We start from the raw sequence: 57,671 nt of genomic DNA, 5'->3' as shown, positions 1-57,671 counted from the left end.
GTTAACGCATAGCTGGACAGGGCGCTGCGCAAATAAACTTTGCGCGTGGATAAACTGTGCAGGAAGGCGCGTACGACTTTCTCTTTTGTAATCGACTTCTCGTGCAGCTCTCTAAGCCGGCGAATGCACTCGTCATGCGAGATCGTCACCGGGTCGAACATAACGCCTTTGCTCTTCGCATACTCGAAATCTTCATCCGTACAGAGAGGACCGCCCGCTCTCCAGCGGCCGGAACTCCAGTAGGTGTTCAGCAATATCTTTTTGGCCTTCGCATCCATTGCCTTACGCCTCCGTTCACTCAAAAATCCGCTCCACATAAAGTCCGGGGTTTGCCATAAATTCTCCGTATTTCGCCAAAGGCGCGTATTCCTGATGCTCCACGTCATAGTAACCGATCATTTTGGAGCCGGGATGCCAGACGAGAAGGATATCGCTGTAATTGTCCAGCTCGGCGGACAGACGCAGCAGCTTTTTACGGCCGTGCTTCATCTCAATCGTGTCGGTCAGGCTGAAGAAATCGATATAATTCACATCGTATTCGTTATCCGGCAAGGCAAGACGGAGCTCATCCCCGCTCAAAAAGGCCACCAGCTCCGCCGGAAGATGATAGCTTTTGAGCGTATGCAGCTTGATGCTCCGGTCATGAAACTCCGGCGGCTCCAACGCTTTGAAAAACTCCGCCATATCGCGGTTTTTCGCCGCTACGGCGATCGTATACGGCCGCTCGCCATTCTTCTCGGCCAGGGTGACATCCGCCCCGCGCTCGACCAGATAGCGGACCATGGCCATGTTTCCGTTTCTGGCCGCAACGGTCAGCGGGGTCGCACGGTAAGGGTACACCATGTCCGGTTCGTTGTAATTGATATCGACCCCGTGGTCCAGCAAATATTCGACGATGTTCAACTTATGGTCGGAAACGGCGGTGCGCAGCGTTTCGCCTCCGTGCTCCCGTAGGTCGAGCCCCAGCTCGCGGATCAGCGGAATATGGCCTGATTTTCCGTAGTAGGCTTCCTGATAAGCCCCCGAGCCGACATGGTTCACCAAGTCGATTCGGGCCCCCTGCTCCCGGACGAAGCGGACGGTCTCCTCCCGGCCGTACCGGACCGCCAGCAGAAAGGCCGGATTTCCCGGTTCGTTCAGCTCCGCTCCGTGCCGCACCAGCAGCTTTACAATCTCCAGCCGATCCATAATCAGGGCCAGATCCAGAGGGGATAGCTTGATACGGGTCCCCAACTTTATTTTTTCTTCCAAATCCCATCCATCCGCCAACCTCGTCTCTATCGCCGCCACATCCCCTTCGTAGATGTATAGCGCCATTTCCGGCAAAGTTTCAAATTTCCCTTTATCCCTGATCTTGTACATCATGATCCCCTCTCCGCCATAAATTTGGCCAAACTTTATTCCGCCGCCGTAAAAACCAACACCCGCCCGTCGGTATTGATGACCTGCGTCCCGTTGCCGAGCTCCGCCATGGGCCGATCCCAATGGATATGTCCGCAGCAGACCAGCAGAGGCGGCGCGGCCTCAAGCTCCCGCCGGATTCCCGGATGGCCGGGCAGCCCTAGGGCCGGTACGTCCGGCCCCTGATGCAGCAGCAGCATATCCGGACCGCGGCGAAGCAGGTTTTTCAGCGCGGCCAAAAAATCCGCCTCGGGCATCCGGTTCGGCTTGCCGGCCCTCCCGGTCACGCCGCCCAAGCCGCCAACGACAAGGCCGCGGTGCGGGGCTGTCTTCGGCTCGGCATAGTAATCCACACCCGGGAGCGCCTCGAGCCTGGCTCTCCCCTCCGCTGTCAACAAATCGTGATTGCCCGCCACGCCAAGCACGGTGCCGAACTCCCGGCGGAACGCCTCCCATACCGGAAGCGGATCGCCGCTGGAGCCTCTTTGGCCCGGGTCGGCGTACAGATCTCCGCATAGGAGCACGACAGCCCGTTCGGGACTGAATTGCGGAAGGCAGTCTTCCAGCACCAAAGCCAATAGTTCAGGCAACTCCTCGCCGACCAGCCTGGGGGAACGCGTTCCTAATGGACCGTGTCCGGCCACCCCTTGAAGATCCGAGGCGACGATCAGCGCATCCACCTCGTCCGGAAGTCCGAGCATCTCCCCCAGGTAAACCGGCAAATATTCGTAGGACACCCCTTGGCTTCCGGGGGCGGCGGCGGTATAGGGCAGTCGCTCTATCGGTTCCTCCGCCAGACAGACCACCTTCAACTGCGCTTTGCCTGCGCTGCTGCGGGACTTCATAATGCATCACTCCTGACTTTCGGGTCACCCGATCGTAGAGACCACATTTCCATCCTGGTCCTTGATATGGGTTTTGACGACCTGAATAACCAAGCCTTTATAAGTAGATATCCGTACCGTCTCTTCTCTCGGCTGCAAGGTCCGCGACAGTTCTTCCGCCGCCGCTGCATCCAGCCTCAACCGTACCTCTTCCTCGCCCGCCTCGCAGCCGGTTTCTTCTCCCGGCTCCAGAACGACCCGCAGGTCGTGGCTCGCCAGGGTCAACTCCTTCCCTTTCAGGAGCCGGCCGCGCAGCAGCTTCGCTACCGTCGGCGCCTGCTTGGCTCCCAGCGTAAGCACCGCCGGCGTCTTGCTCAGAAGGCGATTCTTGCCGGCCTCCCAGGCCAATTGATCCACGAACAAAAAGCCGGTGCTTGAGCCGTCCCGCTCGATCCCTCGTTGGATCGCTTCGTTTACAGCGGGAATCTGCAGCAGGGAATCGCGCGACAAGTCGGTGATGTATCCCGGGAGCGCAGCCCGGCCGGCCTCCAATACGCTCAGCGTGCTCCATGTCTTCATCGCTTCCAGCTCATCCTCCGTAATTCCGATCATCTGCAGAAATTCAACCCGTCCGTTCGGAGTATGTACGGCAGGCAGTTCGGGATCTTCCATAAAAGCCAGGGCGGTCAGCAGGGTGTCCGCGCCCAGGCAGATCGGCCCGTTGGCGTCCAGATAATCGCCGGCCGCGAAAATATTCCCGCTGTTAAACACGTACCGCCCCATATTTTGCAGCAGGTTCAGCGCCCACATCGGAGGCTCCTCCTCGTCTTCCTTGCGCGCCACCCGAAACGTAAGCTCGAATCCGTAGCCGCTGTAATCGGGATCCTCCGATTCTTTTTCGTAAAGCTCGGAAAATCCGAATGTCACGATATGCCAATGCGGGGACGGCTGGTCCGCCTTATAGGCGCTGAGGCCGTCCAGCGGATCTTTTCCTCCCAGCATATAGGGGATCACCGTGCCGTAATGCTTGGGCTCCTGCGTCCCGTAAATCCTGGTCATCTGCTCCGTAATCGCATCCCATCCGATGGTCACTGCCTCTTCGCTCATCCTTTATTCCTCCAAGTCATTTTTTTGTTATATTTTGTTAAACGGGCACCTGCCCGAGATACCGAGAGTTTCTAAAATCCATGAAACGATGCCTAGTGTCCGTCAAATGTCCGTGTCGTCCGTCGAAAATCTCTGCAGATTTGCAGGAATTCTAATCAATGGTGTCAGATGGGGCACTAGTACCTATCAGACAACATGGATTAACGGGAAAACCTCCCGCTATTCTACCGTTCTTGGCCCTTGAATTGAATTTAACTGGAAAAGCTCCATCTATTTCGCGGCTCAATGGCCGATCTGCACAATTTCAGGCGAAATAGCGGGAGGTTTTCCAGCTAAATCGCCTCCCCAGCCGTATAGGCACCAAAATAACGGGAGGAATTCCCGTTAATAGAAACCAAGCCGTCGGATTACCAGCCAGCCCCCCACCTGTTCACGGCAGCTTACGCTTCGGCTTCTTCGGCACGACGGGTTTCCAGGCTATCGATATTCCGGCTTCGCCGCAAGCCTGGTTGACCGTGTCGAGCTGCTCCGTTTCCACCTCCCACAGCCAAAAGTCGTTCCCGAGCTCCGTCAGCTTTCCGTGCTCACGGCCGCTAACAATCCATTCCCCCAGCTTGACCCCGCCAATATCGATCTCAAGATGCCGATGGTTCACCAGGTTGCAAGGGTACACCATCCGGAGCATCTCCCCGGAATACCGTCCCTTTCCACCGTATAAACCGGGCGTTTCCTTGTTAAAGGCAAAGCGGTTTTCATACGGATACACGGCCGCCCCTCCATTCCCCGCGGCATATAAATAGGCGTCGGTCATCTTTTTGGCACTGTAAACCACGGCGTAACTAAAGCGGGGAAAACGCTTCACCAAGTTTTCGAGCCACGTTTTCAGCGGGGCGTACACTTCTTCCAGGGAGAACTCGCAGAACGCCGTCAGATGGGGAAATCCGCCGAACTCCCCGGTTTGCCGGCTGAAGGCCGCATGCCAGGGGACCGAGCCTTTTCGCTCGTGATAAAGCCAGTAGGCATCGCAATCGCCGCTCAACACCATCTCTTTCAGCCGGTCCGGGGCAACCTCGAACAGGTCGTGATCCCCTATGTGGTCCCCGTCGCTTAAAAGCCTGTAGTACGTAGCGGAGTTTACGCTGACGCCGATCGTCTCGAAAAAAGACCGGCCGATGTCCAAAGCCTCCCGCGCGGTAATACCCTCCGTATCGTAAATCGCAATCCCCGTACTCACGGCAATCCACCTCCGTTTTTTTTGAATAAATGATGTAAGTAATGGTTAATCCGTATTTCTTATGTATGATGCAAAATGGTGGGGAAATCGCATTCGTATTACATGGTAAACCCTCCTCTCAAAATTCTGTAACTCCGCAAAAAATGAACTAGACTCGCCGCAAACGAAGGCCGGCTGCTTTAGGATGAAGCCAATCCGTTCGGTTCAACGGGTTTGCTGAGCCAATGCTCGTCGGTTTGCACATGATTCTTCCGGACAAACTTGGCGACCGAGCGCTTGAAGTCCTCGTAAGGAAATTCGGAGGCCAGCCGGACCACGTAGCCCTCTTGCTCTCCGCCGCACCGCGACTGCTTCGTATAGCACGCCTTGGCGGCTTCCTCGCTCCAGATCCCGCGATACAGCACCGGAACCGACGGGATTCCGAGCTTCTCCGCCCAGGCTACCGTCTCATCCCACGACAGACAAATATTGCGGTCATCCCATACCGAGAAGAGCAGGTAATAACCGGGCAGTGCCGTATAGTACAGCGAGTGCTTTGCGTACACGTTTTCCCCGCACAACCGGTATCCTTCCGGGATCAAATATTTGATGCCGCCGTGGAGCGTCTTTACGTAATGGCGCGACGTGTGGTCTTTGCTGTCCAGCGATCTGGCGTGCATAAAGTCCCGGTACATCGTCGTGTTCTCCCCGTCCATTTTTTCCGTAATGACGACCTCCCGCCCCGTAAAATGATCCGTATTCCGCAAAATCTTGTCATCGTCGGTGTAGCTTCTGGACCACGGCAGGTGCATCGTTTTCGGGTATTTCACTTTCATTTCATCACCTCCTCTATTTGCCGAACGTGTCCGCTTCGGCGAAGAAATACAGCTCCGCAAGCATCCTGTCGCCAAGCAAATGATAGATTTTCGAAGCTCCGGCGTCTCCGCCGTGCAGAATCTCCATATGGAAGCTCACCAAATCGACCACATGCAAAATAAAATCGTCCCCGTACCCAAGTTCCTTCAGAACGTGGCAGGCGATCGCCGCGGATACATGCTCGTGTCCAAAATACGAGTAATAGCCCCGGTTCGGCTTCCAGACCTTGCAGAACGGCTTGCCCGCGTCATGAAACAAGGCGGCCAGCTGCATTTCCAGCAGGTATTCCCCTTCGTAAAAAGCATCGACATATTCCAGAACAGCCTGAGTATGCTCGGACAACGTTTTGGAATGATAGGGATTCTCCTGGTCAAAGTGCAGCATCGCTGCAAAATAGGGAGAACTCCGCAAATAGGCAAACAGCTCGTCATGGCCCGGTTTTCGCGCAAGCAGCTGTTCCAGCCCAGCCCTCTCCAGCCCGGTTTCCGCGGGCGTACGAACGAGGTGCAGCTTGTCGAAACCTTCGGCTAGCACGGGAAACTCGAAGTTCTTTGCGTACTTCTCCAGCACCCGGTCCTCAATTTTGCGTTTTCGCTGCTGCACCCGTTCGCGGGCCAGCTCGTAAGGCGTGGTAAAAATATGGCATTCCACCGGAACCGCCTTGAATCGCTTTACAAACTGCATCCGCCGGTCCCTCGCTACGTTCGTCGCGTCAAACACGACGTTTCTCCCGGACGCCAGCGCCCGTTCGATCTCGGCAAAGGCTTCGTCAAAAATGCGATAGGTGTTTTTTTGCCGGGTTTCGCTCCCGAACAGCCTTTCCCGGATCGCATCCGTCGCCACCAGCACGGCTCTTTCCCGTTTGCAGCATTCTTTCGCATAGTGGCTTTTGCCGCTGCCCGGAATACCGGCCAGCATATGAATGGTACTCATCTTCATCACCTCCTCTCCAAGGCTTGATGTCTCAAGTATATCAACCCGCTTTCCTGTGCAGAAGGTATTTGCGATGAAACAAAAAAATCGGCGGTCTAATGGATTAAACACATTAAATCGCCGATTCAACAAGGGTATGCAGCTTGCTTTCCGCAAAATTTACGTGCCAATTCTGAAATAGAAAACCATCATTCACTTTTTTTATTGTATGGATTACCAGCGCAGCGGCTCCTGGTCCCGCCACAGCATCCAGCGGTCCGTTTCCAGAATATCGGCCGTTCCGATGCTGTATTCGCTCTTTCGTCCGCTGTCCAGGTCCAGCAGATGGAGCATGCCCCCGTACGTGCCGACGGCCAGCATCTTATCGTCCGCGGTTACCGTCATGCCGAAGATCGTACTGCCTACGAAATACCGCCAAATCTCCCGGCCATCGCCGTCGATCAACTTGAGATAGCCGTAGGCGTCCCCGAGAATAAAGCCTTGCTTCAAAGACACGCCCGCATAGACCCGCATCTCTTCATTGGTCAAAGGCCACTCCGCTTCCCTGTCGCCGAGCCGCCCCTGACCGGACTCCGCAAACGGCACTCGGATCGTCGCCCCGTTATAAAAGTGACAGGCATTGTACCACACTTCACGGCCATCCTTTGAAAACCGGGCAAAGTGCGGGTAGCTGGACGCCGGTTCGAAGGCGTAGACCTCCCCGCTTTGCAAATCCTTCAACATATGCGAGCTTCCCTGCGTGCCGTAAGCCAGCCACCGGCCATCGGGCGAGACGTCCCCGTGAACCATATCCTCAATGGTATCTTCCGCTTTGTACTTGAGGAGGTCCGGGAGTTCGGGATAGAGCAGCTCGGCCTTCCCCTCGCTGTCCAACAAATAAACCCCGTACCCGCAAACGAGCAGCAGCTTCCTCCCCCCCATCAAAAGGAATCACCTCGTCCATCACGTTCTCGGGATGCGCTTCATCGGCCAGGGATTCCAAATCCGGGATCGCCGCCTTCAGCTTGCCCTGCACCTCTTGCCAAAGGTAGACGGCTACGCGTTCGCCTTCCGTATCGGCGGTCATGCCATGAACCACGCGAATGCCTTCCTCATCGACCAGAGCGACGTATTCGCCGTCCCGCGATCCTCCGGCGAAGCACGCGCCGGATACTTCGCCGAGCCCCTCCTCCCGGGCGACATAAAGCGTCCCCCGTTCCCGCTGGCCGCCGACATGCACCAGCAAGCTGCCGTCCCGCAAAAAAGCCAGCGGTTTGACCGGCTGGAGCCGCTCCTGAAACTCGGAGGTAATCGGCCAGGATGCCGGCGGAATCTCCTCCCGCAGGCGCTTCGTCTCCCCGGCCCGATTGGCGCCGCGAATCATGCCCAGGATCTCTCCCGCGAGGCTGCGACGCTGGTCCTCCTCCGGCGGCGTGAGATCTTCCGGCCAGTCGGTTTCCATGCCGACCCGGACATATTCGTTGATGTCGGAAGCGTAGCGTTTCCCTTCCGTCCGCCACCGTTCCGCGATTTCTTGATTCAACCAACTCATCGTATCAATCTCCTTATGTATCGAACTATTGATTTGCATGTAGGGCAGCCGTGTGAAATGTTCTTCCGATCGCTGTTGCTCCCAGATGTCTTAATTAAACTCATTAAGGTAGAAATCCGGTCACAAAGGCGAGCGCTACGCCTCTCCAGAATCATTTCACACTCTCGCCTATTGCTAAATCTTAGGTTCAACTTATATATATATTAAACGATAAGAACTCGCAGAGGTGTTCCGCGCGCTCCGCTCCCAGCAATGCCCGAAGTGGCGGTTCTACTTGCTCCAAATAAGCCGGTTTGGTTTCATAGGTTTCTTCATCCACGACTTCTCCGCCAAAAGCGCGCGCCCCCTCGATCAAAATCGCCAGCGCCAGGAACAAATCTCCCAGCGAGGACGCGACGCATTCGGGACGTCCCCCGGCTACCCCTGCATATACCGGAGAACCCGGCACAGAAGTATCGACAATCAGCGGATCGTCGTTGAAATTGGCGATGACCACGTGCTGACGCGGCCAGGTTTCGGATTCCCGGTAGGGCTCGCTCTGACCGATCCAGCGATAGCCCAACTGCTGGCGGTGCAAATGCTCCGGCGCGGCAAAAAACAACACGGCGGCATCCCCGATCTCAACGGCGGCATTCCTCAGCTTCTGTGTCCCTTGCGCCTTCGAGTCTCTTATTTCGTAATGGCTGTATAAATACATAAGCTCCGGAGAAACCGGAATCTGCTCGTCGATTTCACAATGAACCGGCTCGGGGCGGAGACGGATCTCATGCTCTTCGAACAACCCAAACTCCGCATTGTAAAGATCCTGCTGCTCCAAGAAACGCTGCAAAGCAGCTTTCAACTCCTCCACAATTTACCTCCCCTCTGCCTTAAGAGTCCCACTCCATAGGCCTATCTTTTTATGATACACTGGAAAAGCTAGGAAGCGGTAGGTACAAAGTATTCAGAAAGGCAGGGATGAGGATGTTCAGTTTTTCAGCGGAAACGCTGGTGGATCGGGAAAACCACGCATGGGAGGAGATCCTTGAGCTGCTGCGTCAGGGCAAAAATCCATATATGATCGCTCCCGCCGTGCGGGAATCGGCGATAGACACATTATACAACTTGCAAGTGAGTACAAAGTCCTATCTGGGAGCGGTGGCTTACGAGACGGGAGGCATCCAGTGGGACGAAGGCTGGATTACACTGCTTGGAGCGGGTGGTCCGGGTATCTTCGGCAGTCTGAGCTCCTGGAATGGGCTGGGGACGGAACCATCAGTAGTCACGCCCGAGGACGGCTTGCTGGTGGTCGCTTATGATGCGGCCGGAGGCTTTTTTGCGCTGGATACGGACAAATTCGGCCGAAGCGGGCTTATCTATTATTTCGCGCCGGATACGCTGGAATGGGAATCGACCGACCTGCAATATTCCGGTTTCCTGGCCTGGCTCGCGGAGGGCGATTTGGATTTGTTCTATCAGACCTTCCGCTGGAAAGGCTGGCAAGCCGATATGAAACGCCTTGAGGAAGGCCAGGTTTTCGCCTACTACCCTCCCCTCTGGACCGCGGAAGGCGGCGGAGAGTCGAGCCGGAAATCACCCGTTTCCGTTGCGGAGGCCTGGGGCGTTGCCGTGGGAGGAGCCAAATAAACGTCGCGGACCCAGGCCCAGGGCGCTCTTCGTAAGGGGGTGGAACGATTCCCTGTACGACGGACCGCGCTTTTGAAAGTCCAACCCACTAACGGGAATTTCTCCCGTTAATTTGGCTCATAACGTCCTCAGGGGGCAATTTAGCTGGAATTTCTCCCGCTATTTCCGCCCACAAGGGGCAAAACCGCCTCTTCACCGGAGATTAACTGGAGGTTTTCCCGTTAATTGTGAGCTTCCGGCTATGTGGGTTAAATTAGCGGGAGATTTTCCAGCTAAATGTTCGGTATGTGTTCCGGCCATATATAAAGGCGCGGCGGGAGCCCGAATGTCCAACGGGCAATAACCGGGCGGCCTCAAGCCGTCAAACCAACGGCCTAAACCATGTCCTCCCGGACCCGGACGTCCCTCGTCCTCTCTCCATACCAGGCGTAGAACGACTGCCCCCAAACGGCGGGAACGTCGGACAGCTTCTGATGGAGGACGGGGCGGGCCCGGTTTGCCACATGCACGGAAGCCAGCCCCAACCAACGCTGCAGTACGTTCCGCGTGACCTTGACCTCAATGATTTTATCCCTCTTGCTGATAAACAGCCGCGAAGTTAACCCGCCGGTCCGAAATTGCAGAAAAGGACCGTGGATCGCATAAGCGGTATTCCAATAATTCAGCAAACTCCATATCACCGTCCAGATGAACAAGCCAGCCGCTACCATCCACCACTCCACAAAAGACATCCATCCCGGAACCGGCGGAGGAAAGCGAAGCAAAATCAGCGCCGCCGCGGCCCAAACCCAGCTGTATTTGATCATACTCGTCCCCAATGAGCGACGGGGCAGCGGGTCCATCCCCGGCGCTATCTCATAGGCGGGCAGCATTTCCGACACCAGACGGTAGGCTTGCTGCACCGGCAGAAAGGGATACAGCGAGTTCACCTCCTGCTCTTCCTCCCCCGTTCCGCCGGCGGTAATCAGTCGGACCTCCGCCAAGCCCAGGAGGCGCTTCATCGGGGATTGCGTGATTTCCACACCCTGGACCTTTTCCTTCGCGATCGAGAACGCCGTTGTCTCCACCATCCCCTTGGCGATATAAATCCGCTCCTCGTCGGAGGAAAGTTCGAACTTGCCGAATTTGTAAAAAGTGACGGCGATCCCCGCAGCGACGGAAACGACGGCCAGCAACACGATCACCCCGCCCGCCAGCCACCAGGAGCTCATCAGCACGGCGAGCACCCCTTGGGCCTTATCTTCAAGGTCAAGGTCGATAAAATCCTCGGCCTTGGAATAAAGCGAAAAAAGTACCGGAATCAGAACGAGAAAGCTTAACGAAGTGAAGGAGGCTTTAATCAACTCCTTTCGCGTCGGGCTAAAGTGCATCCTCCAATCGGGTTCCGGAGCGCGCGGCGCTTCCGGAGACGCCGAAGGATTCGCCGAGAGGTCTCGAGACGCCGTTTCCATAACGGCTTCAGCCTGCGCTTCCGCCGACTCTTCTCCCACGTCCGACGCGTCCGACGGTCCCTCCAACCGGATCAGCCCCGCCACCCGCTTCTCCATCCGCTCCGCCTCCTCATTAGAGACGACCTTAAACTCGACGGCGGCATCCTCGCCATCCATCCCGGTTTCAAACCGGATGGCCGTCACCTTGAAAATCCGGTGAAACACCGTCGTATGGCGGTTTATATTTTGGATTTTGGCGAACGGAATCACTTTTTTCGATTTGACGAAGACCCCCTGCTCCAAACGAAACGAAGTATCATCAAGCTGATACCGGCGGGTCAACCAGTTCCACCCGATGGACAATAAGCCGATCCCTGCGATAACAAGTATAATTAGCCTCCCGTACTTCACCCAGGCTGCGTCGGACCCCGCCTTAAGCACGAACAGGAAGAAAAAGAAATAGACCGTGTTCTTCCCCAGGTTCCAGATTCCGAGCAGCATAACCAAGGGATGATAACGCTTCGCCCGGCTCATTCGTCTACCTCCTTCAGCTTGGCATATCGCGCGATCTGATTTCTTAATGCCTTGGCCACATCCTGCTCCAGCACGGGAATCGTATGCGAGGAGCCCATCGTTTTGACCGTGACCGAGCAGACTCCGTACCTTCTTTGCAGCGGCCCCTGTTTGGTCGCTACCGATTGAATTTTGGCCATGGGAATCAGCTCATCCGTTTCCGTAAAAGCTCCGTATTTTAACTGCAAAAACTGCTCCGACACGGCGTAGCGCCATCTGGAGTAAAGAATAAACGGCTGCAGCAGCAAGGACCAGAGCGTAAGCACAGCCGCGAGAACGGCCGCTCCGAACAGAATCCAGCCCACCCAGAATACCCAGGAAAACCGGGCATCGAGATAAAATAACGTACCGAGCACCAGAAAAGCGATAAGGCTTCCGACCGCCTCATGGATGATCCATATTTTCACCGCGTGTCGGGATAAACGGTTTTGGGGATCTTGTAATGTATTGGGCAAAACGACCACTCCTTTCAACCGACACCTAGTTTAACAAGGGTGTTCATGTATTTCAATACATATTTATTGTTTTTCGATAAAACATTGTTGATTTTCATGATACCCTGTGCTAAATTGAGTTCCAGATCACCATAACTTTCGGGCAAAGGAGCATCATCCATCATGAAATCCAAAATGATTTTCAAGCTGGGGTCCGTTCTTAGCTTGGTCGTATTTTATATCGCCCTGCTCATCTGCGTGCTGGAAGCGCTGGAACATATCTCCCATCTGTGGTTCGCCGACAGCGGGTGGACCGGAATTCTCGGTACCTTTGAACCGATTTTCAGCTATGTCGATATTCATTTTAAGCAGCATCCGGATCTGTATCAAAGTAAGTCTTACATTGCCCTGTCCTTCGTAAACTCCATCAGCGCGATGCTTTTGACCACCATGTTCGCATGGTATATGCATCGATTGCTGAGAAACATTTACCGGGACAGCCTGTTTATGAATGAGAATGTTCCGGTTTTTTACAGATTGGGGATCAGCATTATTGTGCTGGGGACGTTGTTCAACTACACGGAAGGTGTGATGTTGTCCCAAGCCATCGGCGAACTGCAAATCACCAACGCCTCCATCTCCTTGACCGATATTTCCTATGTGGACAGCCTGATCAGCGGATTCATTCTGATCATCATTGCCTCGGCCCTCAAGATCGCCGTTCGCGCGGTAGAAGAAAACAAAAATACGATCTGATGCAGAAAGTAGGTGACGGGCGTGATTCGAATCAAGCTCGATGTCGTGATGGCTCAGCGGAAGATGTCGTTGACCCGGCTCTCCCAGCTGGTCGGAATTACGCAGGCCAATCTGTCCATCCTCAAGAACGAGAACGGCAAGGCGATTCGGTTCTCCACCTTGGACGCGCTTTGCCGGGCGCTCGAATGCCAGCCCGGGGACTTGCTGGAGTATGTGGATGACGGAGAAGAAAGCGGCGGACGGAGCAAGGGGACGGAGGAAGAACGTTAGAGGTATAAAAAGAACGGCCGGTTCAGGCGGATCGCGATCGCGACAACCTGAATCGGCCGACGTGAACGGCTCAGACTTCGTTAATGTTTTGCAGCTTTCATCAGCTCATAGATTTTGCGGGTCGTATTGACGTTTCTCACCGTAACTTTATAGTAAAGCTTTGTCCCAATCAGCTTCTGCATCCCGCTCTTGGTCACATGCTCCCGGTCCACCGACCACAATATCGCTCCCGGAACGTAGATCACCCGGTCGAATTCGGGCTTGATCACCAGTTGCTCCAGCGAGCTTTCGTGATCCACCTCATCCCAGAGAAACAGCACATCGCTTTTCATGGCCGGGCCGTTGCTCCAATCGGGAGGAAGCGCCTCGGCGATCCGGGAGAATTCTTCGAAACTGCGAACCACCACCCGAATCTGCAAACCGAAATCCGCCAGAATCGCCGCTTCCAGCACGGCGGCCAGCTCGCTGTTCGATGGGATATCGGAGTCGAAAATAATATTTCCCGTATTAATATAGGTTACGACATCCCTCATCCCAACCCGCTCGAAGCTCGCTTTCAGTTGCTTCATATCAATCTTGTTGTTGCCTCCGACATTGATTCCGCGAAGCAGAGCAATATAAATCACGCGCTTCCCCCTCTCAAAAACTCAATGACTACTATTAAAATCATATTTGAACCGTCAGCTTTTGTATATATAAGTTTAACTATTAGCATTTCACACTTTCGGACGTCTTCCGGGTTGCGGCCCAGAACAGGAACGCCGCCGCGCTGATTCCTCCTCCGAGCGCGCAAACGCCGAGCCATCCAGCCCGGGAATAAACGAAAGTCGCGGCTACCGCCCCCGCGGCGCTTCCCAAAGAATAAAAAATCATATACCCTGCGGTCAGCCGGCTTCTCGCTTCCGGACGAACGCTTAATATCATGGTTTGATTCGTGACGTGAACCGCCTGAACCGCATAATCCAACATGATTACCCCCAAAACAAAAATCCATAAAGACTTCTGCAGCAATCCGATCGGCACCCAGGAAAGAGTTAGCAGCAGCAGCGCCAAACCGGTTGTGCGTTGACCCAGCCCCCTGTCCGCCAGCCGCCCCGCACTTCTGGCCGCCAAGGCACCCGCAGCTCCGGCCAGCCCGAATAAACCGATCGCGGTATGGCTTAACGAAAAAGGCGGGGAACTGAGCGGCAATACCATTGAGGACCATAAGGTACCGAAGGCAGCAAAGATAAAAAAGGCCAGCATCGCGCGGACCCGCAGCAATGGAATGTCAAGGAACAAATCCTTCATCGAGCTCAGCAATTTCAAATATGAGATACGCGACGAACGTCTACGGGCGACCGGAGTGACCAGGACGAATGAAATGGACATGATTAAGGAAATAGCGGCCGAAACAATATATACCGTGCGCCAGCCGGACAAGTCCGCCAGCGTCCCCGAAAACGTCCGGGCCAGCAGAATTCCGATGACGATACCGCTCGTCATGAGCCCGATAACCTTGCCGCGATCACCGGGTAAAGATCTTGCCGCTGCGAGCGCAACAAGGACTTGCGCGACAACGGCCAAAAAGCCGACCATTCCCATGCCGAGAAACAGCACAGTAGCGCCGGGTGCGAACGCCACCAGACTTAGAGCCGCGGACGACAGCAGCAGCATCCAGGTGACGAGCCGGCGCGGCTCCAGTATATCGCCCAGCGGGACGAGGAAAAACAACCCCAGCGCATAACACAGCTGGGTCGCCGTGATCACCGTCCCGATTACGGCTTTACCGATACCAAATTCGGTGGCGATAACATCGAGCAACGGCTGGGAAAAGTAAACGGTGGCCACCGCGGTACCGCACAGGAAGGCATAGAGCAAAGCGGCCGCTCTGGAGAGGTGCGTCGAAAAATCCGAAGATTCCGGATTCGAATCGGGAAGAAGTACAGGATGGGACAACAAAACAACCTCCTTTTTTGTACCAATCGGTATTTAATTTTGTTCATATTACCTTGAACCTTTCTCTATTGTCAACTGGAATTTGACGAAACCGCAATTAAATCCTATGATTATTTTATACTGTTCGGTATTTTAGAAAGGGGAAGACTATGGGCAGAATTCGCGAATTCGATGAACAAAAGGCTTTGACCGAGGCGATGCATCTTTTTTGGGAGAAGGGATATGAGGCCACCAGTTTGAGCGATCTGACCGCCCGCATGGGGATTCGCAAGCCTAGTCTTTATGCGGCCTACGGGGATAAATCGTCTCTATTTGAGGCGGCGCTCCGCAAGTACAATCACCTGCATGCCCAGCAGGTTCGTGAACGGCTAAAATGCGAGACTTCTGTTAAAGAGGCTTTTCGAAAACTTTTTCACGAGGGGGCGTTCCCAGGCTCCGTTCAAGGAAGAAGCGGTTGTTTCTGCGTCAATACGATGGTTGAACTAGCCCCCCATGATGCGAGGTTTGAAATATTAACCCGCGAGCATCAACAATATCTGGCGGTAATGTTTGAAGAAACGCTCGCACGTGGTGTCGCATCCGGAGAGCTCGGCGAGATCGGGGATAAACGGGCCGTCGGACAGACCCTGGTAGCCTCTTTTATCGGAATTACCGTCCTGAAAAAATCGAATCCGGACCCGGCATGGATCGGAAATTGCATTGATACGGCGTTGACGCTGCTTCCCGATCCGAAAGGGAATGGATCCTGTTCATCCGAATTGGGGGGCATTTATGAAAAGCGACCGTAAAAAATACATGTTCCTTTTTGCCGCTGTGCTTCTCGTAATCCTGGCCCTTATGGTCATTCCCACCCTAAAGAATTCATGGCAAATGCGGACCCTAAAATCGACCGATCTGACGGATTTGTCCATCATGAACATAAGGCCGGGCCAAACCGAGAACTCTGTTGATTTTTCTCGGTTTAAGCCCTCGCCTGACTTTGAAGACCAAACCCAACACGGTATTCAATACAAATACTTTGAAGACTTCATGGTCGTCTTCGATTCCAGCGGAACGATTGTGAAGCTGCAAACCTTGTCCGATAAGGGCCTCCGAAGCTTTGGGGACGGGACGATCACCGATATGGCGCAGGTGGAGAAGCGCTGGGGAACCGATTTTGTCGTGCGCAGTTATAACCGTGAGCAAGGGCTGACCGCGAGGATTTATGAGGATAAGCAAAACCGGCTAAAAGCGGAGTTTGTGTATCCCGGAAACGGAGAACTCGACGGTAAGCTCGTTTTTTTGATACTGGAGAAATACTAACCCGCTCGGCCCCTCAAATTCCGACGCGTTGCGCGACGTACTGGCGGTATCCGAAGCCGGAGCGGATAACACGACATCTTTATACCGAACCCCCCGGAATAAGATCCCGGGGGGTTTGCTTTACTCCTCCATAACCGCCCAAAAGTCCGGCCCATACTCCCCCTCCGGCAAAAGGACCTTCACCTCTCGGTAAGGGAACTTCCCGCCCGTCTTTAAACGGTGCAGTTCGTTATAAAGCGGCGAGCCGAAGGTGAATTCCAGTTCACCGTCCTGCAGATTCAGCAATAACGAGTGAACCGTTCCGAAGTTTTGCCGGTAATTATGAACTGTAATTCCATCCGGGGATTCTTTGAGGGTCAAATCTCTTAGTTCTTTTTTCGAAACAGTATAATTCCCTCCAAGCATCTGATTCATCTTATCGTAACGAACTTTGGACTGCCGCAGTGTTCCATCGTCTTAGATTCCCGGCAATAAAGCATGATTCGTTGCGGTGATATATCCCGTCTCCCGGTCGGCTCTTTTCATGGCTCTCCGGCCGTCGTATGTCTCAAACAGGGCGGCATGCCCCTGGCGATCGGCCATCAGCAGATTCATATTGGCCCCGATCGGCATATCACGCAAGTAAAGAATCGCTTCCTCGACATCTTTGCAGTTCTCGAGCAAGGCCCTCACGATGATGCCGAATTGCAAACCGCGGACAACCGGCCTTTTCATGCCGGGATGAGCCCCGACCGGGATGCCGCAGGAGGCGAAAGCCACCGCTAACCCCCTCTCATTTATACCTTCGCTGCGGCCGAAGAAAGATACCGAGAACCCGCTGTGACTGTATTTTCTCCGGACTCTGGTCGAACACAGCCGCATATCGGATATTTCCGGAGTCAAATCGTAGTTCCGAAGGAGATAGGTTTTCCGGTCGGTCGATTTAGAGGGTAAAATCGCGGCTAGACTGCATCCGCCGGGCTCCAAAAAGTTCTCGTCAAAAAACTTCAGCGACCTGCACTCCACGTTCAATGAATCCGCAACGGCTTGCAGCTCTTCTTGAAGCCCGGGACAGTATTCTTCCAATACCGTTATCGATTGTTTAAATCTTATCGGTTCCATAGGGTGGGAGGAAACCCATCTTTCCGCCCAAGGGAACGATTTTATCTCTTCTCCCTGTATTCTGCCGACCTCATAGCTATCTCCTTCCAGATAGGAAAAATAAGCCGATACGCTTTCTGCGTCCGGAATTTCCGCCTTCATCGTACGGCCCCCTCTTTCCGCATCTCGGCATAGTGTTTTCCCGCTTCAAACGGATGTCCTTTCAATCGGGAATGATACTGATACACTGGTTTTCCTCCTTTATAAGCGTTCTACTAAAAGAATAAACTCTCCAGCAGCTGGAGAGTTTACCCTCTATTTCGCCTATGAAACTCGAAGAACATGATGTGTTATTCCCAAAGCGCGACGGGCACGCATAATTTGGTCATAAGTTCGGAAGGCGGGAGACTTAAATCGGGATGAATCTCTCTACCGGTATATTCCGACGGAACAAGTCCTTGTTCGTAAATCTCCAAGTAATCGCCTTTTCGAGTCAAATTTTGTTCGGCCAGCCAGTGCTGCAGTCTTTCGTAACCAGCTCCAAGCTCGGAGTAAGGCCCCTTTATCTTCAGGCAAGCATAGGTCCCCGCAGGCAACACCTTACAGCCTTCGATCTGAGCGTTCCCCTCGACCGGTAGAAGGAGCTCGACATCCGCTTCTCCTTGACTCAAGCCCCGCTCATGAAAAATCGCCATCAATTTTCCCTTGACGGTTAGGTTAAACGCGTAAACCCGGTCAAATAAATCTTGGACCAGGTTATCGATAAAGACAGGTTTAATGTGCCGCCGAATCGTATAAACGCGCAACGCTTCCCGTTCCTCCAGGCAGCACTCCGACATCATCGGTCCCGGAAGCAGCGACGATGCTTTGGCGACCTGCTCCTTTAAGCGGCGCATCTGTTCCATTTGTTCATCCAGCTGTTTTCGCTTCTGTTCAAGCTCGCGAAGCTTTTCTTCAAACAAACCCTCCCAGGGTCCCGAGTCCTGGTTTTCCAAAAACTCGCGAATTTGTGCCAAGGAGAATTGACAGCTTTTCAGCAGTTTGATTTTTTGTACGGCTTGGATTTTGTCATAATCATAGTATCTGTAATTGGTGAATGGATCGATAAAAGAAGGCTCTAGCAGCCCGATTTCACTGTAATAGCGCAGCGTTTTGACCGGGACTTTGCAAATTTCGGAAAATTTCCCTATAGAGTACAGCCTGCTCTTCCTCCTTCCCCGTCTTACTTAGGCCCGCCCGGCACAGGCCAATGAAAAGGGCGCGACAGACCGGCGGGAAGCTTTGTTCCCGCATCGCCTTTGGCCGCATTCACCTGGAATTGGGACAGAAACAGGCTGTCCCTCAGGTCCGCCCCACGGAGGTCGGCGTCACGCAGATCCGCTCCGATCAGATCCGCCACCCGCAGATCCGCTCCGCGCAAGTCGGCCGCGATCATATAGGCGCCGCGCAAGTTGGCGTATCTTAGATCGGCTCCCTTTAAACTCGCCCCGATCAGATCGGCGCCCCGGCCCGCTTTTTTGTGGGGCTTCCATGGGCCCTTGTGTCTCCGGATAGCCTCGTTCCGCACCAGCTCGCTCGTCTGCAGCAGCAGCACGTTGACTTCCGCGCGATGGGCGGCCACATCCAGCTTGACCAGCGCTTCCGGGTCCAGCGCCGTCATCCGCTTCGTCTCTTCCAGGGCGGACGAGAGCTCTCCGTGAATGGACTGCGCCGCCTGCCGTTCCAGCGCTTCCGTCAAATACCACAGCAGCTCGTGCAGCTGACGCATCACCGGAAACACTTCGTACATACGCCCGGCCGTTTCCGGAGCCTGCCGCCAGTCACGCCCGGCGTAGGTCACCTGCGAGACCTGTTGACCGGCCCCAAAGCAGTCGTACACGGTGCAGCCGCGGAAGCCCCGCTCGCGAAGCGTGCTGTGAATGCCGCAGCGAAAATCCTCCTTCAGGTTGGAGCAGGGCCGGCCTGCCGGCTTGTCGACGGCAAAATCGACGGAAGCCGCAAAAGGCAGCGCCACGCAGCACAGCCCAAAGCAGTTCTCGCAATCCGCCTGTAACCGGGACGGGTTTTCACCGGAATAGGGCGGTTTTTTTATAGAGTTCTCAGACATTCGAATATCCTTCTTCCTCGGCTTAATTCTCTCTAATTCAGATAGACTAAATTTTATCGCAGGCTCGATGAGATGAACAGAGAGAATTTTTGCTGGCAGCGCGGGTCATGGCTGGAACCAGGCTTCCGCCTTAGCGCTGGCCGCCGGAAGGTCCATTCCTTTCTTCCAAACCAGAATGCGGTTCTTTCCTTCACCGTAATAGAATGCCCGAATTTCATGGTTCCCGCCGTACTTCGCTTGGTAAATCTTATTTTCGACATCGATAACTTCATAGTAACTAACCGCGATTCCCACATTACTTTTTATAGGGATAATTGGACGATAGGGCACGATATGAAAATCTCCATTATCATCCATCACATACTTGGCCCGATTCGATTTAACCCCATCCGCGAAGGCGATATGATAAGCTACCTTGCCATTTTCCAACCTGCTCACCTCCGAGATCTTCATGACTTCGGGCGGAACCGGGACGATACTCCAACGGAAAAGACCTACATATCCCAAAGCTATCACTCCGCAGACGGATACCGCCACTGCCGCACCTTTTATAAATGACTTCCATTTCGAGCGATTCCAAAAGACGGAAACCTGCCTTAGCCCCTCCGCCTCCTTGCGGTTAGTCTCCCTGCGGCTGGCCTCCCCTTGATTACCCGGAATCGGTAGCTCCGCCTTCATCTGTTCAAGCTCCCTCCGAATAACGGGCGAAGTCATCAAATACGCCTCCACCAAATCTTCCGTTTCCTTGCTGCACACCTTATCGGCATACAAGGGCAGCAAATCCCGGATCACATTTTCATGAACCTTGCTCAAACGCCCCATCTCCCTTCAACATATCCTGGATTTTTTGCTTGGAGCGGTAAAAAGTCACTCTCGCCCAGCCCTCGCTTTTCTCAAACAACTCTCCGATTTGGGCAAAAGACAACTCCCCGAACACCCGCAGACTAAATACTTCCTTGTACGGCTCCTTTAGCCGATGCAGCGCCCCATGTATCCGCAGGGTTTCATCTTTGTTCAACAAGGCGTCCTCCAGGTTCTCACGAGGAGACGGGAGGTCGGTGCGAGACTCCGGCAAAAAACGCTTTTGTTTCTCAAGGTGGGAAAAATAAGTATGCTTGGCGATTTGGCAGAGCCACACGCTGAGCTTGCAGTTGCCCTTAAAGCCGTCAATTCCCTTAAGCGCTTTAAAAAACGTTTCCTGGGTGATTTCCTCGGACAGTTCCTCATTCCGGCTTAATGAATACACAAAGCGGTAAACATCGCGAAAATAGAGGTGATAGATTTCCTCAAAGTCAGCCACTTGTTCACATCCTCACAATGATTAGACCGGCCAAACCACAATTCGTTACAAATTTTTCTCACTATTGATAGCTCAAATATATAACTAAAAAAGAGAGCCGACATTCGGCTCCCCCTCACTCAACTTTGTTGGAATAACGTAGCTGTCAGCTTGTCTTTTTCGCACAAAAACATATACAGGATTCCTTCGCCGTACTCCTCCAATTCACTCCAATCCAGTTGAGCGATGAAGTGCATGCTCTCGCCGCAGCAAGGGCAAGCCGGATACTCCGCCTCCTGAATCCAACTCGGATGCCCGCCAATTTGGGAATTCGTCTGGGTCAAGCCCCAAACCGCCGCATGGAAGATGGAACGCGGCTTGGTTTCCAACTCAAGGAACGGCCCGGAGTTCAGATATTCTTCACCGTAATCTCCCAAATCGATCTCCGGCATATATCCCGGCCTTTCATTGTACTCGCTCCAGCTTGCGACTCCCCGATCATCCAGCTTCATAAAAATCGTGCTGTAGCAGCCGCACCTCATACAGGTTTTAAAATGCAACCGTTCCTGCCGCAAGGACAAACCCGAGATAGAGGGATGATGGGTATCTAGGTTAATAAGAGCCGTCAGCTTACCGCCGCACCAAGGGCAGTCGTCTCGATCCTGCAGCAAAAACTTGCCGGGTTCCCCGCTATCAAGTACTGCCGCGGACGGCTCCTTCTTCCTCAGGATTGCATAGGCGGGGGTTCGAATCAGGTCCACCCGCGTCCCGTCTTGGCCGAGCTCCCATCCGGCCGCGTATGTATATTGTTCCGGAGGAACAGGCAGCTCTTCCGCCCAAGAAGGGGGATCTTCCCTCCACTCCTGAAACCGGGTTACCACTACCGCATCACCAATCCAGCTTAAAGCCGGCAGGAGGAAATCGAGATTTTCAACGTCCGATTCCAGTTGTTGAAGCAATCGATCCCGCACCTCCGGTCCGGCATCTTTAAACAGGATCGCGGGATAATACATCCCGTGCTCCATAAGTTTGGGCAGAGCGCGCGAAATATTATATCCTCCGTAACAGACCAGAGAAGATAATAGTTCCCTACACATCTCCTCATCTCCGGAGACTAATTGTTCCAGCGCCTCATCAAGTATTTTGCCCGCTTCCGCTTCCGTTAAAGATACAAATAACGCCTCATTCCTTACATTTGTCATCGGCTTACCTTCCTTTACTTCTTCTCTATTGCAACCCGTATTCCATTATAATCCAACCCCTGGAAATAAGCCTCAGGGACAAGGCGGAAATTTGCAATTCAGGACCAACGCCCTGCTTGATTTATGATAGAATGGTCATGCTATATCGAAATGACTTAAAGAGAGGAACGTCCCACATTGGCACAATTGTTTTACAAATATGGAGCGATGAACAGCGGCAAATCGTTCGAAATTTTGAAGGTGGCCCACAATTACGAGGAACAGAACAAACCGGTCTTGATCTTTACGTCCGCGTTGGATAACCGGGATGAGGTCGGCTATGTGTCATCCCGCATCGGATTGCGCCGGGAAGCGATTCCCATCGATGAAGATACCGACATTTTCGGCATCGTTCAGAAACATACCCCGAAGCTCTATTGCGTTCTGATCGATGAATGCCAATTTTTAAGCGAAGGCAGCATTCGGCAACTGGTGCGTATCGTCGACGAGCTGGATATCCCGGTCATGGCGTTCGGACTGAAGAACGACTTCCAGAACCAGCTTTTCGAAGGGAGCCGGCAACTGCTCATTTATGCGGATAAAATCGAGGAAATGAAAACGATCTGCTGGTTCTGCGCGCGGAAAGCCACGATGAACCTGCGGGTGGAGAACGGCAAGCCCGTATACACCGGCGAGCAAATTCAAATCGGAGGCAACGAATCGTATTACCCGGTATGCCGGAAATGCCATGCGAATCCTCCGTTGTAGGGTTGGTTTTGTTTGGGGTTTTAGCCAGTTGAGCACGCGAAGCGTGCGAAACAACAAACCCACCTGTTATACGGGTGGTGTAGTGATGCTTGTAGCAAAAAACCACCTGATTGAGCATAGGAGTGTTCAAGCTACTATGTATAACGAAGGAAAAGGTGGGCTAATGGAAGTGATATGTCACATTATAAAGAGGCGCCTAGTGTGCTTCCAAGCTTCCAACTCCAAAAAGATGCAAATCTGCAGGTATTTAAGCCGATTCCCAAGGGAATGCGAAAAAAGATGCAAATCTAGGAATTTCCAGCGTTTTTAGAGAAACAAGCCGGTTTCGTCGAAAATTCCTGCAGATTTGCAGGTATTTAGAAATTTTGAGTCCAAACAGGAAAAAAGCATGCAGATATGCAGGAATTTTATGTTATCAAGGTTGTCTGACGGAGGGACTAGTAATAATGCACCCCTTCAGGGGTAGGCAAATGCAGCAACGGCATAGTAGCTTGAACGTAGCGAAAGCTCGCACCTTTAGACGCGAGCCGGTAATAAAGACTTATAGCCTTAGAGCAAACCTCCCGTTCACACGGGTGGTTTTGATTTTTTGGGGTTGCCCGCGGTATTAACGGGATAATCTCCCGCTGCTTTACCGCGGCCGTGCCCGCCGGGTGCTCATAAATCGAACCCCAAATCTGTTTTACGTTTTTGATTTAAACTATATAAACCATATGTTACGCTGTAATCCGTCCAAAACGAGGGGGAATGTACAGTCGGAGTCTCTACTAATGGAAGTGAAAAGGGCATCTTCATCCCCGGTAATACGCCAAAAACGCGGCTTGTCTTCATACCGGACTGTAAACGCGCGACTTCAACGTCATCCTTTTGTTGCGAAGGTCCGTCGCAGACGGTATGACGGTACCCGATTTCCCCGTTCTCCTGAATCGTGACTAATTGGGACATGCTTTCAACGGATGTCGGATCTATGGCCGCATTTTGGCGAATATCGTCGTCAAAATATTTTTTAACCTTGTCTACGATCTGTTTGGCGTAAGCTGGATCCGAGTTCATTCTCTCTTGAACCGCCGGATGTATGATAACAACGTGCAGACCGTTTGGTATTTTCTCCAAATCTTGTTGCACCCAAGGTTCATAGCCTGAGGCCAGACGAGTTTTGGGCTTCCACGAGCTTAATTCATGGATTGTATTTTCATCAACCGTGTCCTTAAATAGCTTGGATGTGGGGAAGTCCAGTCTCTCCCAGTATTTAAACCGGGACGCGTCCAATACATGATATTTCAGATCAGGATAGATTTCTTTTAAACTGTGCTCAGCGCTAACGAATGGAGTATTGTCATTTGCTTTTTTCAAAGCGGCACCCATTAACTCCCGAAAGTCGAACCCAAACCTCGAATTCTCAGTTGCATTACTCGGGTAATTAAGCGCATTCAGATATTCCCTTGCTCCAACCCCATATATATTCACTTCACTTGCCTCCTTATTTCGACAACCTTGTTATGTCATCAACTCCTATGTACTACTAATATGTATCGGCTAGATTCCAAAATTTATGATATGGGTCCACTAAAAATTTCCTGCCTTCATCGGTTGCTGAGCATGATCCTACTCTCTAAGCTTGGAGCTATTCCTCGTATGTCTATCCTTCACGACTCTACATTGAAGCTTCAGTTGGGCGGAAGGGGGCGAAATGGGCGAAACGGGTTTGACTCGGCTAGCTCACTTCTACCGTAACGGAAGCCATAGCGGCTATTTTGTCCTTCAAGCTATTTTTGGCCCACTAACCGGACGCAATAGCCCCTATTCAGGTAAATGCAGGTCATTTTGTCGGGGAAAAGCAGGAATAGGCGCTATGATTTCCGTTAGATTTTCAAAAGTGCCGATTTTTGCAAAATAGCAACTATAGTTTCCGTTAGTCTGGCATTTTCCGTTAGCCTCGCGGCCTCCGTCGGAGCTTCCTAACTTCCGCTGAGCAACCGCTTATGGCCCAAGGAGCGGACCCGCTTGCCGCATCCCCATACCGCTGCTATCTCAGCTTCCCGCAAGCTTCACGTTGCCGATCACAAATCGGCTTTCCGGCAACGCCGGCATCCGGGACAGCTTGAGCGTCAAATCCTGCTCGGGAACCGTGTAAGAGATGCGGTTCACCAGAAAGTCCAGGCTCACTTTCATCAGATCGATCGTGAGCCACTCCCCGGCACAGCGGTGCCCGGTATAATGATCCCCGCCGCCTTGGGGGATCAAGTCAAACGGACCGCCCTCCCAGAAGCGGAAGCGCTCCGGACGAAAGGACTCCGGGTCCACCCAGAGCGAAGGGTCCCGGTTGGTGCCATAAACGTCCAGCAGAACCATCGTCCCCTCCTTAAACTCGCAGCCCCGCCAGACAAAATCCCGGCTAACCTCCGCTCCAAGCAGCGGGGTGAACGGGTAGAATCTGCGGACTTCCTGTACAAACCATTGGGCATACTCCCCGGCCCCAGCCCCGGCCTCAGCCCCATTTCCATAGGCCTTCCCGTTTCCGTACGCCTTCATTCTCAACTTATCCGCACAGGCAGGATAGTCATGCAGCGCCAGGGCCGCGAACATGACATACCAGCTGATTGCGACGATCGGCCGCACAATGTTAATGAGCTCTACAGCAGCCACCTTGGCATCCAGCAGTTGCCCATCCAAGCCCCGGTGCCAGGCCATCGCATGCGCCGCGGTATCCTCCGGCACCTGACGCAGGCCACCTCGGATCTCTCCGATCAGTTCGGCGATACGCCGTTCCGCTCTGGCACGGGCTTGTCTTCCCCGCCGATGCCGCAGCCCGACGGCGCCAAACGCATCGATCATGTCGATGTATTCCTGGCCGCGTTCCCGCACCTCGTCTTCTTCTAAAGGTACACCGGCCCATTGGTGGGCGGAACGGCAAAATACATCCCTCGCCTCGTCGAACAAAACCACCGATTCTCTCCCTATCCAGCGATTCGCGGCCTCCAGCCAAGCCTTCTCCGTTATCCCCTCCAGCTGTTCCAAACGCTCCGGCGTCATCAAATCCATGAAAAGCCGCTTCCGGTGGGCATGCTCCTGACCATCCAGCGTCTGCACGCCCTGCTGGCCAAACAAAGACTTTTGAATCCGCTTCGGAATCGCGCCCCGCCGATGAAAGCGGTCGGTATCGTAAAACAGTCTGGCCGCTTCCTTGCCCCCCATACATATGGCCGGCTTGCCAAGCAGGCGGGTCTCAAATATGTCGCTGCCAAACTCCTTGCGTCGATTGAAAATAAACTCGTAACCTTCATTCAATAGGGCCACGCTGCTATCCAGCGTTTTTTCATGCGGTACGGACTCGTGCTCAAACTCACTCACCTTGACAGTTCTCCCTTCATGGCATCGCTTTTCTATATCTTTACCGCTTTCTGCCATCCGGTAATCACGGTCCTCCAAAATCTGTTCTTGGCGATTAAAAATTCATACGCCTCCGTCCTTTAGGTTCACGTTCCCGCCGGGACCTGACAATCCGCTTTACCTTCCCGTTTGTCCGCTTGCTCGGCTGCGTTTTGGGCATCCCACGTTTCAGCCAGCAGCAGCACATAATCTAGCGATTTTTGCAAATCGAGCATTTCCCTAGTGAATACATACTTCCGGTCGTCCAGCAGCGCGAACACCTCGATCTCGCCGGGCGGTTCGCCGTAAGCGCTGTGCCAGAACACATGAGCGGTGTGGACGAAAGCTTTGACAAGCTCCTCATTGTTTTCTACTAAAAACTTCTGCACCTTGACTTGATGCGGGCCCAACCGGCTTGGCCAAACCGCCTGAAAAATGACGGACAAATGCCTGTCCAGCTCCTTCACCTTCGTTTCCCAGCTTTCGTACAACGCCAGAGGATACTCGTAAATCAACTCCCCCGTGATTCGCGTCAATTGCGCCACAATGACGTTATAAACCTGCCAATAATGTAGCGAATCCTTAAATGTGGCCTTACTGCGCGGCCAGCGCCGGTTAAGCAGCACTTGAATCGGCGTATGAATCCGAACGGCCGGTTCCAAGGTAAAGTAATCGTGGATCGCATGCCCCACGGCATATTGTACGCGATGCTGCCACGTTACTTTGAGTTTAGCGGGTTCACGGCTTCCCGAGTCTGTCTGCGATCGGAGCCATTCCTCCAATACATAATCGACAATGCGCTTCGTCATTTCTTGGAAACGGCCTCCAAGCTTCGGGCGAAATTCACGCCGAATTCCCGGCACAGCCCCTTCTCTTCGGGACTCGGCCCATACTCCACTTTCAAGCTGTCCTGAACGATGGAGGCGCCGAGCTTCCTCAGTCTTCCCTCCAATTCGTCCACGGCTCCGCAGTATAACCGGTAAGTTGTATCGCCGCTTCCAAAGACGGCAGCCGGGCCGCCCTGAAGCCGAATGTCCTCCAACTCATCCGCGAAATCCGTAAATTCATCGGGCAGCTCTCCGTCCCCCCAAGTGTATGTCCCAAGCAGGTATCCGTCGTATTCCAACAGGAGAGCCGCACTGCAATCCTCCACCATCTTCAAGTCGGCTGCAACTCCGGTGTCACGGATTCCTTCGGCGATCAGTTCGGCCATTTCTTCCGTGTTGCCGGTCAAACTGGCATAGACAATGATGATCTTGCTCATATCCCTCATCCCCTTATGGCGACTAAAATTGATATCAGAAGTATAATTGATAATGATTATCATTGTCAATTGAGAAAATAGATGCACAAAACCCGCCCAGCGTCTCTGCAGACTTGGAGCGGGTTTCTTTTTCGTGCGCCAACGTGTTTTCAGTCCATATCGTAAATCGTTCCGACCTTCAGTCCGTATAGCTCGTTGTAGATTTTCTCGGCGTAGGCGTCCGTCATCCCGGCGATATAATCGATGATCATATGCTCCCAGGTCCAGATCGGATCTCTCCGCCGCTGGTCCCGGTCGAATCTGCGCAGCCAGTCCCCGGGAATGATCGATTTCGAGGTGACCGGGTCGACAAAGGCGTCCCAGAGCCTTTTGATGATCCAGGCGCTCCGCTTCTGGAGCCGCTGCACCCGCAGGTCCCGGATCATAGTGACCCACGCGAAGCTCTTCAGGACGCTGACGGTCCGCAGCATATCTTTGTCTTCCCGCCCCTCTTTGACGAACGTGACTTTTTTCCAGTTCCCGTCCTCCACAACGCCCAGGCTGCCCACAAACAAGCTGACCCAGTAAGCCTTCACTTCGCGGCGGGTTCGCGAGTAATCATGGTCGCAGATCGGCATTTTGGCATTCCAAATGTTCAAAAAAGACGTGAGCACCTCTTCCACCTTGACCCGAATTCCCTCCGGCGCCCACCCCTCCCAGAAGAAATCGTCCAACGTCAAAATTTTCTCCACGATCAGACGCTGAATATGCGAATCGAACAAAAAGTGCTCGTGGACTTCAATTTTTCCGGCTTTGATGCCGTCTTCGAGATCATGAGCGGAATAAGCGATATCGTCGCACAGGTCCATCAGTTGGGCTTCGAATGTCTTCTTCCCGGCCGGCATCCCCCACAGGTCCCGGATATGGGAAATGTACTGCCATTCGTGGCGGTACAGTCCCTTCACGTTTTCCGTGCCGGGGAAAGGATATTTGTTCGTGCCGAGCAGGACGGCGTCGGACAAGTTCAGCCCGTCGATATTCTCGCGCTTCTCCAGGAACATCATCAGGCGGAAGTTGTGGGCATTGCCTTCAAAATGCTCATATTTATGCCGCATCTCCCGCCGAATCGCCTCCTCTTCCTCCGGCGCCGCGTTCCGGTTTTGCATCGTCTCCCGGACTTTCTCGTCGATGAGGTTATTCAGAATGTGCTGAAGCACCTCTTCCCCTTTGTGCCCGAAGGGAGGGTGGCCGAAATCATGGGAAATCGCAGCGCATTCCACGACTTCGGGATCGATAATCAGGCCCGGATGCTCCGCCGCTTCCGCCGATAGGGCCGGATAAGCCCGCAGCAAGCTGCGCGCCGCTTCCCTGGCAATTTGCGCGACCTCCAGCGAATGGGTCAGTCGTGTGCGATAATAATCGCCGGTGCCGGCGCCAAAGACCTGCGATTTCCCTTGAAGCCGCCGAAAGGTCGGCGAATGGATCAGCCGCGAATAGTCCCGCTCGAACGTTGCGCGGTTCGTTTCATGCCCGATATTATCGGGATACTGCCGGTGTTCTCTCAATTCCTGAATATTCATGCTGCGCACTCCTTTTCTCTATATCAATGTCAATTACGCTGTTATGGGTGATGTACAATACCTGCCTTATGCTATTGTAGCTCCCAACGAAGCTGGCTTAAAGCCATGATTTGTACATTTTTTTGCATATTCCTATATTTTAATCCGGATACGAACAACCTTATTTACTTGATCGCCGTATTCGGGCTCAGCCGAACCGTCCGGTTTACCCCGGAACAACGTTAAAGAAGCTTTGGCTTAGTAAGCCAAGGCTTCTTTTTTTAGATTTAAACTAAACTTAAACCCGGTTATATCCGTCGTATGATAAGATAGTACAATCGAGAATCTGATGATACGGAAGGTGTTTTACCGATGATGAAGTCTTATCTGTTTCCCATATCCTATGCCTTTATGGCGTTTCCATTCGCGGCGCTGCTGTTTACGCTGCCTTTTCTTGTGGTTCAATACCGCCGGCACGGCTATATCAACAAAGTCCGCGCGTTCGTCTTGTACCTGTTCCTTCTCTATTTGATGAACGCGGTGTTTCTGGTCATGCTGCCGTTTCCGTCGACCCGCCACAACGCTCCGCTCCCCGGAGGAGCCGTTCAAGGGATTCCCTTCAATTTTATCCAGGACATTCTCAGGGAAACGTCGATCGTCAAAGGACAGCCGTCCACGTATTGGAGGCTCATAAAAGAACGGGCTTTCCTTCAGGTCGTATTTAACGTCATCTTGACCGTGCCGTTCGGGATGTTCATCCGCTACTATTTCCGCTCCGGGCCGCTCCGGTGTTTGCTGCTGTCCTTTCTGCTGTCCTTATTCATTGAAATCACGCAGCTAACCGGGATCTACGGCGTGTTCGATCATCCCTACCGGGTGTTTGATATCGACGATCTGATGGCCAACACGTTGGGCGGCATGATCGGTTTTCTCGCCGCGGAATGGCTGTCCGGGCTGCTCCCCAGGATCGAACACCTGGACAAAAACGTCGACCTTGCTACCAAAAGAGTCTCTTACACACGGCGCGGTCTGGCGTGGATGTTTGATATTTTCCTCTGCGTTATCCTTACGACCATATGCTATAAGTTGGGGATCCCGGGGGCCTATCTCGTGGGGACGGGGCTGTATTTTATGCTGCTCCCCTATCTGACCGGCGGCTGCACGTTCGGCAAATGGCTGGTGCGAATCCGGCTGACGGCCGTGATACCGGAAACCGGACAAAACGCGAACTCATCCGGCTTCGCGGAGACATTGAAAAGCCTCTGGACGAAAGAGGGGCATTCCGAATCCGTCACTCTGTTTGCGCTTATGGTCCGTTACGGCTTGCTTTATTGGGTAATCATCGGACTGAATTATACGGTTGTGCTGGCTCCCGGATCGCTGGGCGGATTTTTGAGATGGGTGGCGGCCATGTTCGTCCTCATCCTGGACGGTTGGTTCTTCATCCATTTCGTCAAACATTTACTCCAAAAGGACTCTATGCTGTTCTATGAAAAAATGAGCGGCACCCACCATCGGATTCTGATTAAGCAGCCTGCCGCCGAATCCGACGCCGAAAAAAAGTAAATTCTAAAAAACGCCCCTTCCCAAAAAGGAAGCGGGCGTTTCTTGTCCTGCAGTTATGTACGGATTTTCGGATTTTAAAACACGTTATCCAGATAATAAGACGATCCAGGTTCGAAGTAATTTTTGGCGATTTTCAAGGAAAATCTTTCGCATTTGACGATCCAGTGACCGGTTACGATATAGTTCCGAATGACCTCGTATTCTCCCCGATCCAGTTCATCCTCGAACTGCCGGATAATTTCTTCGGGATCCCCTTGCCTGGCCAATCGCTTATAAATAATATGTTTCTTCGGATTCAGGACGCGGGATACCAGCCGATACGCCACAACCAAAAACCAGGCGACGAGCAGAACAAAAATCAGAAGCATCATCGAAGCACCAATGTAAAAATCCCGTGTCGTATCCAGCACAAAGGGATAATTCGGATTGTTCCCGATATCCGGACTCTCCTTGAAATAAGCTTCCATCATCGCATCCATGCCGGTCAAATTCCCCCTGAACCGGAGTTCATCCTTGCGGATGGCGCCCGAATCGGCTTTAAAAAACATATAGCTTCCGTCGATTTTGACCAGTCCGTACTCATACATCGCCTTTCTGATCCCATGGAAACGGTATTCATCCACCATAACCGGTTCGGAATAGCCGTCGATCGCTTCCGACAAGTCCACGAGCCGGTTGGACCAGTCCCCATTCGTTTGAAAGTCCCTTAATTCCTCTGCGGAAACGGCCACCGGTTTCTGGAAGACGCCCGCAATCATCCTTCTGTTATGTAGAGAAAATCCCACCACCAACAGGAAAATCAGGATTACGACAACAAAAAGATTCCGGTTTGTCCGCTTCATCGCTCGTTCAATAAACCCCATCCATTCACCCCCTTTCCAAATGGCATGCATGACAAAAACCAACTGTAAGGGAGATTCCACAATTTGTCAATGTCAACCGTTGGGGGAGGAAAAGTCAGGCTTGATCTCCAGAATTACAGGGCAGTGGTCGCTCCCCATGATATGGCAGTCGATTTTGGCGTCCGCCAGATACGGTGTCAGCCGTGCCGAGGCCAAAAAGTAATCGATGCGCCATCCGACATTCCGCTCCCGCACTTTGGGCATGTACGACCACCAGCTGTAGACATTTTCCCGGTCGGGATAAAAGTGTCTAAACGTATCGACAAAACCGGATTCAAGCAATTGCGTCATCTTCCCGCGCTCTTCAAGCGTAAACCCGGAGTTCCCCTCATTCGATTTCGGATTCTTCAAATCGATTTCCCGATGGGCTACGTTCAGATCGCCGCAGACGATCACCGGTTTGCGGCCGTCCAGTTCCATGAGAAAGCTGCGGAAGCGGTCCTCCCATTCCAGCCGATAATCCAGGCGCGTCAAATCGCGCTTGGCGTTCGGCGTGTAAACGTTGACCAGATAAAATTCCGCATACTCCAGAATGACCAATCTCCCTTCGGGTTCTTCATTCTCTTCCATCCCGTAGCGGACCGAGAGCGGTTTGATTCGGGTAAAAACCGCTGTGCCGGAGTAGCCTTTTTTCTGCGCGTAATTCCAATACTGCTCGTATTCTTCTCCAAGCTCCAGCGAAATCTGCCCTTCCTGCAGCTTGGTTTCCTGAACGCAAAAAATATCCGCGTCCGCCTCTTTGAAATAATCGTAAAAGCCTTTATTCACACAGGCTCTCAGCCCGTTGACGTTCCACGAAACCAGCTTCATGTCTCTCTCCCTGCCGGGGTACAGCCTTAGCTTGTCCCCCTGTTTTTATAAAAATTTTACCCTTTGTCCGAAAAGACCGTCAATCCAAGAAAAAAGCCGCCCGAGTGGCGGCAGAATAACGAAGGCCGAAATTTCGGCCCTAACACGATTGGGGATTGTGATTGGAGATTAGCGAGCAGCCTTGCCCCGCTTAACAACCTCGGCCTCGTACATCTTTACTTCCGTCCCGAGGACGAACGCCGGCGGCAGTTTCCCGCGGTTTTCCTTATGGCCTTGGATATGAGCGTCGCTCTTCTCCCAATTTTTCCAGGCCTCCTGGGATTCCCAGCGAATGATCACCACGACTTCTTCTTCCTCTTTGCTTCTGGTATTCACCATCACGCTGACGTCGATTAGTCCGTCCATTTCATGCAACGGGCTCGGTTCACTGAACCGGGCGACCACTTTGTCGCTGTTGCCCTTTTCAACCCGTATCGTTCTTGTCATAACAAACAAGGATAACGCCTCCTTATAGTAACAAACCCATCACGTTCCAGTTTAATTGATAATAATTATCATTGTCAATCAGTGAAGCAAGTTTGGTTTGTACCGTGCTTTATGAACAACATCACATTTTTTAAACCCGGCCCGTGCTACGATAATGGCATTGTTCTCAATATTCAAAGTTTTGAATATACGAAGTTATGGATACAAGGGAGGGGCTTATTCGATGGACGTGAGTTTGCAGCAATTCAAGGCCGAATTTTTCAAAGCGCTTGCCCATCCGATGCGGATTCGTATATTGGAGGTTCTGTGCGAAGGAGAACGCAATGTCAACGAGCTTCAGACAATCCTCGGTTCCGAAGGCTCGGCCGTATCCCAGCAATTGTCCGTGCTTCGGGCCAAAAACCTGGTCAATACGGTGAAAGAAGGCACAACGGTCGTCTACTCCCTCCGCGATCCTTTGATCAAGGAGTTGCTGGCGGTGGCCCGGCAGATCTTCGACAATCATTTGGTGGAATCGATCTCCTTGCTTGAGGGGATCCGGAAAGAGAAGTAAGAATAAGTGTTTTCAACAACATACGGAAAAGAAGGGCTAGGAAAATGAAATGGACAGGTCGGTTTAGCGGGTATCAAGCGGGGGACTTACGCCGGGATCTGATCTCGGGATGCATCGTGGGAATTGTGGCGATTCCGCTCGGCATGGCGTTCGCCATCGCCTCGGGAGTGAAGCCCGAGTATGGGCTTTATACCACCATTGTTGCCGGTATACTTATTTCACTGCTGGGGGGATCCAGGTTCCAGATCGGCGGACCGACCGGCGCATTTATCCCCATTCTGCTGGCGATCGTGCTTCAGTACGGTTACGAGAACCTGCTGATTGCCGGGTTTCTAGCAGGGGTGATGCTGCTGCTGATGGGGCTCTTCCGGCTCGGGGCCTTGATCAAGTTTATTCCGCGCCCCGTGACGATCGGCTTTACCGCAGGGATCGCCGTCACGATTTTTAGCGGGCAAATCGCCGGTTTTTTGGGGCTTGAAGGTGTCGGACGGCATGAATATTTCCATGAAAGCATGCTGGACATCGCCCGCCGGCTGCCTACCCTGAATGTCTTCAGCATCTTGACGGGATGCGTCTGTCTGGCCGCGTTGCTGATCACGCCGAAGATCCTGCCGAAAGTGCCCGGGTCGCTGATCGGCATCATCGTATCCACCCTGGCCGCGACCTGGCTTTATCCGGGTGAAGTCGCGACGATCGGCTCCGCTTACGGCGCGATTCCCGGCGGCCTGCCTCGCCTCCATCCCCTTGACTTGTCGTGGGATCATATCGGCAGCATGCTGCAGCCGGCCCTGATCATCGCGATGCTCGGGAGCATCGAGTCCCTGCTGTCGGCCGTGGTCGCCGACGGAATGACGGGGACCCGCCATAACAGCAACCGGGAGTTGATCGGCCAAGGCATCGCGAACATCGTGACCCCGTTCTTCGGCGGCATACCTGCCACCGGGGCGATCGCCCGGACGGCCACGAATATCCGGAACGGAGCGGTGTCGCCTTTTTCCGGCATCATTCATGGGGTCGTCGTGCTTCTGGTCGTAGCGGCATTCGCACCCTATGCCTCGAATATTCCGCTGGCCGCCATGGCGCCGATTCTGATGATGGTAGCCTGGAATATGAGCGAGCGCAAATCGTTCGCCAAGCTGCTTCGGACGCGGACCAGCGACACCTTCATTCTGGTGGTCACCTTTTTGCTGACCGTGTTCACCACACTTACGACAGCCGTGGAAATCGGGCTCGTTCTCGCCGTTCTGTTCTTCCTTAAGCGAATGAGCGAAATGCTGACCGTGGATAAAGTCCTGCCGGATCCCGCCTCCAGCAGAAAGAAAGTCAGTGCCCATACCGTTACCGAGGAGCATGACTGCCCTCAGGTCTCTATCTTTACGGTAAACGGACCTTTGTTTTTCGGGGCCTCCCAGACCTTTGCCGATTTCGGCGCCCGCCTGGAGCGCCGGGATTTGCGTGCCGTCATTTTCCGCATGAGCCAGGTTCCCTTGATGGATACGACAGGGGAAGCCAATTTCGCTTCGCTCGTGAAATGTCTGCAATCGGCAGGGGTCGCCGTCATCGTTACCGGCCTTCGCCACCAGCCGCACCGGTTGCTTCAGAAGACCGGTGCCCTAGAACTCATCGGAGAGTCGCATTTGTTTGAGCATACCGGCGAGGCCATTGAATATGTGCTGGGTATGTTGGATAAGGACAAATGCCTCGGATGCCGCCATTTCGCCTTCAGCGAATGCGCGGGATTCTGCGGCCTGGCCGCTGCGCCTGCTTCCCCAACGGCTGCGGCGGCCGCAAAGGCGGCGGAGCCGGCATTCGGGCAGCAGCGGCCCAAGCCCTCGCTGCATTAGTATGCCATACGCAAAATGAGCATTTAACCTGGCTCCGTCCGCCCCCTAACTCCGGTTAGGGAACAGACGGAGCTTTACTTTTTTCCGGCATTCGGTTATGTTAATTAATAACTGATTAGTTAGTTATAAATTTGAATGGACGGGGGTCCAAATCATGCTTACCTCCAAAGGCGAAGCGAGCAAGAACAAGCTGCTGGCCGCGGCGGAGCGGCTTTTTGCCGACAAAGGCTATCACGCCGCCACCGTAAGTCAAATCGTGAAAGCCGCCGGGCTTACGCAGGCCTCTTTTTATCAGTATTTCAAGAGCAAGGACGAAATCCTGCAGGAATTGCTCAGCCAATTTGCGGAGCAACTGCGTCCTTTTACCGATGCGGGACGCGAAGCGGGGAACAGGCCGCCCGATCAGCTGGAGACATTCGTCATCCAAGCCTTTACGGGTCTGTTCGAGCTTCTCGGTCAGAACGCCAATCTTACCCGGATTGCGCTGCTTGAGTCGGAGGAAGGGGCTTCCTTCCGGGAATCCATCGTCCGGCAAATCAGCGGCAATATGATTCGAAATCAGCAGGCCGGGATCGTCCGCCCCGATGTGGATCCCGAGCTGGCCGCGGAGTCGGTGGTCGCCTCGGTGGAGCGCCTGATTTACAAATACGGGACTGCCGGAGACAAGACCGCGGCGGAAATGGGCGAACAACTGGGACGTTTGTTCCTGAACGGCATCTTACTTCACCCGGCGAGTCCTGTTTAAGCCATGGGGGTGATTGCGTGAGCCTATTGAATTTTTTAAACGAACATATTCAACTGGTCAGCCTGTTCTGGCTGTTCCCGGTAACTTTCCTGTTCCATGACTTTGAAGAACTGCTCACCGTAGAGAACTGGGCCGTCCGGCATCGCGACCGTCTCGACAGCACTTTACCCGACTTCTTCAAAAAGATGCTCGCATCTTCCCTTCGGATAAACACGCTCCATTTCGCCAAAGATGTGTTTGCGGTTTATACGATGATTGTCGTCGCAACGGGACTGGCCGTCTTTTTTCAAGTCTATCTGCTCTTCCTGGCGGCCCTCCATCTCTACTTTCTTCATGTTTTCACCCATATCGGGCAAGCTCTATATTTAAAAAGTTATACTCCCGGCGTCATCACCGCCGTCTTTCCCGTACTGCCTTATTCGCTCTACGCCTACTACCGTTTGCTTTCGGAAGGCGTCGTGGACCCCGGGAACTTGATCCAAGCTTTAATCTTAATGCTGGTCATCGTCCCGGTCGCTCTGTTTCTACTGATCAAGGGAAGAAACCGCTGTGCCGACTAAGCCCCCTCCGCCATAGCGGCCTTTTCCTTTTGGGGCACTGTGCCGCCCGGCTTCAAAGGGAAGCTGGCGCTGTCAAATGAAATCATAACACCTGTCCAACGGGTGGTTTCCTGCATATGTGCATGTTTTTTTCTTGTTCAGAGCCCAAAATTTCAAAATTCCTGCAAATCTGCAGGAATTTTTGACGAAACCGGCTCGTTTCTCTAAAATCGCTGGAAATGCCTGCAGATTTGCATCTTTTTTCGAATTCCCGCGGGGACCAGCCAGAAATGCCTGCAGATTTGCCTCTTTTTGGAGTTGGAAGCTTGGAAGCAAGCACACTAGGCGCCTCTTTGTATGTGACATATCACTTTGATTAGCCATTCAGCCACCTTTTCGTTATGCACAGTGGCTTGAAACCTCCTATGATAACGCCCCCAACATTAGCTGTTTTTTGCTTCGCACGCTTCGCGGGCTCAACTGGCTAAAGCCCCAAACTTAAAAGAGCCCGTGTCTTTTATGACACGGGCTCCTCGCATCTCGCCAAGGAATTATGCCGCAGCCGGTTCTTCGGAAGAGTCTGGACCCTCGGAATCACCGGATTTTCCTCTTGGAGATTCAGAATTATTATTCGATGAATTGGGGGCCGGGTCGGCAGATTCCAAAGTTGAGGCTTGGGGCGCTCCTGGCCGAATATCGCCATTCCCGTTGTATGTCCATGTTCCGGCGTTGAAGAAATAATTTCGTTGGTTGTTGCTGTCCCAATTCGCTTTTCCGTCGCTAAAGCAAGCTTCCAAACGCGAAGCCATTCCGATATCGATGGTCAGCTTGCTGTATTCCGCTACCTCGGACGGCTCCATGGCCACCCCCGGCGCAGTCGTCCAGCTTTCGCCTTCCGGTCGGTAATGAATAAACGGCGTGGTAAAGCCGTGTTTGTAGTAGACCGTCACCTTGTTGCCTCCGCTTCCGGCCGGCTCTGTGGTCACTTCCACCCTGTCGCTGGCCGACGACTCGTTGCCCGCGGCATCGTGCGCTTTTACCGTGTACTGATAAGCCGTCTCAGGCGTCAGCCCCGTATCCGTAAACGTTGTCCTCGAAGCGCTGCCTACCTTAGCATTGTTGCGGTAAATGTCATACCCGGTTACCGCTACATTATCGGTAGACGCGTCCCAACTTAACGTCACCGTCGTATCGGTAGTCCGGTCGGCTCTCAATCCACCGGGAGCCGTAGGCGGCTCCGTGTCGCTAACCCCGTCCGGATTCGCTTCATGCCAGGTTCCGTCGTACCACCCTTCCGAGGTTCTTACGAATCCTGGCTGCCCTTGTCCGGGATTCTGCCTGCCGCGGCTGTCCCGGAAAATCAACGTCGCACTGTCGACGCCATCGATGGTGTAAGCATACCACTCTCCGCTCTCCTTGATCATCGCAGGAGACGTCACCCAAGTGGGCTCGGTTACCTTCGGAATGGTGTCGTAATAATACAATTGCGGCGCTCCCCAGTCGGCCGGCTTCTTGAAGTGGACCGTCAAACCGCTGTTGGGGTCTTTTTTGGTATATTTATACTCTTGCAGGGAGGAACCGTGTTGATTTTCGGCATATAATCGCAGCATGGCCGAATCGCCAAACTCCATCGCTTCGCCGATCGTAATCTCCGTTCCGTCCGTGTAGCTGATCCCTTGTTTGGGATCGCTTCCGTCCAAGGTATACTTTCCGCTTTCGGCTTTATTGACATGCAGTTTGATGTCCAAAGTCTCGGTTTTGAAGCTGCCCCCTGCGGGAGAAGCGGATACGGCCGGCAAATCGGATTCCTTGATCTGCTCGATCAAGATGAGTCCATGGGCTCCCGGCGTGAGTGTGGCGACACCTCCGCTTACCAAGGTTTCGGCCCCGGTATAGGCATCCCTGACGGTGGTTCCGTCCGGAAACACGGACGCCACGTTCACCTGGGTAGTCCCCGAAGCGCCTATGGCGACTACTACCTTGTCGGTGATCCCGTCTTTTTCATAAGTGCGCTTGAAGGTGTAGGGACTGTCGGCAATTTTGGCATGGCTCCCAGCTCCTACGGCAATATGTTGATTCCGGAATTGGCCTACCTTCTGCCAATGCGAAAGTACATTCTGATTGAGCTGATTCCAGTTCATGGAAGAGCGCGTCCCCTGTTGGGGATCCGAGCCGGTATCTCCGAAGGCCCTCGCCGCCTCGTCTCCATAGAACGTTTTCACTCCGCCCGGCAACAAAAGAAGCGCCGTGCCGGCCTGAATTAACCCTCCCCGATCGTACAGCTTAGTATCGTGCGAGGAAATATAGCTTAATACGTTAAACTCGGGATCGTTATTGATCTTGGCGGCGTAATCGGCATAGATGCTCTCCAGGGAGTTTAGGTTCGCCCCCTGAAAGGAGAAATTAATGATGGAATCGAAGCCGTTGTTGAAATACTCGCTTTTGCCTACCCCATGCCCCCAGACTTCGCCGGTCATCCAAAAAGAATCGTTCCAATCGGCACCGGGTTTATCCGGATTGTTTTGTCTCCATCTTTTCAGGGCCGCATCGCTTTCATTCTTGAGCTGTTTCCACCTGTGAAGCTCCACATGCTTGGCCGTATCCGCCCTAAATCCGTCAATGCCAAACTCCTCCACCCAAGCCGCCAGCCACTTGATGACATAATCGGCCGGGGGAAGGCCCAAATCCTTACGCAGGTTTTTGGCCGAAGGAATGATCCACGGCTCGTATCCGGCGGTTTCTTTGCTCCATTTTGTTTTCAGCAGAGGAGGGAGCCCGATATTGTCCGTCACGTTCGTGCGAAAATCAGGTAGATTTCCTACACATTGCGTCAGATCGCTGCCTCCGCAGCTCTCATAGCCGGCGATGCCCGCCCGAACCCAACCTCCCCACCATGCGGCCCAGGCCGAAGCGTCGTTATAATTTACGTTATCGTGAAAGCTGTGCCAGGTTTGACCGCTTCCCGGCGTCCAGCCGGCCCCTATATTGTTGCGGGCGCCGAAGCCGTATTCCTCCATGTCTTTCAGGGTTCCGTAGCCCGGGTGGTTCAAAACGACGTCCAAAATGACCCGGATCCCTTTTTCATGCGCGGTATCCACGAATTCCCGCATATCTTCAACGGTGCCCATGTTTTTATCCATCATGGTAAAATCAAGCGCATAGTAACCATGGTACCCATAATGGGCGAAGTCCCCGCCGGTCCCGCCACCGACCCAACCGTGGATCTGCTCGTAAGGGGCCGTGATCCAAATCGCATTGGTCCCCAGCTTCGTGAAATATCCTTCATTCAGCTTCTCGGTCAGCCCCTTGAGGTCACCTCCATGAAATGTGCCGATATTCTTGCCGGTCGCATCGCGAGTAGGTCGGCCATAAGCGTTATTATTGCTCGGATCGCCATCCTTAAAACGATCGGTTATTACAAAGTAAACGTTTGCATTTTCCCAGCTGAATGTAGCCGGTCCGGTAGGACCCTCCGTCTCCGTAATCTTCTCCGCTGAAGCGCCCGGCCTTGCCTCAGAAGCATCCGCATACTGAACCGGTAAAACCTGCGAGCCAAAGAATATCGTAATCAGGAATATAAAACTGAGAAAAAATGACGCACACCTGAGGGTCTTTTTCTTCACGCGTTTACTCCTTTCAAAATAAATATTTTTCGTGCAAACGTTTGTATTTTTTTCAAAAATACACTCTTCCAAACAAGATTTCTTTCTTATCCATTGGAATATGAGGAAGTGCAAACGTTTGTTTTTTGAGACATACTCACCTCCTTCTGTTCAACTTGCAGCTCCGCAAAACAAAATCATTTTGTAAGCACTTACAACATTAATGTTGTTAATTTTGTTTAATATTGGGAGTTGCTACCTGGATTGTATCAGATCCCCTCACACATGTATACCCTGTTTTTATATAGCCAATTTCTTCAGCCCATCCGGGTCATTTTTTACCCGGTTGTTTAAAAACTCCCTCTTTGGTTAATAGTAATCGACAAGCAAATTAAACACATAAGAGGTGATACGAATGGGTTTCTTATGGTCCTTAATTATCGGTGGCATTATCGGTTGGCTGGCAGGGTTAATTATGGGCAGAGATATTCCCGGCGGCATCATCGGTAATATCATTGCAGGCTTCATCGGTGCTTGGCTGGGCAGCCTGATTCTGGGCAACTGGGGTCCGGTCATCGGGGATTTCTACTTCATCCCGGCTCTGATCGGTGCCGTCGTGCTTGTATTTATTGTCAGCCTGATTATGGGCTCAATGAGACGCGGGCGCTCGTAACTTAATGCGAAATAAACCCAAAAAGAACCGCCGAATGGGCGGTTCTTTTTGGTGCTGCCGCCTCCTCAGGAAGCCGGGTCTTCCCGGTATTCCGACGGCGTCATGCCGGTGACCTTTTTGAACACCTGTGTGAAATAACGGGGATCTTGATACCCGACGAGCGGGGCGATCTGGTACACTTTGACCTGACTGTTCTTCAAAATATATTTGGCTTTCTCGATTCGGCACTGCGTCAAGTACTCGAGAAAAGTGTATCCCGTGACCTGTTTAAACAGCATGCAGAAATGGCTGATGCTCAGATCGGCCACTTCCGCCACTTCCTCAATGCTGAGATCTTTATGATAATGGTTGGCGATATATCCCTTCGTCTTGTCGATCATGCTCTGGATATGTTCTTTCGGCTGAGAGTCCCTGCTCTCCCTGATCCATTTACCGAAATTCAGTTTTAGCAGTCCCATCATCTCGTTCAAAGTATCCATCGAATGCAGTTCCTGCAAAATTCCCTCCAGCGACCACTCCAGCAGCAGCTTCATATGCTCGAATTCCCGGTACAGCACCACCGTCAGCTCCACAATCATGCGTTCCGCGGTTTCCTTGGAGAACGCCTGAGCTTCCAGATAACCCCTCGTCTCGTCCAGCAGAGCGATCAGGCGCTCGTCGTCCAACGTCCGGACCGCATCCAGCATCCCCGATTCCAAATGCTTCGGATATTTCGCTTCGCGCGTCGCTCCGAGCTCGGGGACCGGCTCGACGAAGACCCCTTCCCTGTCGCTGTAGAACCGCTGATACAGCGCTCTGGCCGCGCTCTGGTAGGCTTCGCTCAATTGGCCGATCCCCTTCGCCGTCTGGCTGAAGCCGATGGAACAGGACAGCTTCGTATTGACTTTGATCCGGTGAATAATGTCCCGGCCCAGGTTTTCCCTCCGCTCGCTCATCGCCGCCGGAAACAGCATGACCCATTCTCCGCTGTGAAAAGGAAACACCGTCAACGCCCCCTGGGCGATCGACCATTCGCTTAAAATATTGCGGATCGCGAACAGCCACAGCCTTCTTTCTTCCATGGACCATTGGTTGTACAGCTTCAGATAGTGGTCCAGCTGCAGCACGGCCACCATATAATCCTCCTGAAGCTCGCTGTTCTCCAGCCATTTCATATGCCGCAGATGGCTTTCACTGTGATTGCCTTCGATCAATTCGGCAAACATCCGCTCACGGGCGAGCATCGACAACATTTGCACGGAATGAAGCAGCTTATCGTTCTCCATTTGCTTTTCGAGCGTCTTGATGGCACGTAAGATCATTTGAATCAATTCATCGTGGTCGATCGGTTTAAGCAGGTAATCGAAGGCTCCTTCCCGCAGCGCTTCCCTGGCATATTCGAACTCCCCGTAACCGCTGATAAAGATAAACAGGCGCTTCGGATTCTCCGCCATGACTTCCTTCATCAAGCTGATTCCGTCCAGCCCCGGCATGCGAATATCGCTGATAATCATATGCGGAGACAGCTCGCGGACCAGCCTGAGCGCCTCTTCTCCGTTTCTCGCTTCCCCAGCGATTTCCAGATTCAGCTCATCCCAGGGAATCGCCACCTTCAAGCTTCGCAAAATAATCGGCTCGTCATCGACGAGAATCACCCGATACTTTGCTTCTTTGGATTCCATAGAGCACCTCCAGACCATTAATTGGGCAGAGAACTGTTGCGTTGCTTCCAGTATTGCTCGGATGTCGCCTGTATTTGTTCGAGCGCGTCATTCGGCGGGATTTGGCCCGCCAGAATCTGTTCCACGACCTTGAGGAACGTTTTGTTCACCTCGGGAGACAAGGCATTGTCATACGCCAAAAAAATCTCGTCGCTCTGCCGCATCAGCTTCACGACCTGATCGAACACCGGCCCGGTGCGTTCCGAATCGAACGTGATTTTCATCGACGGAATCCGCAAGCCTTCATAAACGACTCGCTCCTGGATCTCTTCCGTATAAAACGCTTGCATTAATTCCAAAGCCGCTGTCCGCTTCGCCTCATCGAGATTGGACGACAGCGCGATTCCGATCGTATAACCGCCCGCCAGCGAGGGCTTCTGATCCGGAAGCAGCGTCGGAAACGAAGTTACGCCGACCCGGTCCGGGAAGTTATCCCCCGGTTCATTTCCGTTATGGAACAGATTGATATCCCAGCTTCCGTTCAAATACATGGCCGCTTTCCCCGACGTAAACAAATCGATCGCCTCTTCCGTCGACAAATCATTAGCCGGCTCGCTGAACGCTCCTTCGGAAACCCAGCTTTTAAAATGCATCATCGCCTGCAGGTAGGCGCTGTTGTTAAAGTCCGCTTTGGGGTTGCCCCGGGTCAGTTGGTTAATGAGTTCCGGTCCCGCATAACGATCCATAAAATAGTGGGCGAAAATCGCGGCGGGCCAGCGCTCTTCATTGCCGAGCGCAAATGGAATCACCCCATTCGCCTTAAGCCGTTTCACCACCTCATCCATTTCCTCAAGAGTCCGGGGCGGTGTGATGCCGTATTCGGCGAAAATCTCCTTATTATAATAAAGCGGCTCGGCATGCCCCTCGATCGGCAGCCCGTAAATGCGGCCGTCGTAAGACCACGCCTCGAGATCCTGAAATTTCCCCTCCAGCCCGCTCTCCCGGACGAAATCCGTCAGATCCATCAGCCGGTTGGAGCGGACATAAGGTTCAATCTCGGCGCCGGCGAACAGTACGAACATATCCGGTGCCGTCCCCGTCACCATTTCGCTTTTGAGCTTTTGCTCCCGGTGGACGGTCTGATCCATCCCCTCAAAATTCACCTTCACATTCGGATGGGAATTTTGAAAGGAATCCACGACTTCCTCAAAAATGCTCAGCATCTTCCGGTCATGCTCCTTGATCCAAAAGTGACGGAAGGTGAGTGTGATTTTTTCGGTCTGCCTCTCTTCGATCGGCTCGCTCCCGTTCTTGGAGAGGATGAGCACCGAGACGGCCAAAACCATGGCGTATACGACGATCCAGCCCCAATTGATCAACCATTTCACGACCGCTCTTCCCCTCCTCATGAATCGATTTTCGGGATGCGAATCCGTATGATCGACCCGAATCCCGGGGAGGAACAGATCATGATGCCGTAATAGCCGCCGAACCGGATGCTGAGCCGCTCGTGCACATTTTTGAGGCCGACGCCGTTCTCCCTGTATTTTTTCAAACTGCCGCGTTCCTTGCTCCATAAGGTCATCAGCGCCACGTGATCGAACCCGGGCCCGTTGTCCATCACGTCGATGAAGATATCCCGCCCGCCATCCCGGGCGGTGATCGAAATAAAACCGCGCTCCTCCATCGGCTCGATGGCGTGGTACAGCGCGTTTTCGACGATCGGCTGAACGATGAGCTTCTGCGTTTTGTAATATTTCAAGGATTCCGGAATTTCGATTTGATACGTGAACTTATCTTCGAACCGGAATTTCTGAATGTCCAAATAATGCCGGACGTGCTCCATCTCCATGGACAAGGGAATCAACTGCTGGCTCTCGCTGATGCTGATCCGCAGCAGTTTGCCGAGCGATACGACCATTTTGCTGATATCCTTATTCCCCTGAAGCACGGCCATCGAATTGATCGATTCCAAGGAATTGTATATAAAATGCGGATTGATCTGCGCCACGAGCGCTTGCAGCTCGACCTCTTTTTTACGCGCCTGCTCCGTCTGCACCTGTTCGATCAGCTCGGAAATTTGCGTACTCATCCGGTTAAAGCCGTCGATCAGCAAATCCGTCTCGTCCCCGGCCCGAAGGGTGGGCGGAATCGGCACAAAAATCCCCTGCTGTACCCGCTTCATACCGTTCACCGCACTGATAATGCTGCGCACCAGCCGGCGAACAAAGTAGCGGTCGAACAAAAAGGCCGATACCAAGGAGACCAACACCAGCACCATAGCGATATTGCGGATCTGAATCGACTCCGAGGCGATCAGCTTGCTCGGCGTAATGGCGACGAGATGCCAATCCTTGTTGTGCGAAGGCAGATAGGTAATCAGCGATTTCTCGCCCGCGTATTTATCGACATAATAGCCTTTTCCGTTTCCGTCCGGCTTCGGACTCTCTTTTAAAAACGGAAAATCCGTACGTTCCCCAATATGCTCGCCCGACTTGTCGAAGACGATATTGCCCTGCTGGTTGACCAGCAGAATATCCCCCTGTTTAAGCGTGGCGGCGTCCCAAAATACCTGATCCAAAAGTTCCGGCTTCACATAAATCACGACGGCTCCGATATCCTCGAGAGAATAATAATCCTTAATCACCCGGGCCTGGATCAAAACCGGCTTCCCCGTGGAGGCGCTGCCATTTTCGCCCGGGCCGACCCAAATGGGTCTGCCTTCGGCCGCTTTCATCGCCTCATACCAGTTTTGTTTGCTGAGCGTATCGAATGACATGGCCTCATTATATTGATACAATAGCTTATCCTTGGAATAGAGCCCGAAAGAAGTAATCATCGGATGGTTGATTAAGTTGTTGATATCCTGCCTTTGATCATAAGTGACGACAAAGTTTGGTTGCTTCAAGGTCTTCTGAATGACCGGCTGCGTTATCGCCGAATTCGAGATGGTGGTGACCTCGTTCAAGGCGTACTTCAGCTTCCGGTCGGTCTCCAGCAGAGAGACCCAATAAAAATTACTCGACTTCTTCTCCATAGCGCCCGAAAAACTGAAATACGAAATCGACCCCATCAAAATTACGGGGATAAACACAAGAAGAATAATAGCCAGCAAGATTTTCCGACGGAGCTTCAAGCCTTCGTCCCCCTCCACAATCTCCTATCTCTATTATTCTTCGTTATGCGTCTTATCTCCTTGCCACCCTAACAAAAGTCCTAGCTTTTTATCGCGCCGGAAGTCAAACCGGCGATCACCCAGCGGCTGAACAGCAGGAATACGATCAGAAGCGGCAGCGTCGCCGTAAACGTGGCGGACATGATCATGCCGAAGTCCAGACCGTCTTTATTGGTGAACAACTGCTGCAGAGCGATTTGAATCGTGTAATTCTCTCTGTTTTTCAACACGACCAGCGGCCAGAAGAAGTCGTTCCAGACATTCATAAAGTTCAGAATGCCCAGCGTTGCCATTGCCGGCGTAACGACCGGAATCGCGATATTCCAGAAAATGCGGAAATGTCCGCCGCCGTCGATCCGTCCGGCTTCCAGCAGTTCGGAATGCACCGCCGAGGCGATATACTGCCGCATCCAGAAAATCCCGAACGCATTGACCATCGCGGGAACGATCAGCGCTTTATAACTGTCGATCCAGTGCAGCTTGGCCATGATGACGTACTGCGGAAGCACACCCAATTGAGCGGGTACCAGCATCGTGGCGATGACGAAAACAAACAGCGTTTTTTTGAACGGAAACTCATATTTGGCAAAAGCATATCCCGCCAGCGTACAAAGGAAGACGACCGAAATCGTGACGGCCGAGGAAACGACGACGGAATTCAATAGCGCCCGGAAAAAGTCCGTCCGCTCCAGTACGCGCGAGAAGTTGTCGAAAAACTCCGCTCCCGGCGTCAACAACGGCGGGATATGGAAAGCGGCATCCTTATCGTTGGTAGCCACCACGAACATCCAGTAGAACGGAAAGATGGATACCAGCGCTCCGATAATCAGAAACAGGTAAAAGAACGTCTTGGCGACCAGACCCGGTTCATCCGGTTTTTTGCGGCTTGCTGCAAGCGTGCTCATGCTTTTTTCCCCCCGGTGTCTCCGCCCATCCGGCTCGATAGCATCATATTCAGGACGGAGAAAAGAATCGTGGCGATAAACAACATTACCGCCGTGGCGGCCGCGGTTCCGAAGAATCCGTTTTTGAACGCCTCATTGTACAGGTAGGTCACCATCGTAACCCCTTCCTGACGCGTGGAGCCTGTGCCGGACTGGCCTAGGAATACGTACGGCTCGGTAAACAGCTGCAACGCCCCGATGGTCGATACCAGCGTGACGAAAATAATGAACGGACGAAGCAGAGGGAGCGTGATATAGATCAGCTGCTGCCCGCGGCTGGCCCCGTCGATTTTAGCGGCCTCGTAAATATCCGTAGGAATGCTCTGCAAACCGGATAAGAAAATGATGGCGTTATATCCCATCCAGCGCCACATCACCATGGTGGAAATCGCGATTTTGACGCCCCACCAGCCGGAGTTGAACGGCACGCTTTCCATTCCCAGGTTGTTCAGCAGCCAGTTCACCATCCCATTGTTCCCGAACATGGTGCTGAACACCAGCGTTACGGCAACAATGGATGTGATATTGGGCATGAAATACAAGATGCGGAACGTGTTCTTGAACTTGTTCAGGGCGGAATTGAGCATGACCGCCACCAGGAGGGCGACGATCAACTGCGGCACCGTCCCCATCAAGCCCATCAACAGCGTATTGGTGAAGGAGATCCAGAAGGTCGGATCGCTCGTAATCAGCTCATAGTTTTTGAATCCGACATATTTCATCGGACCCAGCGCATCCCATTTAAAAAACGACAAATAAATCGTAAAAAGTATCGGATACAATCCGAAAATGGCGAACAGAATAAAGAACGGCGAAATAAACGTGTATGCCGTTAGCTTGCTTCGTCTTGATTCCGTCCAGAATGGCCGCTTGGCCGGAATCGGCTGCGACGGTTTCGCGGTGACTGTGTCAGCCATGACGCACCTCCAGGAAGTCATTGATAAATCCGAATCCGTCGGAGAGATATGCATCTCCCCGCGAATTCGGATGATAAATTGCGCTATGCAGCCGCTTCGATCTTGTTCGGCTTAGCTGCGTTCCACCAACGTCTTGATTTGTTTCATCGCTTCATCCCACTCTTTTTGCGGGTCGGCTTTTTTCTCAAGCACGTTTTTGAGCGCATTTTTGATAATCGTATCGACTTGGTCGTGCAGCGGGCCGTAGTAGACCGGTTTTACGCGTTCCGCCGATTTGGCGTAGGCTTGAGCAATGATTTGCCCGCCGAAGAAATCGTCCTTCTCTTCGCTGAACGCCGGTTCGCTGTAAACCGCCGGAATCGACGGGAACAAGCCGCTGTCTTTAAACGATTTCAACTGGTTCTCCTTGTTCAGGACCCAGGCGATAAACTCGTAAGCTTCCTTCGGATGCTTGCCTTCTTTCGGCAGCGTCAGGAAGGAGCCGCCCCAGTTTCCGGCGCCTTCGGGCATTTGAGCGATCGCCCATTTGCCGGCGCTGTCCTTGGCGTTCCGGATCGTACCGGCGATCCAAGCCGGGCCGAGCATGACGCCGAAATCGCCTTTGTTGATCGCGTTTTGCCATTCCGGCGACCAGAGGACCCAGTTGCCGATCCAGCCTTCTTGAATCCCTTTTACCGTAAAGTCATAAGCTTTCTTGACCTGAGGATTGGTGTCCCCGATGAAAGCGCCGTCCTCTTTGTTGAAGTAGATTTGGTCCGGCGATTGGTCGCGCAATCCGTTGTACACCAGGTCCGTCAAATCCGCAAACGGTTTGCCGGTTTTATCTTTGAATTGTTTGGCAACGGTTGCGAACTTATCCCATGTATCGATCGCCGCGCTGAATTGGTCGGGATCCTTCGGCAAGCCGGCTTGCTCAGCCAGATCCGTGCGGTAGTACACTACCGTAGGACCGATGTCCGTTGGAAGACCCAGTTGGAACGAGCCGTCCGTGGAAGTTGCCTGTTTCCATTTCCAATCCAGGTAGTTGCCTTCGATATCTTTGGCCCCGAGATCGTAAAGGTTATAGAACTTGTCTTGATTGCTGATGAAGCGCTCCATAAAAGCGATTTCAAGTTGAAAAATGTCAGGCGCGCCTGACCCTGCGGACAATGCTGTCGTCAGGTTGTTGTGATGCGCCGTTTGGTCGGACGTATTCTGGAACTTGAAGGTGACGTTCGGATGTTCTTTCGTGTATTCCTTCGCCAGATCCTCATAGTTCGTCGTACCCAGCGACCAGAAAGTGAGCTCGACTTTTTCGCCCGAGTCCGTTCCTCCGCCATTGGAGCCGCCTCCTTCATTAGCGGTCTTCGCCGGAGCGTTTCCGCCGTTTCCGGTCGCTTTATTGCCGCTTCCGCCGCATGCGGACAAGGAAGCGACCATCAGAACGGCCACCAGCAGCATCGCCCAAATTCTCGTTCTCTTCATTGCTTTGTAACCCCTTTCTTGGTAACTCGTATTTTCATCCTTAGTCTAATGGAGACGGGCGTTTTTTTTGAGGAGACAATATTGCGATTTATGGTTGGAATTTTTATGATTCGGGGATAACCTGCTGTTTTGGCGGCACTTGTCCACATGGGGATAAATCAGCCGAGTATATAGAAAATTGTGTACAGTTTGTTAATATCCTGTGTATAAGCATTTTTCTATAAAAAATAGCCACAAACACTCTCTTGCGCCATGAAATCGGCTCGGGCTCCATGGCAAGGGAGTGCTTATGACTCTATATGGGTGGATCTTATGATATCGGATTAGAACAAGCCTACGATTTCTCCCTGTTCGTCGAGTTGGATTTGCTCCGCCCCCGGGGTTTTCGGCAATCCGGGCATCGTCACGATATTGCCGGTGAGCACGACAATAAATCCTGCACCGGCCGACAGCGTTACGTCCCGTACCTGGACGACAAAGTTCTCCGGCGCGCCAAGCAGGTTCGGCTGATCGGAAAAAGAGCTCGGCGTTTTGGCCATGCACACCGGCAAATGCCCGAAGCCCTGGCGCTCGAATTCCTGTATTTTCGCCTCCACCTTAGCGTTTAGACGGATGCCCGCGCCTCTGTAGATCTCCCGGACGATGGTCTCGATTTTCTCCCTGATGCCAAGCCGCTCGGAATAGAGCGGCGCATACCGTGATGATTCCCGTCGAAGCATGGTTCTGAGCGTTTCCGCCAGTTCGATCCCGCCTTCACTGCCCCGGGCCCAGACGTCGGATAGCTCCGCCTTGACGCCCAGGCGGGCGCATTGCTCTTGAACGATCCGGATTTCCTCCGTCGTATCGCTGGTAAAATGGTTAATCGCCACCATGACCGGCACACCGAATTTGCGGATATTGTCCACATGGCGGTTCATATTGGCCAAACCGGCTTGCAAGGCTTCGGGATTCGGTTTATCCAGCTCCCCTCTCGGAACGCCGCCGTTATACTTCAGCGCTTTGACGGTGACGACCAATACCGCCGCGTCGGGCTTAAGCCCGGCTTGTCGGCATTTGATGTCGAAGAACTTCTCCGCGCCAAGATCGGCCCCGAATCCGGCTTCCGTCAACACGATGTCGGCCAGTTTCAGCGCGGTTTTCGTACCGATAACGCTGCTGCAGCCGTGGGCGATATTGGCGAACGGCCCGCCATGCACGATCGCCGGCGTGCCTTCGGCCGTCTGCACCAGATTCGGCTTGAGCGCTTCCTTCAGCAGCACGGTCATCGCATCCGCGGCGCCGATGTGCTCGGCGGTCACCGTCTCGCCGGACATCGTGTAAGCGACGACCATACGGCCCAGGCGTTCTCTCAGGTCCCGCCGATTCTCGCTAAGGCATAGCACCGCCATCACTTCGGAGGCGGTCGTGATCATAAACCCGGATTCGTGCACAACCCCGTTTCCTTCCCCAAGTCCTACGACAATTTGCCGCAAGCTTCGGTCGTTCATATCCATCGCCCGTTTCCACAAAATCCGGTTTGAATCGATTTGCAGCGCGTTTCCCTGAAATAGGTGATTGTCGATCATGGCCGCCAATAAATTATGCGCCGACGTAATCGCGTGTAAATCGCCCGTAAAATGAAGGTTGATGTCCTCGGATGGCATCAATTGAGCTTTGTTGCTGCCTGTCGCTCCACCCTTCATGCCGAAGCATGGGCCTAACGACGGCTCCCGCAGCGCAGCGATCGTCGGCTCGCCGATCGCGTTGAGCGCTTGCGCCAGCCCGATCGTGGTCAGCGTTTTTCCTTCCCCGGCCGGCGTCGGATTCATCGCCGTCACCAGCACCAACTTCCCGTCCGGCCGGTTCTTTAAATCCTCGCGCAGGCTTAGATCTATTTTGCATTTGTACCGTCCGTACAACTCCAAATATTTTTCCGCAATCCCGATGGATTCCGCCACTTCCAAAATAGGTTTCATTGCTGTTCAGCTACCTCCAGCCATCACATTTCATTTTCTGCAAGCTTATGAAAATACTATTCCATTGTACATGAAGCGGCCGGAAATATAAGTGACGGAAGTGGTAACGTAGTAACGCGGATGCAAATTCCTGCAAATCTGCAGGAATTTATGGGGAAATAGCCCCCACCGAGCAAAATTCCTGCAAATCTGCAAGCTTTTTTATCGATGGGGGCTCTATTGGAGGAAATAACCGGAAATACCTGCACTTTTGCATCTTTTTCGATGTCCAAGGCTTAAGAGCTCGGAAATTCCTGCAGATTTGCAGGAATTATTGTAGAACATAGAAACTAATCTTATAACGATTTTATAGATAATTTTTTGTTTATTCGATCTGTTGTTTCTTGCCTAAATTCGCCTCCTGGCAACTACCTTCGAGGCCCCCGGCATGAATAGGAGTTATAGACTGTTGGTGCCGTCTTCGAATTGAAACTTCCCACCCTCATTCTTCCTCATATAACCTTCTACCTATTAGTGACCTTGCTTCACTTTCCTCCAAGTCTACGAGCAATCCTATACGATTAAAGTTTATTTCCCTATTTCCGAAGTTAACCATTTCTATAGACTTCACAAGTACTTTTTTGTTTTTATAGTCTCTACAAATTAAAGTATCGCCATTCTTTAAAACGGTCCCACGATCAATGATTTCTCCCCCAATTACAAATCCTCTACCACTGATTTTAAATACATCTATCACTTCAATCTCAAACATGTATGTCACGCCCTTAATGGCAGTTTAATAGTGCTGAATTAAATTCTTGATTCCAATTGCCTTGAAATTTCATTCATCGTATTCACAATATGCTTCCAATCAGGAGTATCCGCATAAAGCAATTTCTTGTTTTCAAACGCTGAAACGAGCTCTTCGTATTGAGATTGATTGGTTAATATTTGTTCACTGTCAATCTCCAGATCGGTGGGGTTACTTTCTAACAATGCAGAAATCTGCTTATTCATATCTAAACCAAATGCTTTAAAACTTTTTACCAGGTCCTCTATAAATTCGAAATAGTTACAGGAAAATGTTCCTTCATGGCTGCTCCATAATGAAATACCTTTATCATTTTGATATTCAGCAAACCAATAAATATGTAACTGATCCTCATTTCTTATTAAAAAACAATCAGGACCTCCTGTTAAATATCCAAAATCCAGCCTTCTACAGTAAAGCCAACCACGGGCCACCTCGTACACTTCGTCAAATTGTTCGTCACTTTCATCCCAAGCTAATTCGATCCAATTTTTTAACAGTTCTATGTATTTCTTTAATTTATCCAATGAATTTATCTTCTGAAAAATTTCGTTCGGAACTGAATTTTCTACATGCCGAATAACTTCGCAAATATCCCAAAATATCCTGGCAAATGGATAATCCACAAATTTAGAATCATTCTCCGGCTTCCATTCCCTAATGATTTCATCACTATATTTAGGAAACTCAACGCCTTTAAAATTAAACCAGTAATGAGCGTCGGTTAATGCAAACCAGTGTAACGTTGAACAGTTACCGTTTTGCCAGGGAACAATCTCCTTCCAGTCCTTCAATTGATATTGAATCAAAAGATCACTCCTGATCTTCAGGTTTTGTTACATCCACATATATCCAAATTCAGGTTTATCAAGCATCGTTAATTGTTTTTCGAAGTCTTCTATTGGTTCTATATCTTCTACAAAATGCCACTTGTTTTTACTGTCCTGCCAATATACTTTCCATTTCCCTTCATCGTTTCTGAATTGAGCGATCGGCAACTCAACTCGTTCTCCTGGCATATAGGAAGGTCCGTCTTGTGAAAGAGTAATTGTGTTACCTCGAAACTTATATATAATGTTATATTCTGACTTGAGATGGCCGGGGATCTTCTTATCTATGTAGTTATCAAGTATTTTTTCAAGTCTTTTCTTAGTAAAGGCATCAAACGCCATAAAAATCACCTCATCGAGTATTTAGCTATATTTCCTTATATTAACGGTTCTTCTCCAAACCTTGCCCACAATAGAGGGTATCTAACTTCCAGGTCTTCTTCCACCCAATCAATTTCAATATCCATGGGTTCAAAATTATATCCGTGAGCTTCCAATTCATTCAAAAACTCCGTGTTGGCAGAATCGTTATACTCGTACGTTCCGGTTTTTTGATAAGTGTAAGCATCTGAAGCCGCTAATAACATTTCTTCTAATTGAGGTGCAAATTCATCTTCCTGTAAATAATCCTCAGTTAAAAATCCAGCTAAAAATTCAGGATTCTTTAAAGCTTGATTGAACACTTCTTCTCCTCGGGAGATTAACCAGCCCCTGAAATAATCAAATCCATCATCCGAACATCCTCCCATAATAACATAGGCCGCACCCCATAATGAAGAAGTATATGATTGTACCATCTTATTCTGAAACTCTATTTCGAACTGAATAATTTCTTTACTCGTTTTCTTGGTTAATTCATTAGTTAGCCATTCTATTTGTTCTGCGCCATACTTTTTGGAATCACTTATTAATTCCCAAAAAATATTTGCTGCCATAGGATTAACCTCCTCCAACGTACTTTTTTCCTATGCGGGATTTCGCCTGAATCCGCTGTAATACGGTGTTATCGAAAGTTACCGATTTCCTCGAATTACTGAACACCTGTGTTTGAAATTATTTTCTCCTAAACATACGATATCTTTAATTCCTTAACGTATACTGCGGTTCCTGAGATAAATACATCGATTGATTTCCCATTTCGTTTTGCCATTACAACAACTCGTCCATCTTTTCCAATCTCTTGCCCTTGTTCAACCAGGAACTCCGCTTCAGCTGTTTCCTTACTTACATACTGCAAATAATAAGCCCCCATGACTCCAGATGCCGTCCCAGTTACGGGGTCTTCAATTGTTCCTGAATAAGGTGAAGAAAAGTGTCTTGCATGCATGCTAGCTCGTTTATCATAAGTTTCTAAACAAAACGGATGAATCGAAGCACGACTATTTTCCGTAAGTATTTCTGGAAAAAGCGAGTTGTTTGGCTTCATCTTTGAGAAACTGTTTAAACTTCGAATTGGAACAAGTAATGTCCATGTCCCAGTACTTCCATATACAATAGGCATCTTATCGTCTATTTCTTCTTCGGTTAGTCCGATACATTTAGCAAGTTTGGATACTGAACCTTGAAAAGACATAAATTCAGGTTTATCCTGTTTCATCATAACTTGTAGCTCGCCATTACACTTGTTGAAGCAAATGGGTAAGATACCTACATTTGTTTCAATAGTTATTTCATTTTTGTTTGCGTCTATAATTCCCAAAGCCTTTAAACAATACATGGAGCCCACCGTAGCGTGACCACACAAGTTTATTTCATGCCCAGGGGTAAAATACCTCAACCTAAAATCTGCTTTTTGCGAAAGTTGTACAAATACAGTCTCATTAAAGCCAACTGACTTGGCAATTGCTTGCATGGACTCATCATTTAAGCCATCCGTATCCAGAACAACCCCTGCTGGGTTTCCTTTATTGGCTACTGACGAGAATGCGTCATAATGTAATACCTTTATTATTTTCATCTTGAACCCTCTTCCATTATGCTTTCACCCAAATTCCTCTTACATGAGTATATCTAATTTTTGTTATGCGCAAGAATATTAACTAATTTATTATATGGGTCCCGAACATAAAATCTCCGCACACCCCATGGTTCATTTACGGGTCCATACTCAATCTTGAAACCTGCATCTGTCATTCGTTTATAAACTTCATCAATATCATCTAACTCAATGGATAAATCAGGCGTAACGGTTCCTGCCCCTCCCTCGGACGCAAAGCTAATTTGAATGTTCATCTCATCCTTGGATCCGTAGGTTGCTATCCAACCATGATTCATCATCAATTCGAGTCCCAATACGTCTTGATAGAAAGATTTAGCCAACTCTATGTCATGCGAATGAATGTTGGCCACGATTCGTTTAACCTTCATTTCAATCCCTCCTGCTGTTTAATTCGTCACCTATTCTTAGCCAAGGCCTAATGGCGAACCGCGCTTCTCCTGTTCTATAATCGAAAAATCTTTCTACAATCTTGTCGATTCTATTATCAATAATTAATGACCATGGGCTTCAAATTTTTGAGAGTTCTTTTAATGCATCTCGTGCAACTCTCTGCACAATCAGATCCCCATGGTTCTCATAATTAAGGAGTAAGGGAACATATTTCTTGTTGTAAGTAATACCTATAGCATAAAGTGCATCAGCTAAATCATGAGGCTCAACCTGATCAATACGTTCCGCAAGATAATCTAGCTGTTCTCTTGAGTAATCAGTAAGTAACTGAAATAGATCATCCTTTATATTTCTATCTTGTTCTTGAAACAGTTGTTTCTGTAAAAGTAGAATGATTTCATCAAAAAACGGCAGATTATAACCAAAGTACGGATCAAGATATCTGTCCAGGCACAGTAAAAGACTTCGCTTCTCATCATAATCGGCTTCACTTAAGTACTTCTTAATCGCTACCGAACCACTTTCAACAATTTCATTGTGCTTCTGAGAATAAGAAATATATCTGGATCCATTATCGTCCATCGATTTCACCTCTCTGCTTTCAGTTTTCTTGTTGCCTCAATAGCATATAACGTCGTTGTAATTCTTAACCCGAGAGGCTAAAGTCCTCCGTCAGGACCGGGGGTGGCTCCACCACTTAGCCTCGTAGCGTTGTTTGCCTGACTCCACGTTACTGGAAAACCTCGGGAAGACCAAATCGTTTTTCGAGACCTCATTCCTTGATTAAATTCTTTGTCATTATTATATCTTTACCAAAATCTTCAGACTCTATTATTTCTAATGCATGGTATCCAAGCTTCTCATAAAATCCTTGTGCCGTAATGCTACTAGGAAGCTTAAGTGATGTAGTCCCGGAATCAAGAGCTATTCGTTCAATAAAATCAATCAGAAATCTACCAATTCCCTTATTGTGGTGAAGAATATCAATAAAAACTGTGTAAATGGTATCTTGATCAAGGCTTGCAGTACCGATTATCTTATTACCTTCAACTACAACATATACTTTTCTGATTTTTGATATCGAAGATATATATTCTGGGGTGAAGATTCTACTCATATTCTTTATTATCTTTTCTGGATAATCTTTGATGTTTACGTTTACTAAGTTTTCTTTGATAATGCTTGATACCATTCCGGAATCCTCATCAATGAAATCCCGAATCAATAAATTAGTATTCAATAATCTCACCTCTTATTAGAATTAAATGTTTGGGTGGTGAATACAAAGTTAGCCGGTGCAGGGTTGTCCGCTGATGCCACTTCATCGAATTATCTCCTAGCGGAAAAGAGCCAACAGGCGACCACGAGTGAATATGGTGTTAGACGATGTTAATGACCTCTCGATCAAACATTCTTGTATTTATAAAAAGACCCAGTCTCAGAAAGCACTTATCCTAGGCTGGGTCACTTATTGTTTTGGGTTCTTTCCTTAAAATATTATGTTAACAGTCTCGAAATCTCCTCGTTGATCAGTTTAGCCTGCTCATGATTTATTGCATGTCCTGCATCTTTAATGACCTTATAATTTAATTTATTATCCTCAAGTCTCTTTATGGCCTTGGGATAATTAGTTAATCTATCATATTCTCCAATTAGAAATATTCCCTTTTCTCTTAATTTAGATAACTCTAAGTCACTGTGGATTTCAATTTTATGTTGCATCATTGATTTATTGTTAAAGTACTTCAATAAGTAAAACCAGTGCTTCATAAGAACATCATTCTCTTCAAACTTGGAGAAGTTCGGCCTGCTTAATTTTCTTAGTAATTTTCTACAATTCTTCTCTGTTGGAAACAGCGCCTCCGGCAGAAAGGCAGCCATCATTTTTGAAAAAATCTCAAATTGACTTGTAGGGATTCTGCCTGCCAGGCAGATTGCCTTGGTGACTTTGTTGGGTCTCTTTAATGCGTAGTAATAAGATAAGTATGCGCCGTATGAAACTCCACATATATTGGTAGTATGTATTTCTAATGAGTTTAATATGTCGTCAATCCAGATCGCTTGATTAAAACTTTTGAAATATTCTTCATTAGGTTCACTTTTTCCTGAACCTCCAATCGCATCAACCGCAATGATGTAAAACTTCTGTGATAGCTCCTTTATGTTGTATATCCACATCATTGCCGAATTATCGGCAGTTCCATGAAACAGTAGTAAAGAAGGCTGCTGACGATCGCCGACAATAATCACGTGTGTCAATCCATAAGTAGTTTCTATATCCTTCTCTTCAAAGTCCGAATCCCAAGAGTTTAACAACATGTCGTATGTATCGACAATCAATTGCCTTCCGGACAGACTTTTATATCTTTTCATCGGCGTTATCCTTTCATAAATGGTTCCGTATGAGAATCACAAACTAATTAATATCTCCATCTTTTCCCTCAAGTATATCAGTATAATAAAATACGGGGAACCAAATTATGAATGACTTTAAGGTCCCCCCCCCCCCGAAGTCTTTCTTTTTGTTCGGCGGTGCTCTACTCTCCCGGGCCTTCGGTCCAAGTTCCATTGCGCTGTAGGACATAATGGTCTTGTTCGAGATGGGCAAGCCGTGGAACCCTCACCTTCGCCACCAAACATGATCATTGCGCTGCTTCCTCAGCCTGACTTTGCCAGGAAACATATCAGACCTCAGTTACAGCTTTCATGTGCAATATAAATTCCTGCAAATCTGCAGGAATTTATGGCTAAAGGACCCCCGCAGAGCGAAATTCCTGCAAATCTACAGGCTTTTTTGCTTTAGGGGCCCCATTCGGACGGACGAGCCGAAAATCCCTGCACTTTTGCATCTTTTTCGCTTTTCGAGGCTAAAACGCTCGGAAATTCCTGCAGATTTGCAGGTATTTCGCTTTTAACATACAAAAAGAGCACCACCGCATCATACGGTAGTGCTCTTCTCAGTTGCTTGGCGGCGTCCTACTCTCCCAGGACCCTTCGGTCCAAGTACCATCGGCGCTGGAGGGCTTAACGGTCGTGTTCGGGATGGG

The 57,671-nt window shown here is 51.3% G+C and carries 58 protein-coding genes and 1 rRNA gene (1 of these 59 running past the window's edge); 12 read left to right on the top strand and 47 right to left on the bottom strand.

The genetic code is table 11. The annotated features are described in order from the left end of the window. The 10 genes from FRY98_RS21950 to FRY98_RS21910 all read right to left on the bottom strand — a co-directional run. Positions 1 to 278: the beginning of a hypothetical protein gene (locus FRY98_RS21950; RefSeq protein ID WP_148456139.1), read on the bottom strand. Its footprint begins 523 nt before the window's first position; 278 of the gene's 801 nt are visible here — the first part of the coding sequence; it begins with the start codon at positions 276 to 278; its stop codon lies beyond the left edge, outside the window. A gap of 16 nt (positions 279 to 294) precedes the next feature. Beyond that, complete coding sequence (locus tag FRY98_RS21945; RefSeq protein ID WP_148457336.1) at positions 295 to 1,362, bottom strand: ankyrin repeat domain-containing protein; 1,068 nt, start codon at positions 1,360 to 1,362, stop codon at positions 295 to 297. A 35-nt stretch (positions 1,363 to 1,397) separates the two neighbouring features. Then, the gene (locus FRY98_RS21940; RefSeq protein WP_148456136.1) at positions 1,398 to 2,246 is read right to left on the bottom strand and encodes a metallophosphoesterase family protein; all 849 of its coding nucleotides are present in this window, start codon (positions 2,244 to 2,246) and stop codon (positions 1,398 to 1,400) included. A 24-nt stretch (positions 2,247 to 2,270) separates the two neighbouring features. Next, complete coding sequence (locus tag FRY98_RS21935) at positions 2,271 to 3,332, bottom strand: suppressor of fused domain protein (protein WP_148456132.1); 1,062 nt, start codon at positions 3,330 to 3,332, stop codon at positions 2,271 to 2,273. 430 nt (positions 3,333 to 3,762) lie between these two features. Beyond that, positions 3,763 to 4,566 carry a hypothetical protein gene (locus FRY98_RS21930; RefSeq protein WP_148456129.1) on the bottom strand — a complete coding sequence of 268 codons (804 nt, stop codon included), beginning with the start codon at positions 4,564 to 4,566 and terminating at the stop codon, positions 3,763 to 3,765. 179 nt (positions 4,567 to 4,745) lie between these two features. Beyond that, the gene (locus FRY98_RS21925; RefSeq protein WP_148456126.1) at positions 4,746 to 5,381 is read right to left on the bottom strand and encodes an RNA ligase family protein; all 636 of its coding nucleotides are present in this window, start codon (positions 5,379 to 5,381) and stop codon (positions 4,746 to 4,748) included. Between the two features lie 13 nt (positions 5,382 to 5,394). Beyond that, positions 5,395 to 6,354 (bottom strand): AAA family ATPase, encoded by a 960-nt coding sequence (locus FRY98_RS21920; RefSeq protein ID WP_148456123.1) that lies wholly within the window; start codon positions 6,352 to 6,354, stop codon positions 5,395 to 5,397. Positions 6,355 to 6,567: 213 nt separating this feature from the next. Further along, complete coding sequence (locus FRY98_RS29335; protein WP_338114620.1) at positions 6,568 to 7,227, bottom strand: WD40 repeat domain-containing protein; 660 nt, start codon at positions 7,225 to 7,227, stop codon at positions 6,568 to 6,570. After that, on the bottom strand, positions 7,148 to 7,885 hold the full coding sequence (locus FRY98_RS29330; RefSeq protein ID WP_338114619.1) for a hypothetical protein: 738 nt from the start codon (positions 7,883 to 7,885) through the stop codon (positions 7,148 to 7,150). Before FRY98_RS29330 ends, FRY98_RS29335 begins: the two co-directional genes overlap by 80 nt. Positions 7,886 to 8,072: 187 nt before the next feature. Then, positions 8,073 to 8,735: a hypothetical protein gene (locus tag FRY98_RS21910; protein ID WP_148456121.1), complete on the bottom strand. Its 663-nt coding sequence runs from the start codon at positions 8,733 to 8,735 to the stop codon at positions 8,073 to 8,075. A 113-nt stretch (positions 8,736 to 8,848) separates the two neighbouring features. On the opposite strand from FRY98_RS21910, the gene FRY98_RS21905 reads away from it, so the two are divergent. Continuing rightward, positions 8,849 to 9,511 carry a DUF2625 family protein gene (locus FRY98_RS21905; RefSeq protein WP_148456119.1) on the top strand — a complete coding sequence of 221 codons (663 nt, stop codon included), beginning with the start codon at positions 8,849 to 8,851 and terminating at the stop codon, positions 9,509 to 9,511. Between the two features lie 374 nt (positions 9,512 to 9,885). Here FRY98_RS21905 and FRY98_RS21900 read toward each other — a convergent pair whose 3' ends face one another. Both FRY98_RS21900 and FRY98_RS21895 read right to left on the bottom strand, forming a co-directional pair. Continuing rightward, positions 9,886 to 11,475 carry a PH domain-containing protein gene (locus FRY98_RS21900; protein ID WP_148456115.1) on the bottom strand — a complete coding sequence of 530 codons (1,590 nt, stop codon included), beginning with the start codon at positions 11,473 to 11,475 and terminating at the stop codon, positions 9,886 to 9,888. Continuing rightward, complete coding sequence (locus FRY98_RS21895) at positions 11,472 to 11,969, bottom strand: PH domain-containing protein (RefSeq protein ID WP_148456113.1); 498 nt, start codon at positions 11,967 to 11,969, stop codon at positions 11,472 to 11,474. The genes FRY98_RS21900 and FRY98_RS21895 overlap by 4 nt, the downstream gene beginning before the upstream one ends. 162 nt (positions 11,970 to 12,131) lie before the next feature. Between FRY98_RS21895 and FRY98_RS21890 the strand changes: the two genes are divergently transcribed. Next, positions 12,132 to 12,704 (top strand): DUF2975 domain-containing protein, encoded by a 573-nt coding sequence (locus FRY98_RS21890; protein ID WP_148456110.1) that lies wholly within the window; start codon positions 12,132 to 12,134, stop codon positions 12,702 to 12,704. 21 nt (positions 12,705 to 12,725) lie between these two features. After that, entirely contained in the window at positions 12,726 to 12,974 is a 249-nt protein-coding gene (locus tag FRY98_RS21885; protein WP_211373346.1) for a helix-turn-helix domain-containing protein, read from the top strand. Positions 12,975 to 13,054: 80 nt separating this feature from the next. Here the strand turns inward: FRY98_RS21885 and FRY98_RS21880 are convergent, their stop codons facing one another. Both FRY98_RS21880 and FRY98_RS21875 read right to left on the bottom strand, forming a co-directional pair. Then, complete coding sequence (locus tag FRY98_RS21880; RefSeq protein WP_148456107.1) at positions 13,055 to 13,600, bottom strand: DUF1697 domain-containing protein; 546 nt, start codon at positions 13,598 to 13,600, stop codon at positions 13,055 to 13,057. Between the two features lie 82 nt (positions 13,601 to 13,682). Continuing rightward, positions 13,683 to 14,912, bottom strand: a complete 1,230-nt coding sequence (locus FRY98_RS21875) for an MFS transporter (protein WP_225038781.1) — start codon at positions 14,910 to 14,912, stop codon at positions 13,683 to 13,685. A gap of 149 nt (positions 14,913 to 15,061) precedes the next feature. Here FRY98_RS21875 and FRY98_RS21870 point away from each other — a divergent pair, with 149 nt between their 5' ends. Then, positions 15,062 to 15,700 (top strand): TetR/AcrR family transcriptional regulator, encoded by a 639-nt coding sequence (locus FRY98_RS21870; protein ID WP_148456101.1) that lies wholly within the window; start codon positions 15,062 to 15,064, stop codon positions 15,698 to 15,700. Further along, positions 15,684 to 16,214 (top strand): hypothetical protein, encoded by a 531-nt coding sequence (locus FRY98_RS21865; protein WP_148456098.1) that lies wholly within the window; start codon positions 15,684 to 15,686, stop codon positions 16,212 to 16,214. Before FRY98_RS21870 ends, FRY98_RS21865 begins: the two co-directional genes overlap by 17 nt. A gap of 120 nt (positions 16,215 to 16,334) precedes the next feature. Here the strand turns inward: FRY98_RS21865 and FRY98_RS29075 are convergent, their stop codons facing one another. The 7 genes from FRY98_RS29075 to FRY98_RS21830 all read right to left on the bottom strand — a co-directional run bounded on the left by FRY98_RS29075 (position 16,335) and on the right by FRY98_RS21830 (position 21,882). Further along, entirely contained in the window at positions 16,335 to 16,574 is a 240-nt protein-coding gene (locus FRY98_RS29075; RefSeq protein ID WP_148456095.1) for a hypothetical protein, read from the bottom strand. Positions 16,575 to 16,670: 96 nt separating this feature from the next. Next, complete coding sequence (locus FRY98_RS21855) at positions 16,671 to 17,456, bottom strand: C45 family autoproteolytic acyltransferase/hydrolase (protein ID WP_148456092.1); 786 nt, start codon at positions 17,454 to 17,456, stop codon at positions 16,671 to 16,673. Between the two features lie 188 nt (positions 17,457 to 17,644). Beyond that, positions 17,645 to 18,484 carry a MerR family transcriptional regulator gene (locus FRY98_RS21850; protein ID WP_225038881.1) on the bottom strand — a complete coding sequence of 280 codons (840 nt, stop codon included), beginning with the start codon at positions 18,482 to 18,484 and terminating at the stop codon, positions 17,645 to 17,647. Between the two features lie 32 nt (positions 18,485 to 18,516). After that, on the bottom strand, positions 18,517 to 19,401 hold the full coding sequence (locus FRY98_RS21845) for a pentapeptide repeat-containing protein (protein WP_148456086.1): 885 nt from the start codon (positions 19,399 to 19,401) through the stop codon (positions 18,517 to 18,519). A 105-nt stretch (positions 19,402 to 19,506) separates the two neighbouring features. Continuing rightward, positions 19,507 to 20,214: a hypothetical protein gene (locus FRY98_RS21840; protein WP_148456083.1), complete on the bottom strand. Its 708-nt coding sequence runs from the start codon at positions 20,212 to 20,214 to the stop codon at positions 19,507 to 19,509. After that, the gene (locus FRY98_RS21835; RefSeq protein WP_148456080.1) at positions 20,198 to 20,701 is read right to left on the bottom strand and encodes an RNA polymerase sigma factor; all 504 of its coding nucleotides are present in this window, start codon (positions 20,699 to 20,701) and stop codon (positions 20,198 to 20,200) included. The genes FRY98_RS21840 and FRY98_RS21835 overlap by 17 nt, the downstream gene beginning before the upstream one ends. 119 nt (positions 20,702 to 20,820) lie before the next feature. Continuing rightward, positions 20,821 to 21,882 (bottom strand): DUF1963 domain-containing protein, encoded by a 1,062-nt coding sequence (locus FRY98_RS21830; protein ID WP_148456077.1) that lies wholly within the window; start codon positions 21,880 to 21,882, stop codon positions 20,821 to 20,823. A 177-nt stretch (positions 21,883 to 22,059) separates the two neighbouring features. On the opposite strand from FRY98_RS21830, the gene FRY98_RS21825 reads away from it, so the two are divergent. Next, the gene (locus FRY98_RS21825; RefSeq protein WP_148456074.1) at positions 22,060 to 22,629 is read left to right on the top strand and encodes a thymidine kinase; all 570 of its coding nucleotides are present in this window, start codon (positions 22,060 to 22,062) and stop codon (positions 22,627 to 22,629) included. 657 nt (positions 22,630 to 23,286) lie between these two features. Here FRY98_RS21825 and FRY98_RS21820 read toward each other — a convergent pair. From FRY98_RS21820 to FRY98_RS21800, 5 genes are all read right to left on the bottom strand, one after another. Then, entirely contained in the window at positions 23,287 to 24,096 is an 810-nt protein-coding gene (locus FRY98_RS21820; protein ID WP_148456071.1) for a hypothetical protein, read from the bottom strand. A gap of 564 nt (positions 24,097 to 24,660) precedes the next feature. Then, complete coding sequence (locus tag FRY98_RS21815) at positions 24,661 to 25,980, bottom strand: CYP152 family fatty-acid peroxygenase CypC (RefSeq protein ID WP_225038780.1); 1,320 nt, start codon at positions 25,978 to 25,980, stop codon at positions 24,661 to 24,663. Between the two features lie 125 nt (positions 25,981 to 26,105). Then, a complete protein-coding gene (locus tag FRY98_RS21810; protein ID WP_148456065.1) occupies positions 26,106 to 26,807 on the bottom strand; it encodes a hypothetical protein in 702 nt (233 codons plus the stop codon). Then, the gene (locus FRY98_RS21805; protein WP_148456063.1) at positions 26,804 to 27,262 is read right to left on the bottom strand and encodes a flavodoxin; all 459 of its coding nucleotides are present in this window, start codon (positions 27,260 to 27,262) and stop codon (positions 26,804 to 26,806) included. The genes FRY98_RS21810 and FRY98_RS21805 overlap by 4 nt, the downstream gene beginning before the upstream one ends. Before the next feature lie 149 nt (positions 27,263 to 27,411). Beyond that, positions 27,412 to 28,821 carry a deoxyguanosinetriphosphate triphosphohydrolase family protein gene (locus FRY98_RS21800; RefSeq protein ID WP_148456060.1) on the bottom strand — a complete coding sequence of 470 codons (1,410 nt, stop codon included), beginning with the start codon at positions 28,819 to 28,821 and terminating at the stop codon, positions 27,412 to 27,414. Between the two features lie 351 nt (positions 28,822 to 29,172). On the opposite strand from FRY98_RS21800, the gene FRY98_RS21795 reads away from it, so the two are divergent. After that, the gene (locus FRY98_RS21795) at positions 29,173 to 30,366 is read left to right on the top strand and encodes a VanZ family protein (RefSeq protein ID WP_148456057.1); all 1,194 of its coding nucleotides are present in this window, start codon (positions 29,173 to 29,175) and stop codon (positions 30,364 to 30,366) included. 74 nt (positions 30,367 to 30,440) lie between these two features. Here FRY98_RS21795 and FRY98_RS21790 read toward each other — a convergent pair whose 3' ends face one another. The 3 genes from FRY98_RS21790 to FRY98_RS21780 form a co-directional block, all read right to left on the bottom strand. Continuing rightward, a complete protein-coding gene (locus tag FRY98_RS21790) occupies positions 30,441 to 31,229 on the bottom strand; it encodes a hypothetical protein (protein ID WP_148456054.1) in 789 nt (262 codons plus the stop codon). Positions 31,230 to 31,301: 72 nt separating this feature from the next. After that, positions 31,302 to 32,078 (bottom strand): exodeoxyribonuclease III, encoded by a 777-nt coding sequence (locus tag FRY98_RS21785; protein WP_148456051.1) that lies wholly within the window; start codon positions 32,076 to 32,078, stop codon positions 31,302 to 31,304. Positions 32,079 to 32,246: 168 nt separating this feature from the next. Then, positions 32,247 to 32,573 (bottom strand): antibiotic biosynthesis monooxygenase, encoded by a 327-nt coding sequence (locus tag FRY98_RS21780; RefSeq protein WP_148456048.1) that lies wholly within the window; start codon positions 32,571 to 32,573, stop codon positions 32,247 to 32,249. Between the two features lie 214 nt (positions 32,574 to 32,787). Between FRY98_RS21780 and FRY98_RS21775 the strand changes: the two genes are divergently transcribed. The 4 genes from FRY98_RS21775 (at position 32,788) to FRY98_RS21760 (ending at position 36,266) form a co-directional block, all read left to right on the top strand. Continuing rightward, positions 32,788 to 33,117 carry an ArsR/SmtB family transcription factor gene (locus FRY98_RS21775; protein ID WP_148456045.1) on the top strand — a complete coding sequence of 110 codons (330 nt, stop codon included), beginning with the start codon at positions 32,788 to 32,790 and terminating at the stop codon, positions 33,115 to 33,117. A gap of 44 nt (positions 33,118 to 33,161) precedes the next feature. After that, positions 33,162 to 34,961 carry a SulP family inorganic anion transporter gene (locus FRY98_RS21770; protein ID WP_148456043.1) on the top strand — a complete coding sequence of 600 codons (1,800 nt, stop codon included), beginning with the start codon at positions 33,162 to 33,164 and terminating at the stop codon, positions 34,959 to 34,961. 154 nt (positions 34,962 to 35,115) lie between these two features. Continuing rightward, complete coding sequence (locus tag FRY98_RS21765) at positions 35,116 to 35,706, top strand: TetR/AcrR family transcriptional regulator (protein WP_148456040.1); 591 nt, start codon at positions 35,116 to 35,118, stop codon at positions 35,704 to 35,706. A 17-nt stretch (positions 35,707 to 35,723) separates the two neighbouring features. Next, positions 35,724 to 36,266 carry an HXXEE domain-containing protein gene (locus FRY98_RS21760; protein ID WP_148456037.1) on the top strand — a complete coding sequence of 181 codons (543 nt, stop codon included), beginning with the start codon at positions 35,724 to 35,726 and terminating at the stop codon, positions 36,264 to 36,266. Positions 36,267 to 36,796: 530 nt separating this feature from the next. Here the strand turns inward: FRY98_RS21760 and FRY98_RS21755 are convergent. Beyond that, positions 36,797 to 39,868, bottom strand: coding sequence for an alpha-amylase family glycosyl hydrolase (locus tag FRY98_RS21755; protein ID WP_148456034.1), 3,072 nt, complete (start codon positions 39,866 to 39,868; stop codon positions 36,797 to 36,799). Positions 39,869 to 40,262: 394 nt separating this feature from the next. On the opposite strand from FRY98_RS21755, the gene FRY98_RS21750 reads away from it, so the two are divergent. Continuing rightward, the gene (locus tag FRY98_RS21750) at positions 40,263 to 40,520 is read left to right on the top strand and encodes a GlsB/YeaQ/YmgE family stress response membrane protein (RefSeq protein WP_148456031.1); all 258 of its coding nucleotides are present in this window, start codon (positions 40,263 to 40,265) and stop codon (positions 40,518 to 40,520) included. Between the two features lie 65 nt (positions 40,521 to 40,585). Here the strand turns inward: FRY98_RS21750 and FRY98_RS21745 are convergent, their stop codons facing one another. From FRY98_RS21745 to rrf, 17 genes are all read right to left on the bottom strand, one after another. Beyond that, positions 40,586 to 42,181: a response regulator gene (locus FRY98_RS21745; protein WP_148456028.1), complete on the bottom strand. Its 1,596-nt coding sequence runs from the start codon at positions 42,179 to 42,181 to the stop codon at positions 40,586 to 40,588. A 17-nt stretch (positions 42,182 to 42,198) separates the two neighbouring features. After that, a complete protein-coding gene (locus FRY98_RS21740; RefSeq protein ID WP_148456026.1) occupies positions 42,199 to 43,548 on the bottom strand; it encodes an extracellular solute-binding protein in 1,350 nt (449 codons plus the stop codon). 17 nt (positions 43,549 to 43,565) lie between these two features. Next, complete coding sequence (locus tag FRY98_RS21735; protein WP_148456023.1) at positions 43,566 to 45,296, bottom strand: cache domain-containing sensor histidine kinase; 1,731 nt, start codon at positions 45,294 to 45,296, stop codon at positions 43,566 to 43,568. Between the two features lie 80 nt (positions 45,297 to 45,376). Beyond that, positions 45,377 to 46,240, bottom strand: a complete 864-nt coding sequence (locus FRY98_RS21730) for a carbohydrate ABC transporter permease (protein WP_148456020.1) — start codon at positions 46,238 to 46,240, stop codon at positions 45,377 to 45,379. Further along, a complete protein-coding gene (locus FRY98_RS21725) occupies positions 46,237 to 47,196 on the bottom strand; it encodes a carbohydrate ABC transporter permease (protein ID WP_148456017.1) in 960 nt (319 codons plus the stop codon). Before FRY98_RS21725 ends, FRY98_RS21730 begins: the two co-directional genes overlap by 4 nt. 111 nt (positions 47,197 to 47,307) lie before the next feature. After that, the gene (locus FRY98_RS21720) at positions 47,308 to 48,660 is read right to left on the bottom strand and encodes an ABC transporter substrate-binding protein (protein WP_148456014.1); all 1,353 of its coding nucleotides are present in this window, start codon (positions 48,658 to 48,660) and stop codon (positions 47,308 to 47,310) included. Positions 48,661 to 48,983: 323 nt separating this feature from the next. Then, positions 48,984 to 50,615: a formate--tetrahydrofolate ligase gene (locus FRY98_RS21715; protein WP_148456011.1), complete on the bottom strand. Its 1,632-nt coding sequence runs from the start codon at positions 50,613 to 50,615 to the stop codon at positions 48,984 to 48,986. Positions 50,616 to 51,096: 481 nt separating this feature from the next. Next, positions 51,097 to 51,366 carry a hypothetical protein gene (locus tag FRY98_RS21710; protein WP_148456008.1) on the bottom strand — a complete coding sequence of 90 codons (270 nt, stop codon included), beginning with the start codon at positions 51,364 to 51,366 and terminating at the stop codon, positions 51,097 to 51,099. Positions 51,367 to 51,404: 38 nt separating this feature from the next. Next, entirely contained in the window at positions 51,405 to 52,214 is an 810-nt protein-coding gene (locus FRY98_RS21705; protein ID WP_148456006.1) for a DUF5984 family protein, read from the bottom strand. A 27-nt stretch (positions 52,215 to 52,241) separates the two neighbouring features. Beyond that, entirely contained in the window at positions 52,242 to 52,577 is a 336-nt protein-coding gene (locus FRY98_RS21700) for a DUF3024 domain-containing protein (protein ID WP_148456003.1), read from the bottom strand. Positions 52,578 to 52,612: 35 nt separating this feature from the next. Continuing rightward, positions 52,613 to 53,170, bottom strand: a complete 558-nt coding sequence (locus FRY98_RS21695) for a DUF4240 domain-containing protein (protein WP_148456000.1) — start codon at positions 53,168 to 53,170, stop codon at positions 52,613 to 52,615. Between the two features lie 128 nt (positions 53,171 to 53,298). Then, positions 53,299 to 54,192 carry a PhzF family phenazine biosynthesis isomerase gene (locus tag FRY98_RS21690; RefSeq protein ID WP_148455997.1) on the bottom strand — a complete coding sequence of 298 codons (894 nt, stop codon included), beginning with the start codon at positions 54,190 to 54,192 and terminating at the stop codon, positions 53,299 to 53,301. 53 nt (positions 54,193 to 54,245) lie between these two features. Continuing rightward, a complete protein-coding gene (locus tag FRY98_RS21685; RefSeq protein WP_148455994.1) occupies positions 54,246 to 54,602 on the bottom strand; it encodes a VOC family protein in 357 nt (118 codons plus the stop codon). A 139-nt stretch (positions 54,603 to 54,741) separates the two neighbouring features. Next, positions 54,742 to 55,206, bottom strand: a complete 465-nt coding sequence (locus tag FRY98_RS21680) for a hypothetical protein (RefSeq protein ID WP_148455991.1) — start codon at positions 55,204 to 55,206, stop codon at positions 54,742 to 54,744. Positions 55,207 to 55,396: 190 nt separating this feature from the next. After that, the gene (locus FRY98_RS21675) at positions 55,397 to 55,864 is read right to left on the bottom strand and encodes a GNAT family N-acetyltransferase (protein ID WP_148455989.1); all 468 of its coding nucleotides are present in this window, start codon (positions 55,862 to 55,864) and stop codon (positions 55,397 to 55,399) included. Between the two features lie 257 nt (positions 55,865 to 56,121). Beyond that, the gene (locus FRY98_RS21670) at positions 56,122 to 56,997 is read right to left on the bottom strand and encodes an alpha/beta fold hydrolase (protein ID WP_148455986.1); all 876 of its coding nucleotides are present in this window, start codon (positions 56,995 to 56,997) and stop codon (positions 56,122 to 56,124) included. Between the two features lie 590 nt (positions 56,998 to 57,587). Continuing rightward, a 5S ribosomal RNA gene (rrf, locus tag FRY98_RS21665) occupies positions 57,588 to 57,671 on the bottom strand; the annotation flags it as partial.

Source organism: Paenibacillus faecis, assembly GCF_008084145.1.
GTDB classification, from domain to species: domain Bacteria; phylum Bacillota; class Bacilli; order Paenibacillales; family Paenibacillaceae; genus Fontibacillus; species Fontibacillus faecis.
Note: the sequence above shows the minus strand (reverse complement) of the source record. Positions and strands in the feature narration are given on the sequence as shown.

Bases quoted from the DNA above. Each gene is read 5' to 3' on its own strand.
- FRY98_RS21945 (WP_148457336.1), bottom strand. From the start codon at position 1,362: ATGTACAAGATCAGGGATAAAGGGAAATTTGAAACTTTGCCGGAAATG.
- FRY98_RS21940 (WP_148456136.1), bottom strand. From the start codon at position 2,246: ATGAAGTCCCGCAGCAGCGCAGGCAAAGCGCAGTTGAAGGTGGTCTGT.
- FRY98_RS21935 (WP_148456132.1), bottom strand. From the start codon at position 3,332: ATGAGCGAAGAGGCAGTGACCATCGGATGGGATGCGATTACGGAGCAG.
- FRY98_RS21925 (WP_148456126.1), bottom strand. From the start codon at position 5,381: ATGAAAGTGAAATACCCGAAAACGATGCACCTGCCGTGGTCCAGAAGC.
- FRY98_RS21920 (WP_148456123.1), bottom strand. From the start codon at position 6,354: ATGAGTACCATTCATATGCTGGCCGGTATTCCGGGCAGCGGCAAAAGC.
- FRY98_RS29330 (WP_338114619.1), bottom strand. From the start codon at position 7,885: ATGAGTTGGTTGAATCAAGAAATCGCGGAACGGTGGCGGACGGAAGGG.
- FRY98_RS21905 (WP_148456119.1), top strand. From the start codon at position 8,849: ATGTTCAGTTTTTCAGCGGAAACGCTGGTGGATCGGGAAAACCACGCA.
- FRY98_RS21900 (WP_148456115.1), bottom strand. From the start codon at position 11,475: ATGAGCCGGGCGAAGCGTTATCATCCCTTGGTTATGCTGCTCGGAATC.
- FRY98_RS21890 (WP_148456110.1), top strand. From the start codon at position 12,132: ATGAAATCCAAAATGATTTTCAAGCTGGGGTCCGTTCTTAGCTTGGTC.
- FRY98_RS21870 (WP_148456101.1), top strand. From the start codon at position 15,062: ATGGGCAGAATTCGCGAATTCGATGAACAAAAGGCTTTGACCGAGGCG.
- FRY98_RS21865 (WP_148456098.1), top strand. From the start codon at position 15,684: ATGAAAAGCGACCGTAAAAAATACATGTTCCTTTTTGCCGCTGTGCTT.
- FRY98_RS21855 (WP_148456092.1), bottom strand. From the start codon at position 17,456: ATGAAGGCGGAAATTCCGGACGCAGAAAGCGTATCGGCTTATTTTTCC.
- FRY98_RS21845 (WP_148456086.1), bottom strand. From the start codon at position 19,401: ATGTCTGAGAACTCTATAAAAAAACCGCCCTATTCCGGTGAAAACCCG.
- FRY98_RS21830 (WP_148456077.1), bottom strand. From the start codon at position 21,882: ATGACAAATGTAAGGAATGAGGCGTTATTTGTATCTTTAACGGAAGCG.
- FRY98_RS21810 (WP_148456065.1), bottom strand. From the start codon at position 26,807: ATGACGAAGCGCATTGTCGATTATGTATTGGAGGAATGGCTCCGATCG.
- FRY98_RS21805 (WP_148456063.1), bottom strand. From the start codon at position 27,262: ATGAGCAAGATCATCATTGTCTATGCCAGTTTGACCGGCAACACGGAA.
- FRY98_RS21800 (WP_148456060.1), bottom strand. From the start codon at position 28,821: ATGAATATTCAGGAATTGAGAGAACACCGGCAGTATCCCGATAATATC.
- FRY98_RS21795 (WP_148456057.1), top strand. From the start codon at position 29,173: ATGATGAAGTCTTATCTGTTTCCCATATCCTATGCCTTTATGGCGTTT.
- FRY98_RS21790 (WP_148456054.1), bottom strand. From the start codon at position 31,229: ATGGGGTTTATTGAACGAGCGATGAAGCGGACAAACCGGAATCTTTTT.
- FRY98_RS21785 (WP_148456051.1), bottom strand. From the start codon at position 32,078: ATGAAGCTGGTTTCGTGGAACGTCAACGGGCTGAGAGCCTGTGTGAAT.
- FRY98_RS21775 (WP_148456045.1), top strand. From the start codon at position 32,788: ATGGACGTGAGTTTGCAGCAATTCAAGGCCGAATTTTTCAAAGCGCTT.
- FRY98_RS21770 (WP_148456043.1), top strand. From the start codon at position 33,162: ATGAAATGGACAGGTCGGTTTAGCGGGTATCAAGCGGGGGACTTACGC.
- FRY98_RS21765 (WP_148456040.1), top strand. From the start codon at position 35,116: ATGCTTACCTCCAAAGGCGAAGCGAGCAAGAACAAGCTGCTGGCCGCG.
- FRY98_RS21750 (WP_148456031.1), top strand. From the start codon at position 40,263: ATGGGTTTCTTATGGTCCTTAATTATCGGTGGCATTATCGGTTGGCTG.
- FRY98_RS21745 (WP_148456028.1), bottom strand. From the start codon at position 42,181: ATGGAATCCAAAGAAGCAAAGTATCGGGTGATTCTCGTCGATGACGAG.
- FRY98_RS21730 (WP_148456020.1), bottom strand. From the start codon at position 46,240: ATGAGCACGCTTGCAGCAAGCCGCAAAAAACCGGATGAACCGGGTCTG.
- FRY98_RS21725 (WP_148456017.1), bottom strand. From the start codon at position 47,196: ATGGCTGACACAGTCACCGCGAAACCGTCGCAGCCGATTCCGGCCAAG.
- FRY98_RS21720 (WP_148456014.1), bottom strand. From the start codon at position 48,660: ATGAAGAGAACGAGAATTTGGGCGATGCTGCTGGTGGCCGTTCTGATG.
- FRY98_RS21715 (WP_148456011.1), bottom strand. From the start codon at position 50,615: ATGAAACCTATTTTGGAAGTGGCGGAATCCATCGGGATTGCGGAAAAA.
- FRY98_RS21710 (WP_148456008.1), bottom strand. From the start codon at position 51,366: ATGTTTGAGATTGAAGTGATAGATGTATTTAAAATCAGTGGTAGAGGA.
- FRY98_RS21700 (WP_148456003.1), bottom strand. From the start codon at position 52,577: ATGGCGTTTGATGCCTTTACTAAGAAAAGACTTGAAAAAATACTTGAT.
- FRY98_RS21695 (WP_148456000.1), bottom strand. From the start codon at position 53,170: ATGGCAGCAAATATTTTTTGGGAATTAATAAGTGATTCCAAAAAGTAT.
- FRY98_RS21690 (WP_148455997.1), bottom strand. From the start codon at position 54,192: ATGAAAATAATAAAGGTATTACATTATGACGCATTCTCGTCAGTAGCC.
- FRY98_RS21685 (WP_148455994.1), bottom strand. From the start codon at position 54,602: ATGAAGGTTAAACGAATCGTGGCCAACATTCATTCGCATGACATAGAG.
- FRY98_RS21680 (WP_148455991.1), bottom strand. From the start codon at position 55,206: ATGGACGATAATGGATCCAGATATATTTCTTATTCTCAGAAGCACAAT.
- FRY98_RS21670 (WP_148455986.1), bottom strand. From the start codon at position 56,997: ATGAAAAGATATAAAAGTCTGTCCGGAAGGCAATTGATTGTCGATACA.